This window comes from Aquabacterium sp. (assembly GCF_034003525.1).
Lineage (GTDB): Bacteria > Pseudomonadota > Gammaproteobacteria > Burkholderiales > Burkholderiaceae_C > Aquabacterium.
In genome coordinates, this window is the sequence record NZ_JAVEYN010000002.1 from 55,566 (window position 1) to 112,100 (window position 56,535).

Here is a 56,535-nt window from a genome sequence, read left to right on the forward strand (position 1 = left end):
AAACCGGTCCCGCGGCCTTGTGCCCCGATGGTCTGCCTCAGCTGCTGCGCTACGGCATCGACGAGGAGACCGCCCACCGCTATGGCTTGCCGTGCGGCGGCACCATCGAGCTGGTGCTGGAGCCCTTGGGAGAACGCAGTCGCATCCACGCCTTGCTGGACGCCCTGCACGCTCGCGAAGTGGTGCAGCGCAATCTGGACATGCGAACAGGCGATGTGACCCTGGACGCTGCCCCCCACAGCGATGCGGCTCCCAGCCTGAGCGAAGAGCGTCTCAGCCTGGTGCTGGGCCCCCGCTACCGCTTGCTGGTGATCGGTGCAGGGGACCTGTCGCAGTACCTGTGCGCCACCGCGCTGGGCCTGGGCTTTGACATCACCGTCTGCGACCCGCGCATCGAGCACCGACAAGGCTGGACTTTGAGCGAGGTGACCTTGGTGAGCGAGATGCCCGATGACGTGGTGCAGGCCATGCGGCCGGACGAGCGCACCGCGGTGATCGCCCTCACCCACGACCCCAAGCTTGACGACCTGGCCTTGATGGACGCCTTGAAGACACGGGCGTTTTACGTGGGCGCCATTGGCTCGCGGCTCAACAACCAGCGCCGCCGTGAGCGCCTGCGCGAACACTTCGACCTGACCGAGGCCGAGGTCGAACGCCTGCGCGGCCCGGCGGGCTTGTACATCGGCAGCAAGACGCCCGCGGAAATCGCGCTGTCCATCCTGGCCGAGATCGTGGCCGCCAAGAACGGCATCGCGTTGCCCGCGCAGATGCAGGTGGGGCACGCCAAGAATGCCCAGGACCGCAACCCGGCCCTGCTGGAGCCGTCCTGTACACGCCACTGACCCCATGGACACCGCACCCGATCTCAGCGGCCTGATTCTGGCGGCAGGCCAAGGCCGTCGCATGGGTGGCCTGGCCAAAGGGGCGTTGCGACTGGATGGCGAACCCATTGTGCGCCGCCAGATACATGCTCTGCGCGCACTGGGTGTGAGCGACATCGTCGTGGTGCTGGGGGCCCATGCCGAAACCCTGGCGCCGTTGATCGCCAATCTCCCCGTTCGCACGGTGCGCCACGCAACCGAGGCGTCAGAGATCACGGACTCCCAGCGCCTGGGTCTGGCCGCATTGCGACCCGACACCCAAGGTGTGATGGTCATCCTGTCAGACCTGGTGCTGCTCGATGCAAGCGACCTGCAGGAGGCTTTGCAGCAGTGGACGGCACGCCCACCCTCGGTGCAATGCTTGTTCCCCGTCGTTGCGGGCCAGCGCGGCCACCCCACCCTGCTCAGTCGGATCGCCATCCAGGCCACCCTCGCCCAAGCCGATGCACTGGGCGTGCGCGACTGGCAACGCACAGCACAGGATCAGGTCATGCGCTTTGTGAGTGCCAATGCGCATTTCACGACCGATGTGGACACGCTGGAGGCACTCGCACAGGCGGATCGAGGTCTGGGCGGCGGCCGTCTTCAACTGCCCGACTGATTCGGCTTGATGGGTTGAGCCGGTGCGCCTCGTGGCAGCGGCTGGGCCGGGACCACATAGACAAAAAAATGGGTCGGACTTGGCAGCCGACCCAAAAGGAGAACCCTGTAGAGACCAAAGAGCGAGGGGTGTCAGGCTGAATCACTGCATTCAGCCTGACCTGATCGACGTGCGATCAGAAGGTGTGGTTGATACCGAAGCCGTAACCGGTGACACGCTTGTCGGTGGTCATGGTGTTGGTGGGCGTATCCCAGCTCTTGTCACGCGTGCCGAAGTTCGCGTACAGGTGGGTGCGCTTGCTCAGGAAGTGCTTGTAGCCCAGTTGCAGCACCTTGACGCTTTCGTCGTTGGCCAGTTGACGCGTGTCGAACGAGGCCCAGATGCTGCCGGTGCTCACGGGCACGGTCACACCCAGCGAGTAGGCGTTCGAATCGGCGTAGTTGCGGTCCTTCTGGAACAGGAAGGTGGCACGGGCCACACCGAAGTCATACGCCACGCCCACTTGGCTCATCATCTCGTCGGGCACGTTGGTAGCGTTGGTGGCATCCAGCACCAATGAGCGAGGACGGGTGCCATGACCCAGCGCCACCATCAGCGGGCCATTGGCGTACTGCACGGTCACGACCTGGTGGTTCTTGTTGCCCTTGACTTCCGACGGCGCATAGCCCACGGTGGCGCTGAAGCCCGAGAAGTTGGGCGTGCTGTAGGTGATCTGGTTGTTCACGGTCACGCCGCCGTTGTTCAGCGTGCCCTTGTCACCAGCCAGGAACGGCTGGTCACCCAGACCATCACCCAGGGTGGCAAAGCCGCTCACGCCCTTGGTGTTGTTGGCGGTGTAGGCCAGGGCCTGCAGGAAGATGGGGTTCAGGCTCTTGCCGACGTTGATGGCACCGAAGCCACCGCTCAGGCCCACGAAGGAGCCGTCGTTGCCGACGCTGGAGCTGAAGCCCGTGTCAGCAGACACCACGGTCTGGATGAAGAAGTTGGCCTTCAAGCCGCCGCCCAGGTCCTCGACGCCAGCGATGCGGAAGAAGGTGTTGCTGCTGCGACCGGACTCGAGCTTGACGGGCTGGCCCGAGCCGGATTTCTCAATGCTCATGTCCACGGCGCCGCTGAACGTGACGCTCGATTGGGCATAGGCGGCCGAAGCCAACAGGGTTGCCAGCGCAATGACGGTCTTTTTCATGAATCACCTTTTCGTACGTGTGGTTGGAGGTCGCGATGGACCTGTGATGCTCAGAGATCGCCCCGGCGCTGGCGAGGCGCAGCGAGCGCTGCAAGCCTGATGGTGTCCAGCATGTGTCCGGGTCTCTTGTGACAGCAGGGATGTGTCTCAAGGTGATTTGATTGTTCACATGCACACGATTTGTGACCAATGAAATAAGACATTTGAAAAAATGCTCAAAGGTTATATCCAGACAAACCCAATACCCAGACACACCAAAATGGCGCCCATGAAAAAAAGCCCGGCGGCAAAATGCCGACCGGGCCATCTCGTGACCGGGTTTTCACTGAATTGGGGAACTCACATGATCAGTTTGGTGCGCGATATGAGATTCACCTTTCAATGCCCTGACGAAAATGTTTTCCGAAGGCAGAAGATGCGTTGCAATCCTTCTACATCATGCCCTTGCACCAAGGACAAACCCGATTGACGCCTCAGACGATGGCGGGGCGCCCGGCGGTCACCCATTGCTCATATTCCACCCGGCTGTCCGGCGTGGCCGGGAACAAACCAAAAATGGACCGTCCACGGGCAATATGGGCCGCGGCAAAGGCTTCATATTCGGCGGCCGCAAAAGCCTCATCGGCCACTTCTTCGACCAGTTCTCTCGGAATGGCCACCACCCCTTCGCCATCGCCGACGATCACATCGCCGGGATATATCGCGACGCCAGCGCAACCCACCGGCGCATCAAATTCCACGGGGTGTAATGCAATCGGCGTGGCTGGGCCAGAGGCTTGACGCTGAAAACTCGGCAAACCGGTGGCCGCAATACCCGGCACATCGCGGAAACCACCGTCGGTGACCACGCCGGCCACGCCGCGCATCTTCAAGCGCAAGGCCATCATGTCCCCCATGCACGAAGCACGGGCATCGCCGCCGGCGTCCATCACCAACACGGCGCCGGGCGGGCATTCCTCGATGGCGCGGCGGTGCAGGCCGTCGTCACGGGCGTACAGCGCCATGGTGTCCTTATCTTCGCGCGCCGGGATGAAGCGCAGCGTGAAGGCCGGGCCGACCATGGCCGGCTGGCCGGGCGCGACACCTTGCACCCCCAGCAAGAAGGTGTTGCGGTAGCCACGCTTGAGCAAGGCGTTGCTGATGGTGGCAGCGCCACAGCGCGACAGCTTGGCGCGCAGTTCTTCGGAAATGGGCTGGTGCGGGGCGGGCTGGCTCATGCGGCCTCCTTGACGACGGGGTTGCGCAAGATGCCGACGCCTTCGAGTTCGATCTCGACCACGTCGCCGTGCTTCATCCACACCTGCGGGTCACGGCGCAGGCCCACGCCACCGGGGGTGCCGGTGACGATGACATCGCCGGGCTCCAGCGTGGTGAAGGTGGAGCAAAACGCGATGAGCTGCGGGATGTTGAACATCATCAGGTCGGTCGTGGTGCGCTGCATCTCGACACCGTTGAGACGGCAAACCAGGCTGAGCACGCTGTCCGGCGCCAGCTCGTCGCTCGTCACCATCCAGGGGCCAAAGGCGCCGGTGGCCGGGAAGTTCTTGCCGGGGGTCCACTGGCCGGAGGCCAGCTGCCAGTCGCGCACCGAGCCGTCGTTGTAGCAGCTGATGCCAGCGATGTGGCTGAGGGCATCGGCCTCGGCGATGCGACGGCCTGCACGGCCGATGACCACGGCCAGTTCGGCCTCGTAGTCGAACTGGGTCGATTCACGCGGGCAGACCATGGGCTGGCCATGGCCCACCTGTGACTGTGCAAAGCGGGTGAAGAAAGGCGGCACGCTGGCTTCGGCCTTGTGCTGCCCTTCGAGGCGGTGCGCCACATAGTTCAGACCGGCACACAGGATCTTGCCGGGGTTGGGGATGACGGGCAGGAACATCACGTCATTGACGTGGTGATCGGGCGTCGCGCCCTCCACCAAAGCGGCAAAGCGGCTCAGCGGGCCGGCACGCAAGGCGGTGCGCAGGTCCGGGCAGGTGGCGCCCAGACGCATCCCCACGTCAACGATGTGGTCGCCATGGACGACCCCGAAACTGCTCCCCATCGGGGTGGCAAATGACATCCATTTCATGTTGTGCTCCTCGGTTCAAATGGGTTGGCGCAAAGCCATGTCGAGCGCACGCCGTGCCGTCACCATCACCAATTGGGCGCGGTAGGCGGGCGTGGCGTGCAGGTCGGCGTTCAGGCCTTCAGGCGATTGGGTGCAGGCGCTCAAGGCGGCCGGCGAGAAGTCTGCCGACAAGGCGGCCTCCATCTCGGCGTGGCGGAACACGCAGGGGCCGGCGCCATTGACGGCGACGCGGACCACACCCGGCGTGGTCTCGGCGATGAAGCAGCCGGTGGTGACATAACCCGAAGCGATGTTGGGCATCTTGCAATAGCCCGCACGCACAGGGCGCGGAAAGCGGATGCGCAGCAACAGCTCGCCATGGCTCAGCGCGGTGCTGTAGAGGCCTGTGAAAAACTCATCGGCCGGGATCACGCGCTCTGTGGTCTGCACCTCGGCCCCCAGGCCCACCAGCGCCGCGGGGTAGTCGGCCGCCGGGTCGTTGTTGGAGATGGAGCCACCCATGGTGCCCACATGGCGCACCTGAGGGTGGGCGATGCCGCCGGCCAGGTGCGTCAAAGCGGGGATGGCTGCCGCGATGCCGGGGTGCGAGGCGGTCTCGGCATGGCGGGTCATGGCGCCCACGCTGACGTGCGTGTCGCTGACCTCGATGCCACGCAGCTCGGGCAGCGCCTGCAGGTCGACCAGCAGGCTGGGCCGGGCCAGGCGTTGCTTGAGGGTGGGGATCAGGGTCTGGCCGCCCGACAGGGGCTTGGCCTCGGGGTCAGCTCGTAGCAAGGCCAAGGCCTCGGCCAGGGTGGCCGGCTTGACGTAGTCAAAGTCCACCATGCTTCAGACCTCGGCGGTGCGGCGCGGGCCGCCACAGGACTCGGGGCAGCGGCGGCCGACATCGGCGATCGCCTCCACGATGTTCTGGTAGCCGGTACAGCGGCACAGATTGCCTTCGAGCTCATGGCGGATGACGCGCTCGTCACCGGCCAGGCCGCGGCGCACGATGTCCACGCCCTGCATGATCATGCCGGGGGTGCAGTAGCCGCATTGCAGCGCGTGGTGCTGCTGGAAGGCCGCCTGCATGGGGTGCATCTGGGTGGGCGAGCCCAAGCCTTCGATGGTGGTGACTTGTCCGCCGTCGGCCTGCACGGCCAGCATGGTGCAGGACTTCACGGCACGGCCATCGAGGTGCACGGTGCAGCAGCCACACTGGGTGGTGTCGCAGCCCACATGGGCGCCGGTGAGGCCGCAGTGCTCACGCAGGAACTTCACCAGCAGGGTGCGAGGCTCGACCTCGTGCGTCTGCACGATGCCGTTGACGGTGATGGAAATCTGGGACATGGGAAACCTGCTTTCAGCGTGTCAGCGATCCGAAGGGTCAGTGCGTGCCCAGGTACGCGGCCAGCAAGGCGATGACACTGACGGTGAACGCCCAGGTCCAGGCCGGCATCTGCACGCTGACCACCGAGCCCAGGCCGGCGCCGCCGACGGCCACAGGCGCTGCCACGGCCACGGGTGTCGCTGTCGGGATCGGGGCAGCCACAGGGGCAGCGTCCGCGGTGGCCACGGAAGCCGCGACCGCAGCCTCGGGCGCCGGGGCCTGCATGGCCTGCACCAGGCGCTCGAAGAACTGCTTGGACATGTGCGCCGCCGCCGCATCCACCAGGCGCGAGCCGATCTGGGCCAGACGGCCCCCGATCTCGGCCTGGGTGCGGTAGACCAGCTTGGTCTCGTTCTCGGAGACGGCTTCCAGGTCCACCTCGGCGCTGCCCTTGGCAAAACCGGCCATGCCGCCATTGCCTTCAAAGCTCAGCGTGTAGCGCGTCGGCGCTTGCAGGTCGAGCTGTTGCAGGCGGCCCTTGAAACGGGCCTTGACCGGGCCCACCGCGGCCATCACGGTCACGGCGAACACGCCCTGCCCTTGGTCTTCAATGGCTTCGCAGCCCGGGATGGCGGCCTGCAGGATGGCCGGGCTCATCAGGGCGGCCCAGACGCGCTCACGCGACTGGGGAATGACTTGTGCTCCATTCAGCTCCATGGCCGTGGTCCTCTCTCTTCGCGTGCTTTACAGGGGTGGCAGATCGGCCGGGCGCTTGGTTTGCCAGCGGAAGGGGCGGATGTCGATGTGCGCCGACAGGCCGGCCTGCTCGAAGGGGTCGTCCTGCACCATGGCGCGGACCTCGTCTTCGTTCTCGGCTTCGATCACCATCAGACCGCCACAACCCTGGCCGTTGGCGTCCAGCACCGGGCCGCCCAGGCGCACGCGGGCGCTGAAGCGGTCCATGTAGGCACGGTGGGCGGGGCGCACGGCCTCGCGGATGGCGGGGGCCTGGCCGTCGGTGCGGTCCAGTCGGTAGACCATGTACAGGTTCATTGCGTGTTCTCCACTGCCTGGGCGGCACGTGCCGCCTGAATGGCTTGCCACACCACCAGCGGGGTGGCGGGCGTTTCGATGTCGGTGATGCCCAGGGGCTTGAGGGCATCGACGATGGCGGTCACGATCGCGGGCGGCAGGCCCACGGTGCCCGTCTCGGCGCCGCCCTTGACCCCCAGGGGGTTGGTGCGCGTGGGCACCGGGTGCATGGCCAGCTTGAAGCGCGGGAAGTCACCCGCGTGTGGCATGGCGTAGTCGGTGAAAGAGCCGGTCAGCAGCTGCCCATCGTGCGCGTGCACGATCTTTTCCTTGAGCACCTGGCCGGCCGCCTGGGCGATGCCGCCGTGGATCTGCCCTTCCAGCACCAGCGGGTTGATGACCGTGCCCACATCGTCCACCGCAGACACGGCATCCAAGGTCACCACGCCCGTGTCCGGGTCGATCTCGACCTCGGCCAGGTAGCAGCCGTTCGGATAGTTCTGCGGATTGGCGTTGAAGTAGCCGCGGCCCTCCAGGCCGTTCCACAGATCGGCCGGCAAGGGCTTGGGCGTGCCCCAGGCGTAGGTGGTGCGCGCCACGCGGTCGAGCGTGATCTGCTGATCGCTGCCCTCGACGTGGTAGACCCCACGCGCAAAGCGCAAGGCGGTCTCGGGCACGTCGAGCAGGATGGCCGCCACACGGCGTCCTTTCTCGATCACCTCGTCGCAGGCGGCCTTCAAGGCCGAGCCGCCCACCGTCATGCTGCGCGAGCCGAAGCTGCCGCGCCCGTTGGCGATCTTGTCGGTGTCGCCCTGCAGGAAGTGGATGCGATCGATCGGCACGCCCAGCCACTCGTGGATCATCTGGGGGTAGCTCGTTTCATGACCCTGACCGTACGAGAAGGTGCCCGCCAGAATGGTCAGGCCACCGGTCGCATCGAAACGGATCTCCATGCGGTCACTGATGGTGGCGCACACCTCGATGTACATCGACAGGCCACGGCCGCGCAGCAGGCCCTTGGCCTCGCTGGCCTGGCGACGCTGCTCAAAGCCGTTCCAGTCGGCCAATACCAGGGCCTCATCCAGGATGGCTTCAAACTCACCGCAGTCATAGGTTTCGGCGATGGCCGTGCGGTAGGGCATCTGCTCGGGGCGGATGAAGTTGCGGCGGCGGATCTCGACCGGGTCCATGCCCAGCTCTGCCGCGGCCAGCTCCATCATGCGCTCGACCACCAGGGTCGATTCCGGACGACCAGCGCCTCGGTAGGTGGTCAGCGTGCGACTGTTCGTGAAGATGCCCTGAACCGTGACGTGCATGGCCGGGAAGGCGTACACGCCCGACAGCATGCGCGAGCCCACCAAAGGCGGGTGCGCGGTCGAGGGGCCGAGCTGGCACCCCAGGTTGTGGTTCAGCACCACGCGCAGGCCCAGCACGGTGCCATCGGCCCGCAGGGCCATCTCGGCATCGGCAATCTGATCGCGACCGTTGAAGTCGGACAGGAAGGCTTCGCTGCGGTCGCACACCCATTTCACCGGGCGTCCGACACGTTGCGCCGCCCACACCACCAGGATCTCTTCCGGATAGAGGCCGCCCTTGGTGCCAAAGCCGCCACCCACATCACCGGCAACCACGTGAACACGGTGTGCGGGCACACGGATGATGTGCTCGGCCAGCAGCAGGCGGATGCGGTGCGGGTTGGCGGTGGAGCTGGTCAGGTGCCAGCGCTGAGTGCCCTGGTCGTAATGGCCCAGGCAGGTGCGCGGCTCCAGCGGGTTGCCAGCCACGCGCTGGCTGCGGATGCGCGCGCGCACGACGCGATCGGCTTGTGCAAAGGCGGCGTCCGTCTTCGCGGCATCGCCCAGTTCGTGCACAAAGCAGCGGTTGCCCTCCGCTTGAGGCCAGACCAGCGGCGCGCCGGGCGCGATCGCGGCTTCCACGGTCGGGGCCGCCGGCAGGCTCTCGTACTCGACGACGATCTGCTCGGCCGCATCCATGGCCGCCGCCAGGGACTCGGCCACGACAAAGGCCACGCCTGAACCGATGGCCAGGACACGGTCCTGGGCCAACGGTGGAAACGGCGTGGCGTGATAGGTCTTGCCCGTGATCGTGGGCGGGATGCTCAGGCAGGGAATGTCACCCCAGCCATCTTGCGCATAGTCTTCGGCCGTGAGCACGGCCAGGATGCCGGGCACGGCCAGCGCCCCGCTGACATCGATGCGGCGGATGCGCGCATGCGCCACATCCGAGCGCAGGACATAGCCATAGGCCTGGCCCTGCATGCGCACATCATCGGCATAGCGACCGCGACCGGTCACCATGCGCACATCTTCACGGCGCGGCAGGGGCGCGCCGATCCCGCAAGACGAGGAGGACGGGGACTCAGCGTTCATCCGTGCCTCACGCCGCCGCCTGCACCTGGACGTAGCGGCCTTTGTGATAGACCAGCGGTTGCGGCTCGATCGGCGCATTGATCAGCTGGCGCACCTCGCCCACATACAGGGTGTGGTCACCGCAGGCATAGCTGTGGCGGACATCGGCGGTCAGCTGCACGTCGGCCTCGGCCAGCACGGGCACACCACCCAGGAATTCAAATTTCGGCGCATAGCCTTCGACACCACGGCCCGCAAAGTGGTTGCTCGCCGACTGTTGGCGGCTGCCCAGGATGCTGACACCGAACACGCCGGAGTCCTTGATCTTGTCGTGCATGCGCGCGGTGTGCGCGATGGACACGATGACCAGAGGCGGCTCCAGTGAGCCCGACATGAAAGCCGTGGCCGTCATGGCGTGGGCGTCCTCGCCCACTTTGGTTGTGATCACCACCACGCCGGCGGCAAACCGCCCCATCGCATCCCGGAAATCTCTGGACGTGAACGGAGAGGCTGGCGCGACGGTCGCACTGGCTTCTGTATCTTTCAGTTCGATGGGGGGCATGACAAACTCCAAACGCAATGGCAATCAATCAGGTGGATCAGGCCTTGGTACCGCTGCCGGCCATGGCCACAGCCTGGATTTCCAGCTTGATGTCGCCTTGGGCCAGGCTCGAAACTTGAACCAGGGTCGAGCAAGGGAAGTCGCCCGTGAAGAACTCCTGGCGAGCGCGCCAGATTTCCTTGTTGTCGGCCATGTTGACCACGAAGATGGTCATGTTGACAACGTCTTCCAGACCCGAACCCGCCGCTTCCAGACAGCTCTTGATCTTCTGGAAGATGACCTTGGCTTGTTCGTAAGCACTGCCTTCGCCCTGAATGGTCTTCAGGTCATTGGCACGCGAGGTGAAGCCCGACAGCCAGATCTGGTCGCCAACGCGGATGCAGTTGGACCAGTGGCCGGGAGGGTACTCAGCGACATCCGGGGAGATGAAACGTTGCTTCTTCAAAGACATGGAAAACCTTTCGGCAAGGGTTGAGATCAAGGGGAAGGGAAAACTCAGTCAAAGAACGTCTTGGGGGGCTGCATGCCCCACTGGGTCGTCTCGTCCGCCGCCACGGCATAGCGCACGGGCTGGTAGTGGATGTTGGAGACGTCCCCATCGGTGTAGTGCTCGACACGGAAGCCGAAGGAATCCTTCCAGTAGTCGAAGATCTGGCTGCCCACCAGGTGGCGGCCGACGCCGCACTCCAACTCATGGCCACGCTCGAGCAGGTAGTCGTGCGCCCCCATCAGCGCGTCGATGTCCTGCATCTCGAAGCTGCAGTGGTGTACGCCCGTGTCGGCGGGGTTACGCGACTGCGTGATGAGCATGAAGTGGTGATCCACCGGCGTTTCACCCTGGTTGAAGCGCAGGAAGGTGCCGATCACCCTGCTCTCGTCGCCCGGCACGCACAGGTAGTCCGAGTCCAGCACGCCAAAGCGCTCACGGAACCAGACCAGCGTGTCATCATGGCTGGCGCAGCGCAGACCGAAGTGGCCGATGCGCAGTACCATTCCGGGCTCACGCTTGGGCCGCAAGGAGTAGTTGACGCGCGTTTTCACCGTGCCCGCATTGAAGGCATTGGGCTCACGCAGCTGCAAAGGCGCCGAAGGCGTCTGCCCCCACACCCCATCGAGCGGCACACCGTCCGGGGTGTGCATGCGCACGCGCCAGCCGCCGCCCGGCATGTCGGTGATGGGCTCCACCGCCGACGAACCCGGCAAGGCCGCCAGTGCCTCCAGATCGGCCTTCGAGGCCATCTGCATCGCCCCGCCGATGAAGCGGTTGTCCGCCCCCTTGCGGGTCACGTGGATGAAGGGGGCCGCGGAGGCGCCGCGCATGTACAGCGCGTCGCCACGCTTCTCGGCGGTGACCAGACCGAAGTCCTGCATGAAGCACTCCATGCGGTCCAGATCGGTGCACTGGTAGACGACGTAGGCGACGTCGATGGCGGTGGGCATCGTCAAAACTCCTTGTGTGGGTGCAGCCGTCGATCAGGCCTTCTTGTTGCGCAGGTAGCTCACGTCATCGTTGTTGACGAGGTCAGGCGTGGTCCAGCCGTTGAGGTCGTACTCACTCATGCAGCGGTCCACCAGCGCTTCCATGTTGGCCATGTCGCCGCTGCCCTGGGCTTCCCACAGGTTGGCCAGGCGGGTCACGTCGTTGGAGCCCAGGTAGTTGATTTCGTACAGCTCGCTGCGGCCACCGAACTCGGTGCCGATGCAGTCCCACAGCAGCTTCATGACCTTGACGCGCTGTTCGGCGTCCACACCGCCGGAGCCGCGCACGAAGCGGTCCAGGTAGCCACGCAGCTCGGGCGTCTTGAAGTCGTCGGCGTGCGAAGGCAGGTAGATCAGGCCGCTCGAGACGCTGGCTTCGATGATCTGCTTGATCATCGGGAAAGCGATCTGCGAGATCGTGCGGTAGGCCGCACCGTAACGGGCGTCCGGCTGCACCATGCCGTTCCAGGGCACATTGCTCTTGGCCATCGCGTCCGACAGGCCCCACATGGTGTTGCGCCAGGCGACCACTTCACCAAAGCGCGACTGCACGCCGTGGAAGCTCTTGCTGCCGGTGATGCTCAGCGCTTTGGACAGCACGCCCGTCATGAAGTCGAGCTTCACAGCCAGACGGGTGCAACCGTGCATGGCGGCGCGGGCGTTGAAGCCGGAGTCCGGGGCAAAGCGGTTGGCCAGGTCGACGTTGTTGTGCATGAACACGTCTTCCCAAGGCACGAACACGTTGTCCAGCACCAGGATGGCGTCGTTCTCGTCCATGCGCGAGGACAGCGGGTAGTCAAACGGGCTGCCCAGCACGGCGGCGCGCTGCTCGTTGGACATGCGCGAGATCATCTTCACGCCGGGCGCGCCGGTGGGCACGATGAACACGGGGGCGTAAGCGCCGTCCTTGATGGGGATCTGGCCGGCGTGGGCCACGAAGGTGAAGTGGGTCAGGGCCGAAGCCGTGGCCACCACCTTGGCGCCGCTGACATAGATACCGGCGTCGGTTTCACGCACCACGCGGATGAACACGTCATTGGTGTCGGCCGACGGCTTGTCGCGGTCCACCGGCGGGTTCATGATCGCGTGGTTGATGTAGGCGGTGCGCTCTTGGGCCTTGCGGTACCAGGCGGTGGCGTTGGCCTCGTAGCCCTTGTAGAAAGCGGCGTTGGCGCCCAGCGTGGCCAGGAAAGAGCCCTTGTAGTCGGGCGAGCGGCCCATCCAGCCATACGAGATGCGCTGCGATTCGGCCACGGCATCACGGGCGGCGACCTGCTCGGCCACGTTCATCGGGGCGCGGAAGTAGCGGTGGGTGTAGCCACCCCATTCGGTCTCGGTCGTCAGCACATCGCGGCGGGCCGGGTCATGCAGCGAATCGTAGAAGCGCGCGACCATGCGGGCCGAGTTGCGGAAGGCCGGGTGCTCGGCGATATTCTTGACGCGCTCGCCATAGATCCATACTTCGCGGCCGTCGTTCAGGCTCTCGAGGTATTCCTTGCCGGTGTAAGGAATCAGCGCAGCTTTGTTCATGGGTGCATTCATGATGGGTCTCGCTCGGTTAAGTCAGTGGGTAACAGACAGGGGGTTGAGAGAAAGGTCAGGGACCAATGGGGTTCAATGACGGGACAGGGCCATGGCGAAGATCAGGATCGCGCCGATGGACATGGTTTGGGCATAGGCACCGACCTGCATCAGGTTCAGGCCGTTTTGGACCAGCATGATCAGCAGGGTGCCGATCAGCACGGTGAAGGTGCGTCCCTGGCCGCCGGCGAGGCTCACACCGGCAATCACGCAGGCCGCAATCGATTCGAGGGGCAGACTGGCGCCGATGTTCGATTCGCCGGTGTCCAGGCGGGCGGTCAGCAAGATGCCGGCCAGCATGGCCATCAGGCTCGACAGGATGAAGGCGATGATGGTGACGCGGGTGGTGTTGACCCCGGACAGTTCAGCAGCGCGGGCATTGCCGCCCGTGGCGTACAGATGGCGACCAAAGCGCGACCACTCCAGCAGCACATAGGTCAGCACGACGAGCAGCAGGGCGACCAGCGAGGGGATGGGCATGCCGGCAAACTGACCGTAGCCGAAGATCTGACCCAGTTCAGGCGGCAGACCGTAGATGGGCACGCCACCGCTGACCAGCAAGGTGATGCCAAACAGCACCGACGACAGGCCCAGCGTCATCATGAAGGGCGGGATCTTGAACCAGGTGGCACCGATTCCGTTGATGACACCCACCGCCAGGGCGATGACGATCCCCGATGCGAGGCCCGCCGCAATGGCCAGACCCGGTGAATCCGGCATCGCGGCGTACACCGCGGCCATCACCGTGGCGCTCACGACCGAGGTCAGCGACACGACCGCGCCGACCGACAGGTCCAGCCCGCCGCAGATCAGCACAATGAGCTGGCCCAGCGCCACGATCAACAGGTACACGGACTGGCGAGACACATTGGTCAGGTTGTCTCCCGACAGGAAGCCGGGGGCCTGCCACGAGAACCAGATCAAAGCGGCCACGAACATCACGGGCAGCGCCAGTTGCTGGCGGTTGCGCTGCAGCCAGGGCAGCAGCTTGAAAGAGGGCGCGACGGGTTCCGGCGTCACAGACAGGGCAGCGGTGGGAGGGGATTGCATGGCAAGTCCTTGGAAGAATCAGAAAAACTTTTCGAGAATGCGGTGCTCGTCGTACTCTGGACGCTGGAACTCGGCCACGATGCGGCCCTCGTTCATCACCAGCATCCGGTGCGTCATGCCCATCAGCTCGGGCAAGTCGGACGACACCATCACGATGGCGGCGCCCGCCGCGCTCAGCTCACCCAGGCACTGGTAGATCGCCAGCCGGGCACCGATGTCCACGCCCACCGTGGGCTCGTCGAACAGGTAGACCTCGATGTCCTGGGCCAGGCCCTTGGCCAACAGCACCTTCTGCTGGTTGCCGCCGGAGAAGTTGCCCACGGGCTCGCGCAGGCGGTGCCTGGGAAATTCCACGCGGCCAGCCACGTCGTTCAGCAGCTCGCGTTCACGCTTGGGCTTGAGCCAGCGGCTGGCCACCGAGCCCCACACCAAGCCCGACAGCGACATGTTCTCGCGCGCCGGACGACCCAGGGCCAGGCCCTCGTTCTTGCGGTCCGACGGGCTGTACCAGATCTTGCTGGCGATCGCATCGGCCGGACGCTTGAGGTGCAAAGCCTGACCGTCCAGGCGAATCTCGCCCTTTTGCAAGCGATGCAGACCGAAGCAGGCCTGGGCCAACTCGCTCTTGCCGCAGCCCACCAGGCCAGCGATGCCGACGATCTCGCCCGCACGCACTTGCAAGCTGGCATCGCGCACCGCCACCTGGCCGACTTGGTGACGCAGGGTCACATGGTCCATCTCCAGGCGCACCGCACCGAAGTCTTCGCGCAGCACCGGATAGATCTTGGCCATCGTGCGGCCGGTCATCAGCTCAATGAGCTTGCTCTCTGGCGTGGTCGCCGGCACCGTGGCCACCAGACGGCCATCGCGCAGCACCGTCACCTCGTCGCCCAGCAGCGGGATTTCGTGCATGCGGTGGGTGATGTAGACGATGGCGGTGCCCTGGTCCTTGAGCTGGCGCACCAACTTGAACAGGGACTGCGCATCGTGCTCGGACAGCGACGCCGTTGGCTCGTCCAGGATCAGCACCTTCGGACGATGACGCAGCGCCTTGCAGATCTCGACCATCTGCTGCTTGCCACGCGGCAAGGTCTCGACACGGGCGTCCGGGTCCAGGTCAAAGCCCAGCACCTGGATCAAACGTTGAGCCTCTTCCCGTGCCTTGCTCGGCGACAAGATCACCCCCGCTGTCAACGGCTCCTCACCCAGGGTGATGTTGTCGGCCACGCTCAACATCGGGATCAGCGAGAATTCCTGGAACACGGCGCGCACGCCGTGTTGCCGGGACTCAGACACAGAGCGGAACACGCCCCGGAAACCTGCCACCTCGATCTCCCCTTCGCTGGGCTCACGGGCGCCCGCCAGCATCGAGATCAGGGTGGACTTGCCAGCCCCGTTCTCGCCGAACAGCACGTGCACCTGGCCGGCGCTCACACTGAAGCTGACGTCATGGAGTGCCAGATGCTGGCCGTAGCGCTTGCTCAGGCCATGGGCTTGCAGCACAGGCTGCTCGACCACATCGACGCGGGTGGGATGAAGCATGGTGACAGGTCTCTCAGAGGGTTCAGCGGTCCACGTTCAGCAGCTCACTTGCCACCGAAGCGGAAGACAGGCTTGAACGACGCCGGCGCCAGCACGGTGTCCGGCTGCAGCTTCGCGACATCGCTCTGGGTGAACACGCTGCCCAGGGTGCCAATGTCGGTGTGCTCGACCTTGTTCTCCAGCAAGCGCACGGCGGAGTCCAGCATGATCCGAGCCGTCAACACCACGGGCGCGCTACCGGCCGCTTCGATCGACTTGCTCTTGAGGCCCTGGTAGACGCCCGGGGTCATGTAGACCGACAGCAGCTTGACCTTGTCTTGCAGGTTGCGGGCGCGCAGCAGCGGCACAGCCGACTCGGCCATCACGGCGGTCCCCACCAGATAGTCCAGATCCTTGTGGGTCTGCAACAGGTCTTCCACCAAGCGAGCCTGGACTTCCTTGCCCACGTCGCCGTTCTTGGTTTCGACCACGACCACGGCGCTGTCCTTGATGCCTTCATGGAAGCCGGCGTTGAACGCCTCCACAAAGCCCGCGCCTGCAGGACCCGGCAACCAGGCCACCTTCACAGCCTTGCCACCCTTCGGGTACTTCCTGGCCAGGTACTGACCGGCACGCAGACCTTCGTCACGCGGGCTGGTCAGCACGCGCACGCCGGTGTCCTTGGAGGTCACGCCGTTGATGGCGTCCACCACGGGGATGTTCTTTTTCTTCAGATTGGCCAGCACGTTGTTCATGCCGTCAGCCGCAATGGCCACCATCACCACCGCATCGGCGCCACCGGCGGCGCAGTTTTCAATTTGCGAAATCTGGTTGCTCACCTGGGTGTAGCCGCCGGCGTCCATCACCTGAACGCGCACGCCCAGACGCTTGGCTTCTTCGACGATGCCGTAGTTGGCAGCCAGGAAGAAGGGGTCCTTCATGTGCGGAAAGGACACGCACACCATCCAGGGCTTGGAAGCCTTGGCGAGCGGCGAGTACGGCACCTGCGTGGTCTTGCCGTCCTTGGTGGAGTTCAAGGTCAGCGGGTACCAGTTGGCCGCTTGCGCGCTCACGGCACAGGCCAGCAAGCTGCCCAAAGCAGCACCCTTCAAAAGCATCTTGGCATTCAGCATCGTCATGTTCCCGAAAGTAGAGAAACCATTACAGAACCAATAGGGATGGGGCATTCAACGCAACGAACAGTTGTTCTCAGTGCGTGAACGCATGGTGTCAGCCGGTGCCATCAGCGTCTAATGAATCGTTGACGCCGAAAAAAAAGGAGGCAGTTATATCGACCGGGGGGTATCCCCAATGCGGCACGGAACTTGCGCACGTAACCTCGGCCCCTTCAACACGGAAGACCCATGGCTTTACTCGACTGGTACATCCGCGCCAACCTCAAGATCCGTCACTTTCAGGTGCTGGTGGCGCTCGAAGACTTTCGCTCCGTGCCGCGCGCGGCCATGTTCCTGGGGCTCAAAGAAGCGCAGCTCCTCAAGATGCTGAGCGGCCTGGAAGACTCTCTGGAAGCGCCCCTGTTCGTCACGAACGCCCATGGCATCGAGCCCACCGAACATGGCGCCTGCCTGATCCGCCATGGCCGTCAGGTGCTCAACCGCCTGCTCAATGCCCAGGAAGAACTGCGTGACCTGCAAGAAGGACGCGTGCCGCGCGTGAGCCTGGGCGTCAGCCCCTCGGTCACCGCTGGTCTGCTGCCACGCTTCATTGCCAAGCTTGAGGCCGAGGCCATGCCGCTGGCCGTGTCGGTGCGCGAAGGCACCATTTCCAGCCTCACGCACGATCTGCGTGTCGGCAGCCTGGACCTGGCCATCAGCATCCTGCCGCGCCGGCCCTTGAGCGAAGACCTCATGCACGAGGTGCTGTACGAGGAAGAGCTGGTGCTGGCCGTGCGCCGCGATCACCCACTCACCCAGCGACGCCTGCTCGACTGGAGCGTCTTGGAGCAGTACCCGGTGATCCTGTCACCGCAAGGCACCCAGGTTCGTCAGCACATCGATGCTTTCCTGACCCAGCATGCTCTCCAGATCTCACGCCTGCAGGTGGACTCCTCGTCCATCATGACCAATGTGGGCGTGTTGCAGGCCACGGACTCGATCGCCTTCCTGTCGCGCGATGTGGCCGAACAGTTCGCCAACGACGGTTTACTGGCATGCCTGCCCCTGAACCTGAACGAGACGCGCATGCGCATCGGTGCCATCTGGATGCGCGAACGCCACATGGCCATGGAGCTCAAGCTCGTGCACATGGTGTTGCGCGAATGCACACAGACGATGGCCAAGGCCGAGGCACAAGCGGCAGCACTGCAGCCCACCTGGCCCATGCAGTTCGACGCCCGTCCCTTGCACCATCACGAGTTCTGGTAACGGTGCTCCATGGCAGTGATCAGGTCCTGCGCATAGCCCGGCAAGCTGGCGCGGTCTCGCACCAGGATGAAGCGCTCGCGCACGCTCCAGGGGTCCGTCAAGCGCACCAGCGCGATGCGCAGGCTGTCCTGGTTGCGCAGCGCTGTGCTCTCGGGCACCACGCCCACACACACACCCGCGCCAATCATGCGGCACATGGCATCAAAGCTGCTCAGCTGAATCCGCAACTTGAGTGACTTGCCCAGCCGGTGCGCCTCGCCCTCGAGAAAGTTCTGCAAGGTGCTGCCCTGGTGCATGCCCACCAGGTCTTCGTTGATCACTTCGGCAAAGCTCACCGCCTTGCGACGCGCCAACGGGTGCCGGCGTGAAGCCGCCAACACCAGCCGGTCGGTGCTGAAGTGCAGGGCCTGCAGGCCCAAGGCGTCCACCTGGCCGGCGACGATGCCCAAGTCACAGCGACCGTCCAGCACCCCACGGGCAATTTCAGCATTCGGTTTTTCTTGAAGGTCCACATTGACCCGAGGATGCTCGGCCAGGTAATCGGCCAGCACATCAGGGAGGATGTCCGACACGGCCGTGGTGTTTGCATGCACACGCAAATGCCCGCGCAATCCGCCGCCGTACTCCTGCAAGTCCGAACGCATGGACTCCAGTTGACGCAGCATCACCCGGGCGTGATGCAAGAACGCATCTCCCGGTGGCGTCAGCTTGACGCCTCGTGCCTGTCGCACCAACAGGTCCATGCCCACCTGCTCTTCCAGGGCCTTGATGCGTGCACTCACAGCCGCCAGCGACGCATGCTGCAAGCCGGCCGCCCGGGTCAGGCTGCCCGACTCGGCCACCCGCACAAACAGCCTCAGATCCTGTAGATCGAAATGCACCGTGCTTCCCTTCAGACCATCTTCCGACGATGAGCCTTCAGATTATCCGAAGGCTCACTCCACAAATCCGTGATTGTGCACGCAGGACGGGGCTTGCATGATGGCCCCATCCTTTCCTGTCATCACGCCATGAACGACCGCACGCTGGACCCGGCCACCCTCACGCACCTGCAGACCTGGCTGGGCAAGACCGAGCTACTTACCGACGACGTGCAGGCTTCGGCCCTGCGCCGCTGGCACGCCACGCTCGACCATGCCGACGCCACTGTGGCCGCAGGCACACCGCTGCCGCCCCTGAGCCACTGGCTGTATTTCCTGCCCCAGCACCTGCAAAGCGAGGTCGGCTCCGATGGCCACGCCCGTACTGGCGGCTTCCTGCCCCCTGTGCCCCTGCCCCGCCGCATGTGGGCGGGCAGCCAGGTGCGCTGGGAGCGTGCCAACCCGGTGCAGGTGGGTGACGCCGTGCAAAAGCAGTCACGCATCGCCTCGGTCACCCACAAGTCAGGCCGCACCGGCGACCTGGTGTTCGTGCAGGTGGTGCACGAGGTGCACAACGCCCGTGGCCTGGCCATCACCGAAAGCCAGGACCTGGTCTACCGCGCCGCGGCCCAGCCTGGTGACCCCACGCCCGCGCCCAGCGCAGCGGAGCGCGATGCCCCCTGGCAACGCGACATCCGCGCCGACGAAGCCCTGCTCTTCCGCTACTCGGCCCTCACCTTCAACGGCCACCGCATCCACTACGACCGCCCCTACGCCACCGGCGTCGAAGGCTACCCCGGTCTGGTCGTGCACGGCCCGCTGATCGCCACCTTGCTGCTCGATCTGGTGCGGCGCCACGCCCCGCAGGCTCAGGTGTTGAGCTTCCAGTTCAAGGCCGTTCGCCCCCTCTTCGACATCCACGCCTTCACCGTCTGTGGCCGCCCCTCGGCCGACGGCCGTCAGGTCCAGCTCTGGGCCCATGACCACGAGGGCTGGCTGACCATGCAGGCCCACGCCGAACTGGCCTGAGCTCTCCGCCACATCCCCCTGACCTCTTTCGATCCGACCTCACCATGTCTCCTGCTGACCAAACCTTCCCCGACATCCGCGAAGCCGTCCGCGACCTGTGTGCCCAGTTCCCTGACGAATACCATCGCCAGATCGACGAGCAACGCACCTACCCCGAAGCTTTCGTCAACGCCCTGACCGAAGCCGGCTGGCTGGCGGCCATGATCCCGCAGGAATACGGCGGCTCCGGCCTGGGTCTGACCGAAGCGTCGGTCATCATGGAAGAGATCAACCGCAGCGGCGGCAATTCCGGCGCCTGCCACGGCCAGATGTACAACATGGGCACCCTGCTGCGCCATGGCTCCGAAGCCCAGAAGCAGTTCTACCTGCCCAAGATCGCCAGCGGCGAATGGCGCCTGCAGTCGATGGGCGTGACCGAGCCCACCACCGGCACCGACACCACCAAGATCAAGACCACCGCCGTCAAGCGTGGCGACCGCTACGTCATCAACGGCCAGAAGGTGTGGATCTCGCGCGTGCAGCACTCCGACTGGATGATCCTGCTGGCCCGCACCACCCCGCTCAGCGAGGTCAAGCGCAAGTCCGAAGGCATGTCCATCTTCATGGTAGACCTGCGTGAAGCCGAGAAGTCCGGCCTCACCGTGCGCCCCATCCCCAACATGGTCAACCACGAGACCAACGAGCTGTTCTTCGAAAACCTCGAGATCCCGGCCGAGAACCTGATCGGTGAAGAGGGCCAGGGCTTCAAGTACATCCTCGATGGCCTCAACGCCGAGCGCACCCTGATCGCCGCCGAGTGCATCGGCGATGGCTACTGGTTCATCGACCGCGTCAGCCGCTACGCCAAAGACCGCGAGGTCTTCGGCCGCGCCATCGGACAGAACCAGGGTGTGCAGTTCCCGATCGCCGAGTCCTACATCGAGATCGAGGCGGCCAACCTGATGCGCTACGAAGCCTGCCGTCGCTTCGACGCCCACGAGGCCTGCGGTCCGCAAGCCAACATGGCCAAGTACCTGGCCGCCAAGGCCAGCTGGGAAGCGGCCAACGTCTGCCTGCAGTACCACGGTGGTTTCGGCTTCGCCTGCGAGTACGACATCGAGCGCAAGTTCCGCGAGACCCGTCTGTATCAGGTGGCCCCCATCTCGACCAACCTGATCCTGTCCTACGTGGCCGAGCACATCCTGGGCCTGCCCCGCTCCTTCTGATCGCACGGAGTCCCGCCATGAGCACCCGACCGTTGGACGGCATCACCGTCATCTCCCTGGAGCACGCCATCGCGGCGCCGTTCTGCACACGCCAGCTCGCCGACCTGGGCGCGCGGGTCATCAAGGTCGAGCGCCCTGGCGTGGGCGACTTCGCCCGGGCCTATGACCAGCGCGTGCGCGGCGAGGCCTCGCACTTCGTGTGGGTCAACCGCTCCAAGGAAAGCCTCACGCTGGACCTGAAGAACCCGGAAGCCCTGGCGGTCCTGAAAGACCTGCTGCGCGATGCCGACGTGCTGGTGCAGAACCTCGCCCCCGGGGCCGCCGCCCGCATGGGTCTGGGCTATGAAGCGCTCAAGGAGAGCCATCCCCAGCTCATCTGCTGCGACATCACCGGTTACGGCGAAGACGGCCCCTACCGCGACAAGAAGGCTTACGACCTGCTGATCCAGAGCGAAGCCGGCTTCCTGTCGGTCACCGGCACCCCGGATGAGCCCTGCAAGGCCGGCAACTCGATTGCCGACATCGCCGCCGGCATGTACGCCTACACCAGCATCCTGGCCGCGCTCCTGCAGCGCCAGCGCACCGGAACGGGCAGCCACATCGACGTGTCCATGCTCGAAGCCCTGGGCGAGTGGATGGGCTACCCCATGTACTACGCCTTCGAAGGTGCCACGCCCCCGGCCCGCGCCGCCGCGGCCCACGCCACCATCTACCCCTACGGCCCGTTCGAAGCCGGCGATGGCAAGGTGGTGATGCTGGGCCTGCAAAACGAGCGCGAGTGGAAGGCCTTCTGTGCCACCGTGCTGAAGAACCCCACGCTGGCCAGCGACCCGCGCTTCGACGCCAACGCGCGCCGCAACCAGAACCGCCAGGCCCTGCGCACCATCATCCTCGACACCTTCGCCAGCATGACGGCCGAGCAGGTGCTGGCCCGCCTGGACGAAGCCCAGATCGCCAACGCCCAGATGAACGACATGGCCGGTCTGTGGGCGCACCCGCAGCTGAAGGCCCGCGAGCGCTGGACCGAAGTGGGCTCGCCCGCCGGCACCATCCCCGCGCTGCTGCCGCCCGGCCGTCACAGCGGCTTCGATTACCGCATGGACGCCGTGCCCCGCCTGGGCGAGCACACCGACGCCATCTTGCGCAGCCTGGGACGCGACGACGCCACCGTCGCTCGCCTGCGCGAAGCCTCCGCCATCTGATTGACCCCATCCGACCCCATCGAGGATCCCTCTGCGATGAGCACCCCCAGCGCCACCCTGGCCACCTTTGCCGCCCAACTCCGCTTTGACGACCTGCCCGCCAGCGTCGTCCACAAGATCGAGGACCTGCTGATCGACTGGTTCGGCTCGGCCGTGGCTGGCCATGGCTCCCGTCCCGTGGCCACCATCACCCAGTTCGCCCAGATGATGGGACCGGCCAGCGGTCCCGCTGAAGTGATCACCACCCGAGCCAGCACCAGCCCCTACCTGGCCGCCATGGCCAACGCGGCCGCCTCGCACGTGGCCGAGCAGGACGACGTGCACAACGGCTCGGTCTTCCATCCGGCCACGGTCGTCTTCCCCGCTGCGGTGGCCATGGCGCAGGCCCTGGGCGCCTCCGGTCGTGATCTGCTGACCGCCTGCGTCGCCGGCTACGAAGTGGGCATCCGTGTCGGTGAGTTCCTGGGCCGCTCGCACTACCGCGTCTTCCACACCACCGGCACCGCCGGCACCCTGGCCGCGGCCGCCGCGGTGGGCCACCTGCTCAAGCTCGACGCCAAGCAGATGCAGCACGCCCTCGGCTCGGCCGGCACCCAGTCGGCCGGTCTGTGGGAGTTCCTACGCACGGCCGCCGACAGCAAGCAGTTGCACACCGCCCATGCGGCCGCCGCTGGGCTGATGTCCGCCGCCTTGGCCCAACAAGGCTTCACCGGCGCCGCCGAGATCTTCGAAGGCCCACAGGGCATGGGCGTGGGCATGTCCACCGACGCCGATCCGGCCCGCCTGACCGATGGCCTCGACCAGGTCCTCACCGGTGGCCCCGTCACCCGCTGGACCACCGTCGAGACCTCGTTCAAGTACCACGCCTCCTGCCGTCACACCCACCCGGCAGCCGATGCCCTGCTGGCCGTGATGCAGGCGCATGGATTGAGCCACCACGATCTGGCCCAGGTCACCACCCGCGTGCACCAAGGCGCCATCGACGTGCTCGGCCCCGTGGTCAAACCGGTCACCGTGCACCAAAGCAAGTTCTCGATGGGCACCGTGCTGGCCCTGGTGGCGCAGTATGGCCACGCCGGCCTGGTCGAGTTCGAACACCACTTCCAGGACGAGGTCACCCAGGCCCTGCGCGACCGCGTCACCATGGTGCTCGACGAGGAAGTCGACCGTGCCTACCCCCGCCGCTGGATCGGCAAGGTCACGGTGCGCACTCACGACGGCCGTGTCTTCGACGGTCGCGTTGACGAACCCAAGGGCGACCCCGGCAACACCTTGAGCCGCGAGGAGCTGACCGCCAAGGCCCTGCGCCTGGCCGCCTTCAGCCAAGGGGCCAATCCGTCCGAGATGGCCGCCGCCGTCGACCGCCTGTGGCAGATCGCCACCTGGCCTTCCGTGGGCCCCCTGCTGCCGGAGCGCACCGCATGAGCCCGTCCACCACCTCACGCCTCGGCTGGGCGCGCAGCTTCCTGTTCGTCCCCGGTGACCGCCCTGAGCGCTTCGCCAAGGCCCTGGCCAGCGGTGCCGACCTCGTCATCATCGACCTGGAAGACGCCGTCGCCCCCGAGCGCAAAGCCGGTGCGCGAGAGGCCCTGCGGGCCGCCTGGTCCGGTCTGAGCGCCAATGACCGCGGTCGCCTGCTGCTGCGCAGCAACCCCCACGGCACCAGCGAGTGGGCCGCCGACCTCGCCCTGCTGCGCGATCTGCAATCCGCCTCCCACGCCCCTGGGCTGCTGGCCCTGATGCTGCCCAAGGCCGAATCCGGCACGGCGCTGCACGACATCGCCACACAGCTGCCCGGCCTGGCCCTGCTGCCCCTGATCGAGAGCGCCCAGGGCTTTGCACAGCTCGACGCCATCGCTGCGGCCTCGCAGGTCGCCCGCCTGGCCCTCGGTCACCTGGATCTGCAAGCCGACCTCGGCATGGCCTGCGGCCCCGATGAGGCCGAGCTCGCGCCTGCCCGCTGGGCCCTGCTCACCACCTCGCGCTGCCATCAGCTGCCGCCCCCGGTCGACGGCGTGACCGCCGCGGTCGACGACACCGAGGCCCTCACGCGCGATACCCTGCGCAGCCGCCGCTTTGGCTTCGGCGCCAAGATGTGCATCCACCCCAAACAGATCGAGACCGTGCACCGCGCCTTCCGCGCCAGCCCGGAGGAGACCGCCTGGGCCCAGCGCGTGCTCACCGCCGTTCAGCAGGCCAGCGGTGGCGCCATCCGTGTGGACGGTGCCATGGTCGATGCACCGGTGATTCGCTTGGCGGAACGGATCTTGCAACGTGCCCAGGCCACCCCATGACTCACTACACTCGACGTGTTGCTGAGATCGTCGCCTCAGAGCAGTACCAGGCCGCACGCCCATGACCTTCCCCCACGGCAACCTCGTCGCCAAACTCGAGTTCCGTCACCTGCAGATGCTGGTGGCGCTGGACGAACACCGCAGCGTCAGCAAAGTTGCGGAGCACCTCAATGTCAGCCAGCCGGCCGTCTCCAAGGCGCTCACCGCGCTCGAAGCCGAGCTGAACGTCGAGCTGTTCAAACGCACCATCCGCGGCATGGAGCCCACGGTGCGTGGCTCCAGCCTCATCAGCCACGCCCGCGACATCCTCAACGAGATGAACAAGGCGCACGACGAGCTGCTGCACATCCGTGAAGGCCGCGTGGCCAAGCTCTCGATGGGCGTGCTGCCGGCCGCCGCTGCCCTCCTCGTGCCGCAGTTCATCCAGCGCATCGAGGCCACCTCCGTCGGCGCGTCCATCCGCGTCGAAGAAGGCACCACCAGCACCCTGCTGCCCAAGCTGCGCTCGGGTGAGCTCGACTTCATCATCGGCAACCTCTCGCACTCCAACACCGCGTCCGACCTCACCACCCGCGCGCTCTACGAAGATCCCATCACCTCGGTCGTGCGCGTCGATCACCCCTTGCTGCATCGCCCCCACATCACCTGGGAAGACGTCGCCCAGTACCCGCTGCTGCTGCCCCCACCTCGCACCATCACCCGCGCGGCCATCGACGAGTTCTTCGCGCAGCACAACATCACCCTGCCCCGCCGCCACATCGACTCGGTCTCCAACATGACCAACATCGGCATCCTGCGCGCCACCGATGCCGTCGGGGTGCTCTCCAACGCCCTGGCCAACCGCTTCGTCGATCTCAAGCTGCTCGCCAAGCTGCCCTTCGTGTTGCCCAACATCTCCTTGCAGATGGGCCTCATCTGGCAACCCGGCCGTGAGCGTGAAGACCTGATGCGGCGCGTCTGCGCGGTCTTCGACGACATCGTCGCCACCCACCTCAGCCTCCGCGCCTGACCTGCGATGCACGCCCTCTTCCCCGCCACCGTCCCCTGGGCGGTCCTGCCCATCTTTGTCTACACCTTCGGTGTGGCCCTGGTGATGCCGGTGCTGTCGGTGGCGGCCCAAAGCCTGCTGCCCACCATGCGCGGTCTGGCCGCCTCCGTACAGAACTTCGTGCAGATGCTCATCTTCGCGCTGCTCAGCGGCTTCGTCGCCCCCGCCTTGTTTGACAGCGCCTTGCACCTGGCCGCCGGCCTGGTCGTCGGCGTGACGCTCTCGGTCGGCTTCGCTTGGGCCTTTGTCGCCAGCCAGGGCAGCGCGCCCCAGCCCTGTCCCGTCCCGGACTGACCCCGCAGACCGCCGCATCCGCCTGTCAACGCCCCTCACCTTGCTCGCTGCCCGTCCTCGCCGACGGGCGGGCGTGGCGCCCCTCAACCTGGCGCCCCTCACCAGATTCTCATTGCCCCCGCCTAGCCTGGACGTCCCACCATGAACCGAGCTCCCATCCAGTCCCTTCTGGTCGCCAACCGCGGTGAAATCGCCATCCGCGTCATGCGCGCCGCCACCGAGATGGGCATCCGCACCGTCGCCGTCTACGCCACCGAAGACCGCTTCGCCCTGCACCGCTTCAAGGCCGACGAAAGCTACCCCATCGGCGTCGGCCAAAAGCCCATCGCCGCTTACCTCGACATCGCCGAGATCATCCGCGTCGCCCAAGCGGCAGGCGTCGATGCCATCCACCCCGGCTACGGCTTCCTCTCCGAGAACCCCGAGTTCGCCGACGCCTGTACTGCCGCCGGCATCGCCTTCATCGGCCCCACCAGCGACGTCATGCGCGCCCTTGGCAACAAGGTCTCCGCCCGCAACCTGGCCGAGGCCGCTGGCGTCCCCGTCATGCCCGCCACCCCACCGTTGTCACGCGACCCGGACGAGGCCCTCGCAGCGGCCGAGCGCATCGGCTACCCTGTCATGCTGAAAGCCAGCTGGGGTGGCGGCGGCCGCGGCATGCGCGTCATCGAAAGCGCGCAAGACCTGCTCACCCAGATGCCCGTGGCGCGCAGCGAAGCGCTGTCCGCCTTCGGCAACGACGAGATCTACCTCGAAAAGCTCGTGCAACGTGCCCGCCACGTCGAAGTGCAGATCCTCGGCGACACCCACGGCCACCTGCTGCACCTGTTCGAGCGCGACTGCTCCGTGCAGCGCCGCAACCAGAAGGTCGTCGAACGCGCCCCCGCGCCCTACCTCGACGAGGCCCAGCGCCAGGCCCTGTGCGACGCCGCCCTGCGCATCGGCCGCGCCGTGCACTACACCCACGCCGGCACCGTCGAATTCCTGATGGACGCCGACACCGGCGCCTTCTACTTCATCGAAGTCAACCCGCGCATCCAGGTCGAGCACACCGTCACCGAACAGGTCACCGGCATCGACCTCGTCAAAGCCCAGATCGCCATCACCCAGGGCGCCACCATCGGCACCCCTGGCAGCATCGTCCCGCCGCAAGGCCAGATCCGCGTCAACGGCCACGCCCTGCAGTGCCGCGTTACCACTGAAGACCCCGAGCGCAACTTCGTCCCTGACTACGGGCGCCTGAGCACCTACCGCTCCAGCGGCGGCTTCGGCCTGCGCCTGGACAGCGGCACCGCCTACTCCGGCGCCGTCATCACGCCCTACTTCGACTCCCTCCTCGTCAAGGTCACCGCCTGGGGCGCCACCGCCGACGACGCCACCGCCCGCATGGACCGTGCCCTGCGCGAGTTCCGCATCCGTGGCGTGGCCACCAACCTGGCCTTCCTGGAAAACGTCATCGGCCACCCGCTGTTCCGCAACGGCCAGTGCACCACCCGCTTCATCGACCAGACGCCCGAGCTGCTGCGCTTCCATCCCCGCCGCGACCGCGCCACCAAGCTGCTGCGCTTTCTCGGCGAGATCAGCGTCAACGGCCGCCCGGAGATGAAGGGCCGCACGCTCCCCGCGCTGCCCCTGCCGCAGCCCACCCTGCCCCACTGCGACCTGCGTCAGCCGGTGCCCGCCGGCACCCGCGACCGCCTGCGCGAACTCGGCCCCGAGGGCTTCGCCCAATGGGTGCTGGCACAGCCCCAGGTGCTCCTCACCGACACCACCATGCGCGACGCCCACCAGTCCCTGCTGGCCACGCGCATGCGCACCCACGACATGGTCAAGGTGGCCCCGCACTACGCCCACCTGACCCCGCACCTCTTCTCGCTCGAATGCTGGGGCGGCGCCACCTTCGACGTCGCCATGCGCTTCCTCCACGAAGACCCCTGGCAACGCCTGGCCCAGCTGCGTGAAGCCGCCCCCAACATCCCGCTGCAGATGCTGCTGCGCGCCTCCAACGCCGTCGGCTACACCAACTACCCCGACAACGTGGTGCGCTACTTCGTGCAGCAAGCGGCCCAGGGCGGCGTGGACATCTTCCGCGTCTTCGACTCGCTCAACGCCGTCGACAACATGCGCGTCGCCATCGACGCGGTGCGCGAGACCGGCGCCCTGTGCGAAGCCGCCATCTGCTACACCGGCGATCTGCTTGACACCCGCCGCAGCAAGTACAACCTCGGCTACTACGTGCGCATGGCCAAGGAGCTCAAAGCAGCCGGCGCCCACCTCCTGGCCATCAAGGACATGGCCGGCGTCTGCCGCCCCCGGGCCGCCTACGCCCTGGTCAAGGCGCTCAAGGAAGAGACCGGCTTGCCCATCCACTTCCACACCCATGACACCAGCGGCCTCGCGGGCGCCAGCGTCATGGCCGCCATCGACGCCGGCTGCGACGTCGTCGACGGCGCGCTCGACGCCATGAGCGGCCTGACCTCCCAGCCCAACCTGGGCAGCCTCGTGGCCGCCCTCGAAGGCGCCCCGCGTGAGCCCCAGGTCAGCCTCGCCGCCCTGCGTGACCTGTCCCACTACTGGGAAGACGTGCGCCGCGCCTACAGCCCCTTCGAGAGCGACATCCGCAGCGGCACCTCCGACGTGTATCGCCACGAGATGCCCGGCGGCCAGTACACCAACCTGCGTGAACAGGCGCGCTCGATGGGCCTGTCCTCGCGCTGGCCAGACATCGCCGAAGCCTATGCCCAGGTCAACCTGCTGTTCGGAGACATCATCAAGGTCACGCCCACCTCCAAGGTCGTGGGCGACATGGCCCTCTTCGTGGTCGCCAACGGCCTCACGCCGGCCGACGTGCTCGATCCCGCCAAGGACCTCGCCTTCCCCGAGTCCGTCGTCTCGCTGTTCAAGGGCGAGCTGGGCTTCCCCGCCGATGGCTTCCCAGCCGCGCTGCAAGCCAAGGTCCTCAAGGGCGCGGCGCCACTGACCGGCCGTCCCGGCGAGCACCTGCCCCCCGTGGACCTGGAAGCCGAGCGCCAACATGCGGAACAGCTCGTGGGCCACAAGCTCAGCGACACCGACCTGGCGTCCTACCTGATGTACCCCCAGGTCTTCGTCACCTACGCGCGCCACCAGAAACAGTACGGTGACGTCAGCGCCATCCCCACCCCCACCTACTTCTACGGCCTGCAAGAGCACGAAGAGATCGCCGTGCCCATTGAGCCGGGCAAAATCCTCCACGTGCAACTCCAGGGCCTCACCCCGGCGGATCCCGATGGGCAATGCCGTCTTTTCTTTGAACTCAACGGCCAACCCCGCCTGGTGCGCGTCCCGCGGGCCGGTGCTGGCACCCCACACCGCCGTCATCGCCTCGCCGACGACGACAACCCCAGCCACATCGCCGCGCCCATGCCGGGCACGGTCACCCGCATTGCGGTCCAGGCTGGCCAGCGCGTCAACCAGGGGGATGTGCTCGCCGTCATCGAGGCCATGAAAATGGAAAGTCTGGTGGTGGCCGAGCGCGACGGCGTCGTGCAAAGCCTCTGCGTCCAACAAGGGGACAGCGTACCCGCCAAGGGTCTGCTCATGGAGTGGGCCGCCTGACCATGACCTCTGCCTCCCACACCGCACACCCCGACCACGCCGCCACGCTCCGGCTACTGGGTCTGGCCGGCTTCTCGGCCATGGCCGCCCTGCGCATCTGCGATGCCATGCTGCCCTCGCTGGTGCACAGCTTCCAGGTCTCCACGGGGGATGCCGCCTGGGTGGTCTCGTCGTTCGCCCTCGCCTATGGCGTCCTGCAACTGTTCTACGGCCCTCTGGGCGACGCGATGGGCAAGCTCAAGGTGATCACCTGGGCCTGCCTGGCCAGCGCCCTCATCTGCCTGCTCACGGCCCTGTCGCCCAACTTCACCACCCTGGTGATCGCCCGCGCACTCATGGGCGCCACTGCGGCCGCCGTCATCCCTTTGTCCCTGGCCTGGGTGGGCGATCAGGTGGCCTACGAGCAGCGACAGGAAACGCTGGCCCGCCTGCTGGGGTCCATCGTGCTCGGGATGATGGCTGGCCAGTGGTTCGGCGGTTTCGCCTCCGAGATGTGGGGATGGCAGAGCGCCTTCCTCTCCCTCGGGCTGGGCTTTCTCATCGCCGCCATCAGCCTGCTGCGGCGCCGTGCCCCTGCCACCTCTGCGGCATCGGCCGTGCCGCTCAGCGCCCGCGCCTCCATCGCCCGCACCACCGCGCTCTTTCAGATTCCGCGCGTGCGCTGGGTCCTGGGCTTCGCCTTGATCGAGGGGGCGCTGGCCTACGGCTGGCTGCCCTTCGCACCCGCCTGGCTGGTCAGCCAGTTCGGCTACTCCATCTCGACGGCGGCCGCCATCATGGTGCTCTATGGCGTGGGCGGCCTGCTCTACAGCCAGTTTGCGCGCCGCTGGATCACGCTTCTGGGTGAGCGCGGCCTCGCCCTGGGCGGCGGTCTGCTGCTGGCCGCCAGCGTCATCGGCATCGCCTGGTCTCCCATCGCGGCCTTGGCCATCGGCGGCTGCGGTCTCGCGGGCCTGGGTTTTTACATGCTCCACAGCACCTTGCAGACCCAGGCCACCCAGATGGCCCCTGAAGCGCGCGGCACCGGCATGACCCTCTTCGCCTGCAGCCTCTTCCTGGGCCAGGCCCTGGGCGTGCTGGTGGTCGGCCTCTTCGTCGATCAAGGCGGCCTGCTGACGTCGTTCAGTGCCATCGCTGCCTTGCTCTGCGTGACCGGCTTCGCGGTCTCGCGCGGCGTTCAGGGCCGCGTGCCCGCTGCCACCCCGCCTTCACACAACGTGAGCTGAACGGAGTCCACATGTCCCATGTCCTCATCGCCGGCGCCTCGCGCGGCATCGGTCTGGGCCTCACCCAGGCCTACCTCGCCCGCGGCGACCACGTCACCGCCATTGCCCGCCACCCCCAGGCAGCCACCGGTCTGAACGCCCTGCAGACCCAATACCCCACGCACTTGCACACCATCGCGTGTGACCTCAACGACCCGAACGCTGGCACCATCATCGTGCGGGCGCTCTCGCACAAGACCCTTGAGCGGGTCATCCTGAACGCCAGCGTCTCCGGCCCCGAAGACCAAGCCGCCTCGCATCTCGCCCCGGCAGACATCACCGACGTGTTCCTCACCAACGCCGTTGCGCCGCTGCGCCTCGCGCAAACGCTGCGCCCGCTCGTCCCCCGTGGCGGCGTGCTGGCTTTCACCAGCTCCATCCTGGGCAGCGTCGAACTGGGGCTGTCGCCAGAGTTGGGCTTGTATGGCGCCAGCAAGGCCGCGCTCAACAGCCTGATCCGCAAGTGGGCCACCGAACAGGGTGACGCGCTGGACATCCACCTGCTGGCCCTGCACCCCGGATGGGTCCGCACCGACATGGGCGGCCCCAACGCCACCCTCAGTGTCGAAGAGAGCGTGAGCGGCTTGGTGCGCGTCATCGAGCAAGCCGCCGGCACCACGGGCTGCGACTTCTTCGATCACCAGGGCCAACGCCTGCCCTGGTGAACGCGGTGAGCTGCCTGGGCAACGGCCGACAGGCTTCACATCCCGCCGGGCGCATGAAAAAAGGCCGCTGAATCCAGCGGCCTTTTTCTTGTCTGGCAAGGTTTGCCAGGCGACGGGTGCGGCGAACCGCACCCCAGGGCATTACATGCCCATGCCGCCCATGCCACCCATACCGCCCATGCCACCCATGTCGGGCATGCCACCGGCGGCTTCATCCTTCGGAGCCTCGGAGATCATGCACTCGGTGGTCAGCATCAACGAAGCCACGGAAGCGGCGTTCTGCAGAGCCGTGCGGGTGACCTTCGTGGGATCCAGGATGCCCATTTCGATCATGTCGCCGTAGGTGTCGTTGGCAGCGTTGAAGCCGTAGTTACCCGAACCGGCCAGCACAGCGTTGACGACCACGGAGGGTTCGCCACCGGCGTTGGACACGATTTCGCGCAGCGGGGCTTCGATGGCCTTCAGGACCAGCTTGATGCCGGCATCCTGGTCGTGGTTGTCACCCTTGAGGGCGCCCACGGCTTGCTTGGCACGCAGCAGGGCCACGCCACCACCGGCGACCACGCCTTCTTCGACGGCGGCACGGGTCGCGTGCAGGGCGTCTTCAACGCGGGCCTTCTTTTCCTTCATTTCGACTTCGGTGGCAGCGCCCACCTTGATCACGGCGACACCGCCAGCCAGCTTGGCCACGCGCTCTTGCATCTTTTCACGATCGTAGTCGCTGGTGGCTTCTTCGATCTGGATGCGGATTTGCTTGACGCGGGCTTCGATGTCGGCAGCTTCACCAGCACCGTCGATGATGGTGGTGTTTTCCTTGCCCACTTCGATGCGCTTGGCTTGGCCCAGGTCAGCCAGGGTGACCTTGTCGAGTGCCATGCCGACTTCTTCGGCGATGACCTTGCCGCCGGTCAGGATGGCGATGTCTTCCAGCATGGCCTTGCGACGGTCGCCGAAGCCAGGCGCCTTGACGGCCACGACCTTCAGGATGCCACGGATGGTGTTGACCACCAGGGTCGCCAGGGCTTCACCGTCGACGTCTTCGGCGATGATCAGCAGCGGACGGCTGGCCTTGGCCACTTGCTCCAGGGTGGGCAGCAGGTCGCGGATGTTCGAGATCTTCTTGTCGTACAGCAGGACGAAGGGGTTGTCCAGCAGCGCGGCTTGCTTCTCGGGGTTGTTGATGAAGTAGGGCGACAGGTAGCCGCGGTCGAACTGCATGCCTTCGACGACTTCCAGCTCGTTGTTCAGGCTCTTGCCGTCTTCAACGGTGATGACGCCTTCCTTGCCGACCTTGTCCATGGCGTTGGCGATGATTTCGCCGACGTCAGCGTCCGAGTTGGCGGAGATGGTGCCAACCTGAGCGATTTCCTTGGTGGTGGTGGTGGCCTTGGATTGCTTCTTCAGCTCGGCGATCAGGGCTGCAACCGCCTTGTCGATGCCGCGCTTCAGGTCCATCGGGTTCATGCCAGCGGCCACGTACTTCATGCCTTCGCGCACGATGGCTTGAGCCAGCACGGTGGCGGTGGTGGTGCCGTCGCCAGCGTTGTCAGAGGTCTTGGAAGCCACTTCCTTGACCATCTGGGCGCCCATGTTCTGGAGCTTGTCCTTCAGTTCGACTTCCTTGGCCACGGACACACCGTCCTTGGTCACGGTGGGGGCGCCGAAGGAGCGCTCGAGCACCACGTTGCGGCCCTTGGGACCCAGGGTGACCTTCACGGCGTTGGCCAGGATGTTCACGCCTTCGACCATGCGAGCACGTGCTTCGCCGCCAAAGATGACGTCTTTTGCTGCCATGTGTATTTCTCCGAATTCAGTAGATAGGGGTAGTGCCTGAGGTGGACGATTACTTCGTCACGACGGCAAACAGGTCTTCTTCGCGCATGACCAGCAGCTCTTCGCCGTCGACCTTGACGGTCTGGCCCGAGTACTTGCCGAACAGGACGCGATCGCCCACAGCCACGTTCAGGGCAACGAATTCGCCCTTGTCATTGCGCTTGCCAGGACCCACGGCCAGCACTTCGCCTTGATCAGGCTTCTCGGCGGCGTTGTCGGGGATGATGATGCCCAGGGCGGTCTTGGTTTCTTGTTCCAAGCGCTTGACGATCACGCGATCGTGCAGAGGACGCAGTTTCATGACTTCTCCTGTCTGTTGAGACATCGGTTTGACAATGGATGCGATGTGAGTGAATGCTCACATCAGCGGTACAAATGTGGGGTCGGGTCACCGAGGCAACCCGACCGTTAGCACTCACATCAGTGGAGTGCTAACAGATTATAGGGACGCTCCGAGACATTTCAAGAGGCCCCTTCAGGAGAAAACGGGACGAGGCCGGAGGCGCGCCTCACCCGCGCGGCGAGGGGGCAGGCCAATGGTTGGTCAGCAGCAACTCATCCAAGGAGCGCCCGTACCGCCAGTCCTCCAGCTCGAGCATCGGCGCATCGTAAAAATCGGGCACCGGCCCCAGACACAAGATGGCCACGGGCTGTGCCGTATCCGGCAACTGCAGCACCCTGGACAGGGCGGCGGGGTCGAACATGGACACCCAGCCCATGCCGAGGTTTTCGACGCGGGCCGCGAGCCACAGGTTCTGAATCGCGCACGCCACCGAGCACAGCGCCATCTCCTGGGGCATGGTGCGCCGCCCGAAAACCGTCCCATCGTCCGGAGCCAGCACCACCACGAGCAACTCGGCGCACTCTTTGATGCCCTCCACCTTGAGTTGCAAAAACTGCGACCCACGCTCGCCCAGGGCTTCGCAGGTCCGCTGGCGTTCCACCTCCACCAGTTGTGCGATGCGCAGGCGCACCCCAGCATCGGTGATGCGCACAAAGCGCCAAGGCTGCATGAGCCCGACCGATGGGGCATGGTGAGCGGCCTGCAACATACGCATCAGGACCTCCGGCTCGACTGACGCCCCCGGCGTGAAATGGCGCATGTCCCGTCGGGCCTGGATCAGCTGATAGAACCGCGCACGGTCCTGGTCGGAAAAGTGTGGCGACCCGAGCTTGTCGGCTCCGGAGGGGCCGGTGAGGCCGCCTGGGGCACGGACGTGAGGGGGAGGCAACATGGAGGGCGAGTGACCGTGAAAGGGGTCTGGGTCACCTGATTGTATCGACGTGAGGAATCGGACGTGCGGCAACCGACTCCGGCCATTGCGATCGCGACAGCCACCTGCCGAGGTCATGCAAGGGCGCCTGGGCTACACTGAGCCCACGGCACCTGCCCCGCTGCTTGGGGCCCTGCCTCTTCGTTTTGCCCCGCGTGAATGCCCCTTCGGCCCGCCCCGCCCGCCGCCCTGTGCGGCACCACGGTCGCCCGAGTGGCCCATGAGCCCGCCGCATTGCGCCGATTCACGCCGAGTGCCCGGGTTTGCCCCGCGTCACTCGCATCTCAGAGGGCACCCCAGCACATGCCGGGCTACCAGACCAAACAAGAGTGCGTCGCCATTCCTGGCGCCGACGACCTCCACATCGAATCCCTGCTGGACCGTCAGCAGTACGCTGACCCGCTGGGCGAGGCGGCCGCCCTGGGCATTTCCAGCGCCACCTGGCCCCTGTTCGGCATGCTGTGGCCCTCCTCGGTTCAGCTGGCCACGTGGATGGCCGAGCGGCCCCTGGTGCCGGGCGAGCGCATTCTGGAAGTGGGATGCGGCCTGGCACTGGCCAGCATGGTGGTGCACCGTCAGGGGGCCGACGTGACCGCCTCCGACTGCCACCCGCTGACCGAGACCTTCCTGAACCGCAACATCGACCTGAACAGCTTGTCGCCGCTGCCTTACCGCCACGGCAACTGGGGTGACGACGCCGACACAGTGGCGTCCCCGGGTCGCCCTGCCGTGTCGGGACGCTTCGACCTGATCATCGGCAGCGACGTGCTCTACGAACGTGACGAGTCTGGCAAGCTGTCGGGCTTCATCGCCCGGCACGCCCTGCCCTGCGCCGAGGTGCTGATCGTGGACCCCAACCGTGGCAACCGCTCGGCCTTCAACAAGCGCATGGCCGACATCGGCTTCACCTTGGACGAAATCAACCTCAACAGCGAAGACAGCGACGGCGTGCGCTACAAGGGTCGCATGCTGCGCTACCAGCGCGGGCACGCCTGAACCCAGACGTCAAGCGGCCGTCCCCTCGGAAGACTGTCGCACCGCCTGCTCCACCACCTCGCGAGTGAGCGGCGGCGCAAACGTTTCCATGAAACCGTAGGCGTAGCCCCGCAGGAAGGCGCCGCGCCGGAAGGCCAGCCGCGTCATGTTGATCGCGAACAGATGGCCCGCGTCGATGGCGCGCAGATTGCGGTCGCGGTCCGGGTCGAACGCGATCGACGCCACCACGCCCACACCCATGCCGAGCTCGACATAGGTCTTGATCACGTCGGCGTCCATGGCCGACAGGACGATGCTGGGCTTGAGCCCTTCTTTGGCAAAGGCCTCGTCGATGTGAGAGCGCCCTGTGAACCCTTCGTCATACGTGACCATCGGAAAGCGCGCCAGGCGCGCCAGGGTCAGCGGCTCGCCATCGAGCAGCGGGTGATCGGGTGGCACCACCACGCTGTGCGTCCAGCTGTAGCAGGGCAAGGTCACCAGCTGCTCGTACTGGTCCAGCGCCTCGGTGGCGATGCCGATATCGGCCTCGCCGTTGAGCAGCATCTGGGCGATCTGACGCGGTGAGCCCTGGTGCAGGCTCAAGGTGACCTGCGGGTAGAGCTGTCGAAAGTCCTTCACCGCACCCGGCAAGGCGTAGCGGGCCTGCGAGTGGGTGGCCGCCAGCGACAGCGGCCCCACATCGTGCGAAGCGCAGTCGCGTGCCGCCTGGCGCAGGTTCTCGGCCTCGCGCAACAGGCGCTCCACAGTGGGCAGCAACTGCTGGCCAGGGGGGGTCATGCCCGTCAGGCGCTTGCCCACGCGCAGAAACAGCTCCACACCCAGCTCGTCCTCGAGTTCGCGTATCTGGCGGCTCACGCCTGGCTGAGAGGTGTGCAGCGCCGCCGCCACCTCCGTCAGGTTGAAGCCACGGCGCACCGCCTCGCGGACCGAGCGCAGTTGCTGAAAGTTCATGCTGCCCCCGCCTGGGCCGGCGCTTCAAAGTGGCGCACACGCCGGGCCTTGAGGTGGGCCACCTGGCCGACGGTCAAGACCCCGGCATCGCGCAGCGCCGCATACTCATCACGCGAGAGCTCGACCTCGATCTCGCCCTTGCCATCGCCACGCTCGAACGCCAGGCGGGTGTTGGGACCCACGGTCAGCACATCGATCAAGGTGGCGGCCACGCTGCCCTCGGCGGGCTGTGCCAGCACCTGCACCTCGTGTGGACGCACATAGCTCACCGTTTGAGCCTGATCGCCACCCGCACCGACTGCACCCTGCGCATGGTCGCGACCATGGAACAGGTTGACGTCGCCCAGGAACTTGAGCACGAAGGGCGTTGCTGGATGGTCATAGACCTCGTCGGGCGCCCCCACCTGCTCGATGCGGCCCTGGTTCATCACCACGATGCGGTCGGCCACTTCCATGGCCTCTTCCTGGTCGTGGGTCACGAACACGCTGGTGATGTGCATTTCGTCGTGCAGACGGCGCAACCAGCGGCGCAGCTCCTTGCGCACCTTGGCGTCGAGCGCGCCAAACGGCTCGTCGAGCAGCAGCACCTGAGGCTCCACCGCCAAGGCGCGAGCCAACGCAATGCGCTGACGCTGCCCCCCTGACAGCTGATGCGGATAGCGGTCGGCAATCCAGTCCAGCTGCACCAGCTTGAGCAGCTCGGTCACCTTCTTCTTGATCTCGGCCTCGGGCGGGCGGGTGGCCTTGGGGCGCACGCGCAAACCGAAGGCCACGTTCTCGAAAATGGTCATGTGGCCAAACAGCGCGTAGTGCTGGAACACAAAGCCCACATTGCGCTCACGCACGGCGACGTGGGTGGTGTCTTCACCGTTGAACAACACGGTACCGCTGTCGGGCGTTTCCAGCCCGGCGATGATGCGCAGCAAGGAGGTCTTGCCCGACCCCGAAGGGCCCAGCAGGGCCACCAGTTCACCCGAAGGGATGCTGAGGTTCAGGTTGTCGCACACCACGGTCTGGCCGAAACGCTTGGCCAGGTTCTTGACTTCAATGCTCATGCTGCCGCTCCGACTTGCTGGGCCAGGGCCATCTGCTGATGGACCCGGCGTTCAACGATGTATTTGAGGACCAGGGTGACCAGCGCCAGGCTGGCCAGCAGGGACGCGACGGCAAACGACGCGGCAAACTGGTACTCGTTGTAGAGGATCTCGATGTGCAGGGGCATGGTGTTGGTTTCACCCCGGATATGACCCGACACCACTGACACGGCACCAAACTCGCCCATGGCCCGCGCATTGCACAGGATCACGCCGTACAGCAGGCCCCACTTCACGTTGGGCAAGGTCACCTTCCAGAAAGTCTGCCAGCCCGAGGCCCCCAGCACGCGTGCCGCCTCTTCCTGCTCCTGCCCTTGCGCCTGCATCAGCGGGATCAGCTCACGCGCCACAAAGGGGAAGGTCACGAAGATGGTGGCCAGCACGATGCCCGGCACCGCGAAGATGACCTTCAGATCGTGCGCCATCAGCCATTCGCCGAACCAGCCTTGCAGGCCGAACACCAGCACATAGATCAGACCGGCGATCACGGGCGAGACCGAGAACGGCAGGTCGATCAGGGTGAGCAACACGCTCTTGCCACGGAAGTCGAACTTCGCGATCGCCCAGGCGGCCGACACGCCGAACACCAGGTTCAGCGGCACCGAGATGGCTGCCGCGATCAGGGTCAGCCACATGGCCGAGACTGCATCGGCCTCGGTGATGGTGGCCACATAGACTTCCCAGCCCTTCTTGAAGGCTTCGAAGAAGACCGACACGAGCGGGACGAACAGGAACAGGGACAAAAACACCAGCGCCACGCCGATCAGCACGCGACGCACCCACACCGGCTCGGTGGTGGCGCGCGCCACATTGGGTGGGGCCACGCTCTGCACCGGCGCGGGATGGGCCAGAGAAACAGCACTCATGATCCAGGCACCTCTTTACTTGCCCTGACGCTTGCGCGTCCAGGCCTGCAAGCCATTGATGGCCAGCAGCATGATGAACGACATCACCAGCATCACCACGGCAATCGAGGTGGCCCCGGCGTAGTCGTATTGCTCCAGCTTGGTGATGATCAGCAGCGGCGTGATCTCGGACACCATGGGCATGTTGCCGGCGATGAAGATGATGGAGCCGTACTCACCCAGCGCCCGCGCAAAGGCTAGCGCAAAACCCGTCAGCAAAGCGGGCATCAGGATGGGCAGGATCACCTTGGTGAAGCTCTGCCAGCGGCTGGCACCCAGGGTCGCAGCGGCCTCTTCCAGTTCGGATGCCAGGTCTTCCAGCACGGGCTGCACGGTGCGCACCACAAAAGGCAGGCCGATGAAGGTCATGGCCACAAAGACACCGACGGGCGTGAACGACACCTTGATGCCCAGGGGCTCCAGGTACTGCCCGATCCAGCCATTGCTCGAGTACAAGCCGGTCAGCGTGATACCGGCCACCGCGGTGGGCAAGGCAAAGGGCAGGTCCACCAGGGCGTCGACGATGCGGCGACCAAAGAAGTCATAACGCACCAGCACCCATGCCACCAGCAGCCCGAACACACCATTGATGACAGCCGCCAACAAGGAAGCGCCAAAAGTCAGCTTGTACGAGGCCACCACGCGCGGCGAGGTGACCACCTCCATGAACTGATCCCAGGTGAGCTCGGTGCTGCGCAGGAAGGTGGCGCTCAAGGGAATGAGCACGATCAGGCACAGGTAGGTGAGCGTGAGTCCCAGTGCCAGATCGAAGCCGGGCAGCACGGTGTGCCGCCGCAGCAGGGTTTTGGACAAAATCATGACAACTCGCTTGGAGAACGACGAAGCGGCTTACTGGTTGCGGCGGCCACTGAGGGTGATCTGGTCGTAAATGCCACCGTCCTTGAAGTGATCGTTCTGGGCTTTGCGCCAGCTACCGAACACCTCGTCCACCGTGAAGGTCGACACCGGCAGGAAGGCCGACTTGTACTGCGCCAGCACCTGGGGCGAGCGCGGACGCAGGTGGAACTTGGCGGCGATCTGCTGGCCTTCGTCGGACCACAGATACTTCAGATAGGCCTCGGCCTGCTTGCGCGTGCCCTTCTTGTCGACCACCTTGTCGACCACGCTGACCGGGTTTTCGGCCAGGATGGTGATCTTGGGATAGACCACCTGGTAGTCGCCCTTGAACTCGTTCTGGATCAACGGCACCTCGCTCTCGAAGGTGACCAGGGCATCGCCCATGTTGCGCTGGGCAAAGGTCGTGGTGGCGGCGCGGCCACCGCCATCGAACACCGGCACGTTCGCAAAAATCTTGCTCACCAGGGCGCGGGCCTGCTCAGGCTTGCCACCGGTCTTGATGACCGAACCCCAGGCGGCCAGGTAGGTGTAGCGGCCGTTGCCCGCCGTCTTGGGGTTGGGGATGATGACCGACACGCCCGGCTTGGCCAGGTCGGCCCAGTCCTTGATGCCCTTGGGGTTGCCCTTGCGCACCAAGATCACGGTGACCGACGTCGTCGGGGCGCTGTTGTTGGGGAAGCGCTTGGCCCAGTCCACGGGCACCAGGGCACCGCGGTCGGCCAGGATGTCGATGTCGCTGGCCTGGTTCATGGTGATCACATCGGCCGCCAGGCCGGCGATGACGCTGCCCGCCTGCTTGCTGGAGCCGCCGTGCGACTGGTTGATGTTCACGGTCTCACCCGTGGTCTGCTTCCAGTGCTTGGCAAAGGCCACGTTGTAGGCCTTGTAGAACTCACGGCTGACGTCGTAGCTGACGTTGAGCAGGTTGGTGTCGGCCTGGGCGCCGGCGCTCAGGCCCGAGGCGATGACCGCCACAGCGGTCAGACGAAGCAAGGAGGTCTTCAAAGAAAACAGCATGACAAAGCCCTTTCTGGATGCAATGCAGGCATGTTAGGGATCCACCTTCATTCGACAAACAACTGATTTCTTACTTGCTTATGCAATAAACAAAAAAGGGCCACCCCGGTGCGAAGCAGCCCTGAAGATGCAGCGGCGCGAGATCCCCCCTCGGCGCCGGCACCACCCCACTCAATGATCTTGCGTGTTCGGCGTCCTCATTTCTTCACATAGATCTGGTCGAAGACGCCGCCGTCACCGAAGTGCTCCTTTTGCACCTTGGTCCAGCCGCCCAGTTCGTCGATCTTGAACAGATTGACCTTCGGGTACTGCGCGGCGTACTTGGCAGCCACCTTCGGATCGGTCGGGCGGTAGTAGTTCTGAGCCGCGATGTCCTGACCTTGTGGCGAGTACAGGTATTCCAGGTAGGCCTGGGCCACGGCACGGGTGCCCTTCTTGTCGACCACCTTGTCGACCACCGTCACCGGAGGCTCGGCCAGGATGCTCAGCGGGGGCGCAATGATGTCGAACTTGTCCGGACCCAGCTCCTTGATGGCCAGCAGGGCTTCGTTTTCCCAGGCCAGCAGCACGTCACCAATGCCACGCTCGACGAAGGTGGTGGTCGAACCACGGGCACCGGAATCCAGCACCGGCACGTTGGCAAACAGCTTGCCCAGGAACTCCTTGGCCTTGGCTTCGGACTTGGTCTTCTTCAGCTCATAGCCGTAGGCAGCCAGGTAGTTCCAGCGGGCACCGCCTGAGGTCTTGGGGTTGGGCGTGATCACCGCCACACCGGGCTTGACCAGGTCGTCCCAGGTCTTGATGCCCTTGGGGTTGCCCTTGCGCACCAGGAACACGATGGTCGAGGTGTACGGTGAGCTGTTGAGCTTCAGGCGCTTTTGCCAGTCGCTCTTGATCAGGCCCTTTTCAGCGACGGCGTCGATGTCGTAGGCCAGGGCCAAGGTGACCACGTCGGCGTCCAGGCCATCGATGACCGAGCGGGCTTGCTTGCCCGAGCCACCATGCGAGGCCTTGACGGTGACGGTGTCGCCGGTTTTGGCCTTCCAGTAGGTCGAGAAGGCCTTGTTGTACTCGGCGTACAGCTCACGGGTCGGGTCGTACGACACGTTGAGCAGGGTGATGTCCTTGGCGTGGGCGGCCACAGGCGCCAGGGAACCGAGGGCCACCGTGGCGGTGAGGGCCAGAGAACTGACCACGCTCAGCAGGTGACGACGCGTAGAGGGGTGTTTGACAGAGTTCGACATGGTGACAGCGGTGTGTTGTGAATCAGTGAATTCACTGTAAAAAAACACCGATCTGTCGTGAACGAAGCAAATCGCCCATCCATATGCAGGCAACAACTTTGTGCGCCCGCATATGCGCCCGGCGCAGCAGCGAGGGGCCGCCCCGCTGGGTGCACAGGTGCGCGCGGACGTGGATGCAAGTTCGCGCGCAGGTGCCTCCCGGTTCAGCCCAGCGAGCGCGCGGCCATGACCTTGGCCAACTGGCTTTGCGACTGGGCCGAGCCGCTGGCCGGCACCATCTCACCGTGCCGATCGTCGATTTGCGCAAAGCGGGCCGCCACCTGCTCGGCCGCATCGGCGCCTTCCAGCACCACGGTGCCTTCGGTCAGCGTGATGTGCGAGGTGGCAAAACCACCGGCACCAGCACACAAGATGGCGCGGGTGGGTGCCTCCTCGCTGGCGAGGAAGACCACGCCCGGCGACACGCTGTCAGGGGTCAGCAGGGCCAGCGCAGCGGGCGGCATCAGGTCTTCGGTCATGCGCGTGGCGGCGGTGGGCGCCAGGCAGTTGACGCGCACGTTGTACTTCTCGCCTTCCAGCGACAGGGTCTGCATCAGGCCCACGACGGCCATCTTGGCAGCGCCGTAGTTGGCCTGGCCGAAGTTGCCGAACAGGCCCGACGACGAAGTCGTGAAAATGATGCGGCCGTAGTTCTGCGCCTTCATGATGTCCCACACGGCCTTGGTCACGTAGACGCTGCCCATCAGGTGCACATCGACCACCAGGCGGAAGTCGTCGAGCGTCATCTTCGAGAAGCTCTTGTCACGCAGGATGCCGGCGTTGTTGACCAGGATGTCGATGCGGCCCCATTCGGCCATCACCTGATCGACCATGGCCTGCACGCCAGCCGGGTCGGTCACCGAGCAACCGTTGGCCATGGCCACGCCACCGGCAGCACGGATCTCAGCCACCACGGCCTCGGCGGCGGCACTGCTGCCGCCACTGCCATCGCGGGCCGAGCCCAGGTCATTGACGAGCACCTTGGCGCCACGCGCGGCCAGCTGCAGGGCGTGGCTGCGGCCCAGGCCACCACCGGCGCCGGTCACGATGGCCACGCGGCCGTCAAAACGCAGGCCGTCCTGCGAAGCGGAAGAAGACATTGTGCTCATGGGGGATCTCGTTGGGGAAACGGTTGGAAACGAACGCAAGGGCCACATCATCGCTTAGCCCCGGCCTCGCGCAAACCCGGATTCCGCAGACTGGAATCGACCAGGGAAATCGATAGCGTGTCGCCGGCGATGCCCTGCTGTCGTGCGCTCAAACCAACGGACGGCGCCCGTCTTCCTAGACTGCCCACACAGACAAAACGGAGACTGGACATGAGCCACATCAAGAACCAAGGCCCCGGGGAGATCGTGCCCCGCGAGAAGCTCGACTTCGGTCTGACCGCGCAGACCCCACGCTGGTGGTATGGCAACAAGCCCTTCCAGACCCGCGTGTTCGACGGCATGCAGGCCGCGTTTCCCGATGGTGAGCGCTACTTCATCACCAGCGTGCGCGCCTTCCGCCACCAGATCACCGACCCCAAACTGGCCGAAGACGTGAAGAACTTCATCCGTCAGGAAGGCCAGCATGGCATCGCCCACACGCATTACAACGACCTGCTGCGCCAGCAGGGCTGCGATGTGGACACCATCCTGACCGAGGCCAAGGCCCTGTTCGATGGCTACACCCGGCGCTACTCGGCCAAGTACAACCTGGCACTGACCGCCGCGTTCGAGCACTTCACGGCCATGATGGCGCAGATGCTGTTTGCCACGCGCGACGCCATGGGCCCGGCCGACCCGCAGGTGCGCGCCCTGTGGGCCTGGCACGCCATCGAAGAGATGGAGCACAAGGCGGTGGCCTTCGATGTGATGCAGAAGGTGGCCAAAGTGGGTTACGTGATGCGCTGCGTGGCCATGACCCATGCGCTCTACAAGGTGGTGACCGACAGCATGCGCCTGACCAACCGTTTGCTCATGGGCGATGGCTTCTCACGCGGCCAACGCCTGTGGCTGTGCGTGAAGGGCGCGTGGTGGCTGTACGGCTACAAGGGCCTGTTTGCGCGCAACACTGGCGCCATGCTGAGCTACTACAAGCCTGGCTTCCACCCCTGGCAGCATCAGGTCATCCACAGCTACCCGCTGTGGCGTCAGACCTATGAACAAACCGGCAACCCGATGGCGGCCGGTGAGGCGATGTTCCAAGCGGCGCACTGAGGTTCACCTGTCCCCTGGGGTTTGTGCTCCCACCAAGTCAGGGATAGGCACGCCCGCCCCCCTCCCTAAGATGAGCCATCGTCGGGCACCCACGCCGAACGATCCATCAAAACAATCATTTGGGAGGGAAAGACTCATGAAGACACAGATCCGACATTTCGCCTTGCTGGCGGGACTGGCCTTGGGTTCGGTCAATGCACAGGCACAGGTCGAACTCGACTGGGGTGGATTCGGGTCCCTGGCATGGAGTCAGAACGCAACCCACACACTCAATCTTGGGGGCATGGAGGTCACGCCCATTAACGCTGGCTTCCAGCCCACCTACGTCCCACCGGGTTACAGCGGCGTTCAGATCTCAGTAGGCGGAACGAGTTCGCAGTGGTTACCGAGTGACCAACTCCTCAGTTGGCAATCGTATGGCGGCTTTCGGGTCGATGCTCAAGCGCGTGCAGGGATCAGCGGCGGCGGAGATGTCAGCATCACCGATCTGGATGTGAATTTCGCGACGGGGCAGGTGTCGGCCAATGTGCAGTCCACCCGCTCTGGCCTGAACACCCGTGATGTGATCTGGACATTCGACACCAGGCTGGTTCAGGTGCAAAACGACGCTTCGCCACAACTGTGGGCCGGTAGCGCTTACTACCATGATGTCAGTGTCGCCATCCCCGTGCTGTCCTTGACGAGCACCGGCCATAGCCTGATCATCTCAGGCCTCGACTTGGAAAGTCTCGGTAACGTCTCATTGCAGGCGGCGGCCAACAACTTCGCCAGCCTGACAATCTCAGGCAGCCTGCTAGGCCCTGAGAATTTCACTGTGACCGTCGTCCCCGAACCCGGCACCTGGGCTCTGATGGGTTTGGGCCTCGTCGGCTTGGCGGGCCTCAGCGGCGCACGATCGCGCCAATCGTGCGCAGAATCAGCCTGATGTCCAGCCACACCGAAGCCTGGTCCACATAGCTGGCGGCCAGCGCCAGCTTGTGGGGTAGCACCTCGTCGATGTAGGCCCGCTCGGGGTCGACAGCACGCGCCAGCACGGCACTCTCATCGCGGTACTCAATCGAGGCGATGTCGGTGATGCCGGGTCGCACCGACAGCACCTTGTCGCGCAAGGCCGCCGGGTAATGCGCCACATAGCGTGGCACCTCGGGGCGCGGGCCGACCAGGCTCATGGCGCCCTGCCACACGTCGATCAACTGCGGCAATTCGTCGAGCTTGCTGGCGCGCAGGAACTGCCCCACCCGCGTGATGCGGCGATCGGCGCCCACGGTGATTTGCAAGCCGCCGCCTGCCGGGTCGTGGCGCATGGTGCGGAACTTGTGGATGCGAAACGGCACGCCAAAGCGCCCCACCCGCTCCTGCCGGAAAAACACTGGTCCGGGCGAGTCGAGCTTGACCGCCAGGGCAATGAGCAAGAGCAGCGGTCCCAGCACCAGCAGGCCCAGGGACGACATCAGCACATCAAACAGCCGCTTGCTCATCGCACCATCACGGTCCACGTCACGCCCGCTTCAGCGACCACAGGCCTTGCGCACCGCGGTGATGACGCGTTCCACGTCCTCATCCGTCATGCGTGTGTACAGCGGCAGGGTCACCATGCGCTCGTAGGCCTTCTGGCTGTGCGGGAACTGCTCGGGCTTGAGCGCGTAGCGCTCCTTCCAGTACGGGTGCAGGTGCAGCGGGATGTAATGCACGCTCACGCCAATGCCATCGGCAAACAGGCTGTCGATCAACTGGTCGCGGTTGATTTGGGCCTCGTCGCTCAGGCGCACCACGTACAGGTGCCACGAGTGCAGATCGCCGGCATGCACCGGGCGCGGGGGCAGGATCAGCGGCAGGTCGGCGAGAGCGGCGTCATAGCGCGCGGCGATCTGCTCACGGCGGGTCTGGAAGCCCGGCAGGCGCTTGAGCTGGTGCAGGCCCATGGCTGCGGCGATGTCGGTCAGGTTGTACTTGAAGCCCGGCGCGACGATTTCGTAATACCAGCTCGGCACCTTGGCGGTGAAGCGGTCGAAGGCATCGCGGTTGATGCCGTGCAGGCGCATGACCTTGGCGCGCGCCGCCAGCGCCGCATCGCGCGTCACCAGCATGCCGCCCTCACCCGTCGTCATGGTTTTGTTGGCGTAGAAGCTGAACACCACGGCATCGCTTTGCAGCGTGCCAATGCGTTGCCCCTTCCAAGTCGTCGGCAGCGCATGCGCGGCGTCTTCCACCACCTTCAGACCGTGCTTCTGTGCAATGGCGTGGATGGCATCCATGTCCACCGACAGACCAGCGTAGTGCACCGGCATCAGCGCCTTGGTGCGCGGCGTGATGGCCGCCTCGATGGCCGCCGGATCGATGTTGATCGTAGCGGGGTCAATGTCCACCAGCTTCACGTCGGCGCCCAGGTAGCGCACCACCTCGGCGGTAGCGGTGAAAGTGTGCGTGGTGGTGATGACCTCGTCACCGGGACCGATACCCAGCGCTTCCAGGGCCAGGTGCAGCCCAGCGGTGGCCGAATTGACGGCGATCGCCTGCAGGCTGGCGTCGCCCAGATAGTCGACAAAGGCCTGCTCGAACTGGCGGGCTTTGGGGCCGGTGGTGACCCAGCCGGAGCGCAAGGTGTCCACCACTTCCGCGATTTCTTCCTCACCGATTTCGGGCAAGGCAAAGGGCAGGAAGGGCTGCGAAGCAGGAGCTGAACTCATGGGGATCTCACTGAAAAGTGGTCAACGCGTCAGGCGACCGAAAGCCGGATCGGGGCGGCGGCGAACGAGGGCGTCCCACCAGCCTCGGATCGACCCCAGACCGTAACCAAAATGATAGGCGGCGATGACATCAGGCAGTTGCCAGCGCAGATCACGGCCCTGTTCGCGGGCGATGCGCCAGCTGATCCAGAACACCGCCATGCCGTACAACCAGCCCTGCAACAAGGCCAGTGTGGCGGCCGCGGTCACCGCCAAGATCAAAGCCTCGCGCAGCCCCGGCGACAGTGGCGCCCACAGCAAGGTCGGCACCCCGATGAGGGTCACCAGCAAAAGCAGGATCAGCGCGGCCACGAACAGACCGGGAATCAGGTGACGCAAGGCCGCCGCCTGACCATGCTTGAGCATCACAAACGGCTTCCAGTAACCATACTGGCGGTACTGGCGGAACACGTCCATCTTGCTGGCACGCGGAAAGTAGGTCGAATGGATGGACGACGATTGCCAGATGCGTCCGCCGCCCTTGTGGATGCGCAGGTTGTGCTCGTCGTCCTGGTTGCGCACCAGGTTTTCGTCGAAGCCGCCGAAATGCTCGAAGGTGGCGCGGGGCCACGAACCCAGGTACACCGTATCCACCTCGCCGTTGTAGGCCAGGTCGCGCGACAGGGCTCCACCCGCCACCAGACGTGACTGGAACGCCGCCGCGACGGCACGCTGCACGACCGCCGCCGGCCCACTCTCGCCCTGCGCACGCCACGGTCCGCCCACGTTGTCGGCACCGGTTTCCCGCCACACGGCCAGACAGCGCGCGATGTAGTCGGGGGCGTACACCGTGTGCACGTCCAGGCGCACGATGAACTCGCCGTGGCTGGCCTCGATGCAGCGGTTCAAGCCGCACGAGACGATGCGACCGGGGTTGTCGATCATGTGAAAACGCGTGTCCTGCGCACACCAGGCGCTCAGGCGCTCACGCGTGCCGTCGTCGCTCAGGCCATCGGCCACCCACACTTCCAGCGTCCAGCCCTCGGGCACCTGCTGCGCGGCCACGCTGCGGCAGAAGGCCTCGATGTGGTCGCGCTCGTTGCGGCACGGCACGATGACGGAGACGATGCGGGCATCAGACATGGGCGGCAGGGGCGTCAAAGGTGGCGGGATGTCGGCAGGCAGATCAGGTGCGCTCAGCCGGACGACGGCGCGCCAGGCGGGGCGTCAGCGGGTGCAGCACGCGCTGGTACAGACGCCACATCGCGTCCATCTGTCCCCGGCGAGAGGCCTCACGCTCGATGCGCGCATGGTTGTGCTGCCCCTTTTGTACAGCCTGCTCAGGCTGGTCATGGGCCTGCAGCAGGGCCTGGGTCAGGGCATCGACATCGCGCACCGGCACAATCCAGCCACCTTGCTCGTCGATCCACTGGCGATTGGCCGGCAGGTCGGAGGCGATGATGGGCAGGCCGCAGGCCATGGATTCGAGCACCGACACCGAAGTGGCATCGCTGGTGGGCACCGACACCGACACGCGGCTGCGCTGGATGGCGGCCACCATGGCCGCATCGCCCACCCGGCCGTGGAACTGCACATGGTCCTGCACGCCCAGGTGCTTGACCTTCTGCTCCAGCTCGGCCTGTTGCAAGCCCCCGCCCAACAGGTGCAAGGTCATCTGCGTGTCAGGCCGCTCGGCCACCACACGGGCGAATGCCTCGATGATGACGTCGATGTTGTAGTTGGGCTCCCAGGTGCGCAGGCTCACCACCTCGAAGCCGTCCGCGGGCTGAGCCGGCACGAACTTGTCCGTGTCGGCGCCCCACAGAATCTGGTGACAGGGACCGGCCGGGTGATAGCGCGCGATCTCGTCGATCATGTCCATCGAGTCGGCCGTGACCAGGTCGGCGTGGTGCATGGACCAGGCCACCACCATGCGCATCAGGCGACTCTGGCGGGGCGTGACCAGGATGTCGCTGCCCCAGGCCGTCAGCACCTTTGGGACACGCAGCCCGCAAGCCGTGGCCCACAGGCCGTACGAGGTCACATAGTGGCCATGCACCAGATCCGGCTGGAAGCGCGCCGCCACCTCGCGCGCCACGCGGCGCACCTGCGGCAAGGCCGTGAACCAGCTCAGCTTGTCAGAGCCCGGCGCCACGGCGATCACCTCTTCGGCCCCCGGCACCTCGGCCGGCTGGCGTGTGATGACCACCGCCCGCGCGCCGCGTTCGGCCACGGCCGCCACCCAGCGGCGCGTGTGCACGCTCGACGCATCGGCGAAGAAGAGGATGCGCATGCCCTCGCCTGACGGGCCGCTGGCCTGCGCCGAGTCCGCCTTGCCAACCTTACCCACCGTGCTCACCTTGGTGCTCATGCCGGCTCCTTCATCGCGGCGCTGGCGCCGGCACCACCGTTCAAGGCCCGGCGCAAATGGTCCTTGCCAGCCCATTGCGCATACAGCGCCTGCAACTCGGGATGGCGCTGCAACAGCGCCCGGTCCAGCTCGCGGGTGTCACCCACCACCTCGGCGCGCTTGCCCTGCTCCCGCGTGGCCACGATGGCGAAGTCCGGCACGCTGCCCGACACAAAACTGAAGCCCTGCACGATCACGCCCTTGCCCACCTGGGCCCCCGGCGCGATCACGCTGTGCGGTCCGATGAAGCTGTACGCCCCGATGCGAGTCGCCTTGCGCACATAACCCTGGGGATTGGGGTCGGTCGCATAGCGACGCCCCATCACCCGCACCGCCTGGTGGCTGGAATGGCTGAGGATGGAGGCGTAGTTGGTCACCTGCACACCCTCTTCAATCAGCAGTCCGTTGGAGCCGTCGATGCGGTTGAAGTGACCAATGAAGACGTGGTCCTGCAGCACCAGCTTGTCACGCCCCTCGACACAACTGTGCGTGCTGACCCGCGTGTGCGGGCACCAGCTGCCGTCGGCATTGCGCCAGCCATAGACGATGCGCGGACCGGTGAAGGCCGCAAGCACGCGCACGACAGGGTGTTTGAGTCGCTGGATCAGGACCGACATGGCTAGGATGAGAAAGACGACGAGCACGACCAGGCACGGCGGCCTTGCCAACCCGCTATTGTCCCCGATCCACGCCTTCTCCACGCCCCGCCCCCTGAAGAGCGGGCTGAACCCACGCAGACGCCCCACTGGTCACGGCAAGCGGGTCAAGGACGGCTGCCACAGGGCCCGCACCGGCAGCCCGGCGTGGCGCAGGAACACGCCATACGCCACCGCAATCGCCACGATGTAGCCCAGGCTGGACGACACCGCCGCGCCCACGGCACCCCAGCGCGGCACCAGCAGCCAGCCCAGCCCGAAGCTCACCAGCAAGGACAGCCCGGCAATGCCCCCCGACAGCTGTGGCCGGCCGAGGTGATTGGTATAGAAGGCCGACAAGCTGGACGCCGCCGCGTACGCCGCCACCCCCGGCAGCAAGGCCGCCAGCGGCCACAAGGACGCGGCGTACACCTCGCCCATCACCCACGGCAGCCCCCACCAGGCCAGGCCCAGCAACACCGGCGCTGCCGCCAGCGTGGCCAGCACATTGATGCGCACCGCCTGCACCGTCATGCTTGAGGCCACCTTCCCATCGGGGTGTCCGATGCGGGCGTACAGCGACACCGTCACCGACGAAGACAACAGCCACAGCAACTCGGCCACCGTCACCGCCACCGAATAGGTCCCCACCGTGCTCAGGCCCTGGAAGTGCTCCACCAGGAACAGCGAGGCCCGGTAATTGAGCAGGCTGATGACGTTGGTGATGCCGATGGTGACCACAAAGGGCCACTGATGCCACCACACCGGGTGCGTGTCCCCCAACGGCGGCTGATCGGAAAGGCGCAAGTGCTCGGCCAGATCCTCGTCACGCTGACTGGCATTGCGCAAGGCGTAGATGGCCGTGATCACAGCCACCAGGGACTTGCCGCTCACCCAGGCGGTGAGCACCAGCACGACCATGGAGGTGCTGCGCGTCGTCCCCTCTCCAATCCAGGCCACGCCCGCCAAGCCGCCCAGCACCAGCGCGGGCGCCGCCACCTGGGCCAGGTTGATGGGCCACATGCGCCCCTCGCCCAGCCACAGGCCCGTGGCCGTGGGCACCAGCAACAGAAACGGCGCCGCCAGCGCCAGCAACCACAATTGGGAATACGGCAGGCTCTTGGCTCCCCAAGACAGCGCCAACAACGCCAAGGAAGCCACCGCCCCCAGGCCCACCGCCGCCCGCAGCACCCCCCGCAACATCGGCAAGGTGCGCGCAGACCGGGCGTCCGCCTGCTGCGACATCTGCCGCGCCAGCCACAGCCCGAGCCCCGAAAACAGCGTCAGCAAACCGGCTTCCACCGCCACGAACAGCGCAAACGCGCCCTGCACGCGCGGCCCCTGGCGCGCCACCATCACCGTGATGGCCAAGCCCAGGCTCACGATCAGCAATTTCGCCACCAGATTGCCCAGCGCCGCCTTCGGCAAGGCCTGCCAGAGCCGGCGCCAACCGGTCGTCGCAGCGTGGGAATCGGAATCTTGCACAAACATGGCCCTCATTGTGCCCACGGTTTCATACAATCGAGGGTTTGGCCGACTCCACTTTTGCCGCCACCATGACCACGTCCCACACCCATCTCCCGCACGAAACGGCTCCGGAACCCACGATCGACACCAACAAACTGGTGGCCGAGCGCCGCGAGAAACTGGCCGCCATCCGTGCCCAGGGCGTGGCATTCCCCAACGATTTCAAGCCCGCTGACCGCGCCGCACAGCTGCACGCCGCCCACGACGGCACCGAAGCGCCCGAGCTGGAAGCCCAGGGCATCACCGCCAGCGTCGGCGGCCGCCTGATGCTCAAGCGCGTCATGGGCAAGGCCTGCTTCGGCACCCTGCAAGACGCCACCGGTCGCATCCAGGTCTACGTGACCCTGGACGCCGTTGGTCCCGACGCCCTGCAGGCCTTCAAGCACTGGGACCTGGGCGACATCCTGGGCGCCGAAGGCACCCTGTTCAAGACCAAAACCGGCGAGCTGTCGATCAAGGTCACCAAGATCCGCCTGCTGACCAAGGCCCTGCGTCCGCTGCCCGACAAGTTCCACGGCATGACCGACCAGGAGCAGAAGTACCGCCAGCGCTACGTGGACCTGATCGTCGACGAAGAGTCGCGCGCCCGCTTCATCGCCCGCTCCAAGGCCATCGCCTCGATCCGCGCCTTCATGGTCGACCACCAGTTCCTGGAAGTCGAAACGCCGATGATGCACCCCATCCCCGGCGGCGCCAACGCCAAGCCCTTCACCACCCACCACAACGCGCTCGACCAGGAGATGTTCCTGCGCATCGCGCCCGAGCTCTATCTGAAGCGCCTGGTGGTCGGCGGCTTTGAGCGCGTGTTCGAAATCAACCGCAACTTCCGCAACGAAGGGGTGTCCGTGCGACACAACCCCGAGTTCACGATGATGGAGTTCTACGCGGCTTGGTGGAACCACCACGACCTGATGGACTTCACCGAATCCATCCTGCGCCACGCCGCCCGTGCGGCGATCGGCACCGCCAAGGTCACCTACGGTGGCAAGGAAGTGGACCTGGAATCGCCCTTCGCCCGCCTGACGGTGCGCGACTCGCTGATTCAGGTCGCCGGCCTGGCACCCGAAGAGGCCGACAACGCCGCCTTCCTGCACGACAAGCTCAAGAGCCTGGGTGAAGAGCCGCCGGCCCGCTGGAACCTGGCCGAGCTGCAGTTCGGCATGTTCGAGGCCGTGGTGGAAGAAAAGCTCTGGCAGCCCACCTTCATCATCGACTATCCGGTCGAGGTCTCGCCGCTGGCCCGCGCCTCGGACAGCAACCCCAGCATCACCGAGCGCTTCGAGCTGTTCATCACCGGCCGTGAGTACGGCAACGGTTTCTCCGAGCTGAACGACCCGGAAGAGCAGGCCGCCCGCTTTGCCGCCCAGGCCAGCGCCAAGGACGCCGGCGACGAAGAAGCCATGTACTTCGACGCCGACTACATCCGCGCCCTGGAGTACGGCCTGCCCCCGACGGGTGGCTGCGGCATCGGCATCGACCGCCTGATGATGCTGTTGACCGACGCGCCCAACATCCGCGACGTGATCCTGTTCCCGGCCTTGCGCCGCGAAAGCTGATCGCCTGGGCCGCTCGCGCGGCCGGTAAAGCGACCCCACCCAGCCCGGCTGCCCTCGCGCAAACCGGGCTTTTTCATGCCCCACGCCCACCGGCACGCAGACAGGTCACAATCCCCTCCATGATGAGCAGCGCCAGCATCGAGATCGCCCACACCGCCGCCCGCATCGTGGTGGAAGAAGGCATGGAGTACGGCCCGGCCAAACGCCGTGCCGCCAAGCAGCTGGGCCTGACCGGCCGCGGCGACCTGCCGGACAACGACCAAGTGGAGTCGGCCGTGTTCGAATACCTGCAGGTGTTCTGCGCCGACACCCAGCCCACCGAGCTGCGCGCCCTGCGCGAACTGGCCGCGCTCTGGATGGAACGCCTGGCCGAGTTCCGCCCCCACCTCACCGGCGCCGTCTGGCGCGGCACCGCCACCCGACTCAACGACATCCACCTGCAGCTCTACTGCGACGACAGCAAATCGGCCGAGATCAAGCTGCTCAACCAGGGCGTGGACTACGACGTCGGCAGCGCGCCCGGCCCGCGCGGCCAGCCGGTCGACCGCCTGAGTCTGACCGTGCCCTGCCCGGCCCTGAACGAGCCCATCGGCCTGCACCTGACCATCCTGGATGCCGACGACCTGCGCGGCGCGCTCAAACCCGATGCCCAAGGTCGCAGCGAGCGCGGTGACCTGCCAGCCCTGCGCCGCCTGCTGGACACCGGCTCCTGACGCGCCCAGACGCCCACTGCAACCCACTGCCGCCGCCCATGACCGCACGCCGCCACCTGCCCGCCACGCCCGCCTTGTCCGCGACGCCCTTGTCTGCGTCTGCCCAGCGGGGACAGGCTCGCCGGGCACTGCTGATCACGGCGGGACTCGGCGCAGCGCTGGCCGGCGGCTGGCTGGCCTGGCGACGAGACCGCCAGCCCACCACGGAAGCCACCGCCCCTTCACAGGTGCCGCCCCCCGCGGAGATGGCCGCCAGCGCACCGCTGATCGACGGCGACCAGCTCACCGCCGCCTTCTGGCGGCAGCAATTCGACACCCCTCAGGGCACCTCGCTGGCCTGGTCTGCGCTGCAAGGCCAGCCCATCGTCTTGAATTTTTGGGCCACCTGGTGCCCCCCTTGCGTCAAGGAAATGCCGGAATTGGACCGCTTTCACCGCGAATTCAGCGCAAAAGGCTGGAAAGTCGTTGGACTGGCGGTGGACGGCCCGACACCGGTGCGCGAATTTCTGGCCAAAGTACAGGTAGGATTCGACATCGGGCTCGCTGGCTTTGGCGGCACCGAACTCGCCCAGACCCTGGGCAACACCGTGGGGGGGCTGCCCTTCACGGTCCTGATCGACGCACAAGGACGCGTTCGACACCGCATCATGGGCGTCACCGACCTGGCGCAACTGAGCGAGCAGGCCCGGCGCATCCAGCCCGGCTGACCGGAAACCCCACGCATGGCTCAGGATGAAGAAAAATCTGGGCGGCGAGCCATTTGTGGCTAAAATCCGCCTACTTTGATTTTCTTGGCCTAACTTCGGTCACCGTTGCAGTATCGGTGTAAGGGTTTGCCAGAAGCACATGCAGATTCTTGTCCTCCACGGCCCCAATCTCAACCTGTTGGGCACCCGCGAACCTGAGGTTTACGGGTCGACCACCCTGGCGCAGATTGACAGCGGCCTGGCCGAATACGCCGCACAGCGCGGCGCCACGCTCACCTCGTTTCAGAGCAACCACGAAGGTGCCCTGATCGACCGCGTCCACGCCGCCCGCACCGACGGCACGCGCTTCATCGTCATCAACCCCGGTGCCTTCACGCACACCAGCGTGGCCCTGCGCGACGCCTTGGCCGGCGTGGCCCTGCCCTTCATCGAAGTGCACCTGTCCAATGTTCACCGGCGCGAGCCTTTCCGTCACCACTCTTATTTCTCCGACCTCGCCGAAGGCGTGATCGTGGGGCTGGGTGCGGCGGGCTATCGCCATGCCCTCGACGCCGCCCTGGACCGCCTGGGCGCCCCGTCTCGCGGCTGACCGATCCCACACGGATCGCGCTCACTGCCGCCCGTTTTTACTGAGCGCACACCGCTCACTGCTTTGCTGGAGTCAAACACCATGGACCTGCGTAAACTCAAAACACTGATCGACCTCGTCTCCGAGTCCAACGTCTCGGAGCTGGAAATCACCGAGGCCGACGGCAAAGTCCGCATCGTCAAGGCGGGTGCCGCCCCCGTGGTCATGATGCAGGCTGCTCCGCAAGCCGCCCCGGTCGCCGCCGCCGCGGCTGCCCCGGCCGCTGCCGAAGCCGCTCCTGCTGTGGCAGCCGCTCCTGCACCTGCTGAAGAAACCGGCCACATCGTGACCTCGCCGATGGTCGGCACCTTCTACCGCGCCTCCAGCCCGGGCGCCAAGGCATTCGCCGAAGTGGGCGACACCGTCAAGGCCGGTCAGGCCGTCTGCATCATCGAAGCCATGAAGATCATGAACGAGATCGAAGCCGACAAGGATGGCGTGATCTCCAAGATCCTGGTGGAAAACGGCAAACCAGTCGAATACGGCCAACCGCTGTTCATCATTGAATAAGGCGGAGGCTTCGCCATGTTCAAGAAAATCCTGATCGCCAACCGCGGCGAGATCGCCCTGCGCATCCAGCGGGCCTGCCGCGAGATGGGCATCCAGTCCGTCGTCGTCTACTCCGAAGCCGACCGCGACGCCAAGTACGTCCGTCTGGCCGATGAGGCCGTCTGCATTGGGCCGGCCCCTTCGGCCCAGAGCTATCTGCACATGCCGGCCATCATCTCGGCCGCCGAAGTGACCGACGCCGAGGCCATCCACCCCGGCTACGGCTTCCTGTCCGAGAACGCCGACTTCGCCGAGCGCGTCGAACAGTCCGGTTTCACCTTCATCGGCCCGACCCCCGAGTCGATCCGCATCATGGGTGACAAGGTCTCGGCCAAGCAGGCCATGATCAAGTCCGGCGTGCCCTGCGTGCCCGGCTCCGAAGGCGCCCTGCCCGACGACCCCAAGGAAATCATCAAGATTGCCCGCACGGTCGGCTACCCGGTCATCATCAAGGCCGCTGGCGGCGGCGGTGGCCGCGGCATGCGCGTGGTGCACACCGAAGCGGCCCTGCTGCACGCGGTGCAAACCACGCAGAACGAAGCCGGTGCCGCCTTCGGCAACCCGCAGGTCTACATGGAAAAGTTCCTGGAGCACCCGCGCCACATCGAGATCCAGATCCTGGCCGACCAGCACAAGAACGCCGTGTGGCTGGGCGAACGCGACTGCTCCATGCAGCGCCGCCACCAGAAGATCATCGAAGAAGCGCCGGCACCGGGCATCCCCCGTCGCCTGATCGAAAAGGTGGGCGACCGCTGCGCCGCCGCCTGCAAGAAGATCGGCTACCGCGGTGCGGGCACCTTCGAGTTCCTGTACGAGAACGGCGAGTTCTACTTCATTGAAATGAACACCCGCGTGCAGGTGGAGCACCCGGTGACCGAGCAGGTCAGCGGCGTGGACATCGTGCAGATGCAGATCCGTGTGGCGGCCGGCGAAAAGCTGCCCTTCACGCAACGCCAGATCGAGCTGCGCGGCCACTCCATCGAGTGCCGCATCAACGCCGAAGATCCGGTCAAGTTCATCCCCTCGCCCGGCCGCATCACGACCTGGCACGCCCCCGGCGGCCCCGGCGTGCGCGTGGACTCGCACATCTACACGAACTACTTCGTGCCGCCCAACTACGACTCGATGATCGGCAAGATCATCGTGCACGGCGACACACGTGCCCAGGCCCTGGCCCGCATGCGCACCGCCCTGTCGGAAACCGTGGTCGAAGGCATCAACACCAACATCCCTCTGCACCGCGAGCT

At 65.7% G+C, this 56,535-nt stretch carries 54 protein-coding genes (2 of these 54 running past the window's edge); 22 read left to right on the forward strand and 32 right to left on the reverse strand.

Translation table 11 applies throughout. The annotated features are described in order from the left end of the window. Positions 1–842: the 3' portion of an XdhC family protein gene (locus tag RBT42_RS01720; RefSeq protein ID WP_320362008.1), read on the forward strand. Its footprint begins 205 nt before the window's first position; 842 of the gene's 1,047 nt are visible here — the last part of the coding sequence; its start codon lies beyond the left edge, outside the window; its stop codon occupies positions 840–842. 4 nt (positions 843–846) lie between these two features. Next, on the forward strand, positions 847–1,482 hold the full coding sequence (locus RBT42_RS01725; protein ID WP_320362011.1) for a nucleotidyltransferase family protein: 636 nt from the start codon (positions 847–849) through the stop codon (positions 1,480–1,482). A gap of 175 nt (positions 1,483–1,657) precedes the next feature. Here RBT42_RS01725 and RBT42_RS01730 read toward each other — a convergent pair whose 3' ends face one another. The 15 genes from RBT42_RS01730 to torT all read right to left on the reverse strand — a co-directional run bounded on the left by RBT42_RS01730 (position 1,658) and on the right by torT (position 16,781). Further along, a complete protein-coding gene (locus RBT42_RS01730) occupies positions 1,658–2,668 on the reverse strand; it encodes a porin (protein WP_320362013.1) in 1,011 nt (336 codons plus the stop codon). 473 nt (positions 2,669–3,141) lie between these two features. Next, positions 3,142–3,885, reverse strand: coding sequence for a ribonuclease activity regulator RraA (locus tag RBT42_RS01735; protein ID WP_320362015.1), 744 nt, complete (start codon positions 3,883–3,885; stop codon positions 3,142–3,144). Then, on the reverse strand, positions 3,882–4,739 hold the full coding sequence (locus RBT42_RS01740; protein ID WP_320362017.1) for a fumarylacetoacetate hydrolase family protein: 858 nt from the start codon (positions 4,737–4,739) through the stop codon (positions 3,882–3,884). Before RBT42_RS01740 ends, RBT42_RS01735 begins: the two co-directional genes overlap by 4 nt. 15 nt (positions 4,740–4,754) lie before the next feature. Continuing rightward, positions 4,755–5,564, reverse strand: a complete 810-nt coding sequence (locus RBT42_RS01745; protein WP_320362019.1) for a xanthine dehydrogenase family protein subunit M — start codon at positions 5,562–5,564, stop codon at positions 4,755–4,757. A gap of 3 nt (positions 5,565–5,567) precedes the next feature. Then, entirely contained in the window at positions 5,568–6,068 is a 501-nt protein-coding gene (locus RBT42_RS01750; RefSeq protein ID WP_320362022.1) for a (2Fe-2S)-binding protein, read from the reverse strand. A 37-nt stretch (positions 6,069–6,105) separates the two neighbouring features. Continuing rightward, positions 6,106–6,765 carry a carbon monoxide dehydrogenase subunit G gene (locus RBT42_RS01755; protein ID WP_320362024.1) on the reverse strand — a complete coding sequence of 220 codons (660 nt, stop codon included), beginning with the start codon at positions 6,763–6,765 and terminating at the stop codon, positions 6,106–6,108. A 27-nt stretch (positions 6,766–6,792) separates the two neighbouring features. Next, the gene (locus tag RBT42_RS01760) at positions 6,793–7,101 is read right to left on the reverse strand and encodes a YciI family protein (protein ID WP_320362026.1); all 309 of its coding nucleotides are present in this window, start codon (positions 7,099–7,101) and stop codon (positions 6,793–6,795) included. Next, positions 7,098–9,470, reverse strand: coding sequence for a xanthine dehydrogenase family protein molybdopterin-binding subunit (locus RBT42_RS01765; RefSeq protein ID WP_320362029.1), 2,373 nt, complete (start codon positions 9,468–9,470; stop codon positions 7,098–7,100). Before RBT42_RS01765 ends, RBT42_RS01760 begins: the two co-directional genes overlap by 4 nt. 7 nt (positions 9,471–9,477) lie before the next feature. After that, a complete protein-coding gene (locus RBT42_RS01770; protein WP_320362030.1) occupies positions 9,478–10,011 on the reverse strand; it encodes a flavin reductase family protein in 534 nt (177 codons plus the stop codon). Between the two features lie 37 nt (positions 10,012–10,048). Beyond that, the gene (locus RBT42_RS01775) at positions 10,049–10,462 is read right to left on the reverse strand and encodes a RidA family protein (RefSeq protein ID WP_320362032.1); all 414 of its coding nucleotides are present in this window, start codon (positions 10,460–10,462) and stop codon (positions 10,049–10,051) included. Positions 10,463–10,506: 44 nt separating this feature from the next. Then, positions 10,507–11,451 carry a VOC family protein gene (locus RBT42_RS01780; protein WP_320362034.1) on the reverse strand — a complete coding sequence of 315 codons (945 nt, stop codon included), beginning with the start codon at positions 11,449–11,451 and terminating at the stop codon, positions 10,507–10,509. A 33-nt stretch (positions 11,452–11,484) separates the two neighbouring features. Then, the gene (locus tag RBT42_RS01785) at positions 11,485–13,020 is read right to left on the reverse strand and encodes a 4-hydroxyphenylacetate 3-hydroxylase N-terminal domain-containing protein (protein WP_320362037.1); all 1,536 of its coding nucleotides are present in this window, start codon (positions 13,018–13,020) and stop codon (positions 11,485–11,487) included. A gap of 84 nt (positions 13,021–13,104) precedes the next feature. Further along, positions 13,105–14,121: an ABC transporter permease gene (locus tag RBT42_RS01790; RefSeq protein ID WP_320362038.1), complete on the reverse strand. Its 1,017-nt coding sequence runs from the start codon at positions 14,119–14,121 to the stop codon at positions 13,105–13,107. Positions 14,122–14,139: 18 nt separating this feature from the next. Beyond that, positions 14,140–15,663, reverse strand: a complete 1,524-nt coding sequence (locus RBT42_RS01795; protein ID WP_320362040.1) for a sugar ABC transporter ATP-binding protein — start codon at positions 15,661–15,663, stop codon at positions 14,140–14,142. Between the two features lie 44 nt (positions 15,664–15,707). After that, entirely contained in the window at positions 15,708–16,781 is a 1,074-nt protein-coding gene (gene torT, locus RBT42_RS01800; RefSeq protein WP_320362042.1) for a TMAO reductase system periplasmic protein TorT, read from the reverse strand. A 225-nt stretch (positions 16,782–17,006) separates the two neighbouring features. Here torT and RBT42_RS01805 point away from each other — a divergent pair, with 225 nt between their 5' ends. After that, positions 17,007–18,026 carry a LysR substrate-binding domain-containing protein gene (locus tag RBT42_RS01805; protein ID WP_320362044.1) on the forward strand — a complete coding sequence of 340 codons (1,020 nt, stop codon included), beginning with the start codon at positions 17,007–17,009 and terminating at the stop codon, positions 18,024–18,026. Here the strand turns inward: RBT42_RS01805 and RBT42_RS01810 are convergent. Then, positions 18,011–18,907: a LysR substrate-binding domain-containing protein gene (locus RBT42_RS01810; RefSeq protein WP_320362046.1), complete on the reverse strand. Its 897-nt coding sequence runs from the start codon at positions 18,905–18,907 to the stop codon at positions 18,011–18,013. The genes RBT42_RS01805 and RBT42_RS01810 overlap by 16 nt on opposite strands. Before the next feature lie 129 nt (positions 18,908–19,036). On the opposite strand from RBT42_RS01810, the gene RBT42_RS01815 reads away from it, so the two are divergent. The 10 genes from RBT42_RS01815 to RBT42_RS01860 all read left to right on the forward strand — a co-directional run bounded on the left by RBT42_RS01815 (position 19,037) and on the right by RBT42_RS01860 (position 31,485). Continuing rightward, on the forward strand, positions 19,037–19,915 hold the full coding sequence (locus RBT42_RS01815; protein ID WP_320362048.1) for a MaoC family dehydratase N-terminal domain-containing protein: 879 nt from the start codon (positions 19,037–19,039) through the stop codon (positions 19,913–19,915). A 44-nt stretch (positions 19,916–19,959) separates the two neighbouring features. Next, positions 19,960–21,120, forward strand: coding sequence for an acyl-CoA dehydrogenase family protein (locus RBT42_RS01820; RefSeq protein ID WP_320362049.1), 1,161 nt, complete (start codon positions 19,960–19,962; stop codon positions 21,118–21,120). A gap of 17 nt (positions 21,121–21,137) precedes the next feature. Continuing rightward, positions 21,138–22,322, forward strand: coding sequence for a CaiB/BaiF CoA-transferase family protein (locus RBT42_RS01825; RefSeq protein ID WP_320362050.1), 1,185 nt, complete (start codon positions 21,138–21,140; stop codon positions 22,320–22,322). A gap of 36 nt (positions 22,323–22,358) precedes the next feature. Beyond that, a complete protein-coding gene (locus RBT42_RS01830; protein WP_320362052.1) occupies positions 22,359–23,747 on the forward strand; it encodes an MmgE/PrpD family protein in 1,389 nt (462 codons plus the stop codon). Further along, complete coding sequence (locus RBT42_RS01835; protein WP_320362054.1) at positions 23,744–24,616, forward strand: CoA ester lyase; 873 nt, start codon at positions 23,744–23,746, stop codon at positions 24,614–24,616. The genes RBT42_RS01830 and RBT42_RS01835 overlap by 4 nt, the downstream gene beginning before the upstream one ends. Before the next feature lie 61 nt (positions 24,617–24,677). After that, a complete protein-coding gene (locus RBT42_RS01840; protein WP_320362056.1) occupies positions 24,678–25,625 on the forward strand; it encodes a LysR substrate-binding domain-containing protein in 948 nt (315 codons plus the stop codon). Between the two features lie 6 nt (positions 25,626–25,631). Further along, positions 25,632–25,958: a hypothetical protein gene (locus RBT42_RS01845; RefSeq protein WP_320362057.1), complete on the forward strand. Its 327-nt coding sequence runs from the start codon at positions 25,632–25,634 to the stop codon at positions 25,956–25,958. 141 nt (positions 25,959–26,099) lie between these two features. After that, positions 26,100–29,555, forward strand: a complete 3,456-nt coding sequence (locus RBT42_RS01850) for a pyruvate carboxylase (protein ID WP_320362059.1) — start codon at positions 26,100–26,102, stop codon at positions 29,553–29,555. 2 nt (positions 29,556–29,557) lie between these two features. Next, complete coding sequence (locus tag RBT42_RS01855; protein WP_320362060.1) at positions 29,558–30,781, forward strand: MFS transporter; 1,224 nt, start codon at positions 29,558–29,560, stop codon at positions 30,779–30,781. Between the two features lie 11 nt (positions 30,782–30,792). After that, positions 30,793–31,485 carry an SDR family oxidoreductase gene (locus tag RBT42_RS01860; protein WP_320362061.1) on the forward strand — a complete coding sequence of 231 codons (693 nt, stop codon included), beginning with the start codon at positions 30,793–30,795 and terminating at the stop codon, positions 31,483–31,485. Positions 31,486–31,626: 141 nt separating this feature from the next. Here RBT42_RS01860 and groL read toward each other — a convergent pair whose 3' ends face one another. The 3 genes from groL to bluB form a co-directional block, all read right to left on the reverse strand. Continuing rightward, positions 31,627–33,279: a chaperonin GroEL gene (groL, locus tag RBT42_RS01865; RefSeq protein ID WP_320362062.1), complete on the reverse strand. Its 1,653-nt coding sequence runs from the start codon at positions 33,277–33,279 to the stop codon at positions 31,627–31,629. Positions 33,280–33,328: 49 nt separating this feature from the next. Then, positions 33,329–33,619 (reverse strand): co-chaperone GroES, encoded by a 291-nt coding sequence (locus tag RBT42_RS01870; protein ID WP_320362064.1) that lies wholly within the window; start codon positions 33,617–33,619, stop codon positions 33,329–33,331. A 208-nt stretch (positions 33,620–33,827) separates the two neighbouring features. Beyond that, the gene (gene bluB / locus RBT42_RS01875) at positions 33,828–34,553 is read right to left on the reverse strand and encodes a 5,6-dimethylbenzimidazole synthase (protein ID WP_320362065.1); all 726 of its coding nucleotides are present in this window, start codon (positions 34,551–34,553) and stop codon (positions 33,828–33,830) included. A 342-nt stretch (positions 34,554–34,895) separates the two neighbouring features. Here bluB and RBT42_RS01880 point away from each other — a divergent pair, with 342 nt between their 5' ends. Then, on the forward strand, positions 34,896–35,588 hold the full coding sequence (locus RBT42_RS01880) for an SAM-dependent methyltransferase (protein WP_320362066.1): 693 nt from the start codon (positions 34,896–34,898) through the stop codon (positions 35,586–35,588). Positions 35,589–35,597: 9 nt separating this feature from the next. Here RBT42_RS01880 and RBT42_RS01885 read toward each other — a convergent pair whose 3' ends face one another. The 7 genes from RBT42_RS01885 to RBT42_RS01915 all read right to left on the reverse strand — a co-directional run bounded on the left by RBT42_RS01885 (position 35,598) and on the right by RBT42_RS01915 (position 42,805). Next, on the reverse strand, positions 35,598–36,539 hold the full coding sequence (locus tag RBT42_RS01885) for a CysB family HTH-type transcriptional regulator (RefSeq protein WP_320362067.1): 942 nt from the start codon (positions 36,537–36,539) through the stop codon (positions 35,598–35,600). Then, on the reverse strand, positions 36,536–37,594 hold the full coding sequence (locus RBT42_RS01890) for a sulfate ABC transporter ATP-binding protein (RefSeq protein WP_320362069.1): 1,059 nt from the start codon (positions 37,592–37,594) through the stop codon (positions 36,536–36,538). Before RBT42_RS01890 ends, RBT42_RS01885 begins: the two co-directional genes overlap by 4 nt. Then, entirely contained in the window at positions 37,591–38,499 is a 909-nt protein-coding gene (gene cysW, locus RBT42_RS01895; protein ID WP_320362071.1) for a sulfate ABC transporter permease subunit CysW, read from the reverse strand. Before cysW ends, RBT42_RS01890 begins: the two co-directional genes overlap by 4 nt. A 15-nt stretch (positions 38,500–38,514) precedes the next feature. Further along, positions 38,515–39,357, reverse strand: coding sequence for a sulfate ABC transporter permease subunit CysT (gene cysT, locus RBT42_RS01900; protein ID WP_320362073.1), 843 nt, complete (start codon positions 39,355–39,357; stop codon positions 38,515–38,517). 30 nt (positions 39,358–39,387) lie between these two features. Continuing rightward, the gene (locus tag RBT42_RS01905) at positions 39,388–40,413 is read right to left on the reverse strand and encodes a sulfate ABC transporter substrate-binding protein (RefSeq protein WP_320362075.1); all 1,026 of its coding nucleotides are present in this window, start codon (positions 40,411–40,413) and stop codon (positions 39,388–39,390) included. Between the two features lie 197 nt (positions 40,414–40,610). After that, the gene (locus tag RBT42_RS01910; protein WP_320362077.1) at positions 40,611–41,657 is read right to left on the reverse strand and encodes a sulfate ABC transporter substrate-binding protein; all 1,047 of its coding nucleotides are present in this window, start codon (positions 41,655–41,657) and stop codon (positions 40,611–40,613) included. Positions 41,658–41,860: 203 nt separating this feature from the next. Further along, positions 41,861–42,805, reverse strand: a complete 945-nt coding sequence (locus RBT42_RS01915) for an SDR family NAD(P)-dependent oxidoreductase (protein WP_413785829.1) — start codon at positions 42,803–42,805, stop codon at positions 41,861–41,863. A gap of 210 nt (positions 42,806–43,015) precedes the next feature. On the opposite strand from RBT42_RS01915, the gene RBT42_RS01920 reads away from it, so the two are divergent. Both RBT42_RS01920 and RBT42_RS01925 read left to right on the forward strand, forming a co-directional pair. Continuing rightward, complete coding sequence (locus RBT42_RS01920) at positions 43,016–43,897, forward strand: metal-dependent hydrolase (protein WP_320362078.1); 882 nt, start codon at positions 43,016–43,018, stop codon at positions 43,895–43,897. A gap of 136 nt (positions 43,898–44,033) precedes the next feature. Continuing rightward, positions 44,034–44,822, forward strand: a complete 789-nt coding sequence (locus RBT42_RS01925) for a PEP-CTERM sorting domain-containing protein (RefSeq protein ID WP_320362080.1) — start codon at positions 44,034–44,036, stop codon at positions 44,820–44,822. On the opposite strand, the gene RBT42_RS01930 is transcribed toward RBT42_RS01925, so the two are convergent. The 6 genes from RBT42_RS01930 to RBT42_RS01955 form a co-directional block, all read right to left on the reverse strand. After that, positions 44,779–45,375: a sugar transferase gene (locus tag RBT42_RS01930; RefSeq protein ID WP_320362081.1), complete on the reverse strand. Its 597-nt coding sequence runs from the start codon at positions 45,373–45,375 to the stop codon at positions 44,779–44,781. The genes RBT42_RS01925 and RBT42_RS01930 overlap by 44 nt on opposite strands. A 30-nt stretch (positions 45,376–45,405) precedes the next feature. After that, the gene (locus RBT42_RS01935; protein WP_320362082.1) at positions 45,406–46,584 is read right to left on the reverse strand and encodes a DegT/DnrJ/EryC1/StrS family aminotransferase; all 1,179 of its coding nucleotides are present in this window, start codon (positions 46,582–46,584) and stop codon (positions 45,406–45,408) included. 21 nt (positions 46,585–46,605) lie between these two features. Continuing rightward, positions 46,606–47,706: a glycosyltransferase family 2 protein gene (locus tag RBT42_RS01940; protein ID WP_320362084.1), complete on the reverse strand. Its 1,101-nt coding sequence runs from the start codon at positions 47,704–47,706 to the stop codon at positions 46,606–46,608. A gap of 43 nt (positions 47,707–47,749) precedes the next feature. Next, the gene (locus tag RBT42_RS01945; RefSeq protein WP_320362086.1) at positions 47,750–48,934 is read right to left on the reverse strand and encodes a glycosyltransferase; all 1,185 of its coding nucleotides are present in this window, start codon (positions 48,932–48,934) and stop codon (positions 47,750–47,752) included. Beyond that, the gene (locus RBT42_RS01950; RefSeq protein ID WP_320362088.1) at positions 48,931–49,590 is read right to left on the reverse strand and encodes an acyltransferase; all 660 of its coding nucleotides are present in this window, start codon (positions 49,588–49,590) and stop codon (positions 48,931–48,933) included. Before RBT42_RS01950 ends, RBT42_RS01945 begins: the two co-directional genes overlap by 4 nt. A gap of 132 nt (positions 49,591–49,722) precedes the next feature. After that, positions 49,723–51,099, reverse strand: coding sequence for a lipopolysaccharide biosynthesis protein (locus RBT42_RS01955; RefSeq protein WP_320362090.1), 1,377 nt, complete (start codon positions 51,097–51,099; stop codon positions 49,723–49,725). A gap of 65 nt (positions 51,100–51,164) precedes the next feature. Here RBT42_RS01955 and lysS point away from each other — a divergent pair, with 65 nt between their 5' ends. The 6 genes from lysS to accC all read left to right on the forward strand — a co-directional run. Continuing rightward, the gene (lysS, locus tag RBT42_RS01960) at positions 51,165–52,691 is read left to right on the forward strand and encodes a lysine--tRNA ligase (RefSeq protein ID WP_320362091.1); all 1,527 of its coding nucleotides are present in this window, start codon (positions 51,165–51,167) and stop codon (positions 52,689–52,691) included. A 122-nt stretch (positions 52,692–52,813) separates the two neighbouring features. Beyond that, positions 52,814–53,404, forward strand: a complete 591-nt coding sequence (locus RBT42_RS01965) for a hypothetical protein (RefSeq protein ID WP_320362093.1) — start codon at positions 52,814–52,816, stop codon at positions 53,402–53,404. Positions 53,405–53,442: 38 nt separating this feature from the next. Continuing rightward, on the forward strand, positions 53,443–54,111 hold the full coding sequence (locus RBT42_RS01970; protein WP_320362095.1) for a TlpA disulfide reductase family protein: 669 nt from the start codon (positions 53,443–53,445) through the stop codon (positions 54,109–54,111). A gap of 139 nt (positions 54,112–54,250) precedes the next feature. Next, complete coding sequence (gene aroQ / locus RBT42_RS01975) at positions 54,251–54,700, forward strand: type II 3-dehydroquinate dehydratase (protein WP_320362097.1); 450 nt, start codon at positions 54,251–54,253, stop codon at positions 54,698–54,700. A gap of 81 nt (positions 54,701–54,781) precedes the next feature. Then, complete coding sequence (gene accB, locus RBT42_RS01980; RefSeq protein ID WP_320362100.1) at positions 54,782–55,249, forward strand: acetyl-CoA carboxylase biotin carboxyl carrier protein; 468 nt, start codon at positions 54,782–54,784, stop codon at positions 55,247–55,249. A 15-nt stretch (positions 55,250–55,264) separates the two neighbouring features. After that, positions 55,265–56,535 carry the 5' portion of an acetyl-CoA carboxylase biotin carboxylase subunit gene (accC, locus tag RBT42_RS01985; protein WP_320362102.1) on the forward strand. The gene runs 79 nt beyond the window's last position, so the window shows 1,271 of its 1,350 coding nt (coding positions 1–1,271); its start codon is at positions 55,265–55,267; its stop codon lies off the right edge, out of view.

Bases quoted from the DNA above. Each gene is read 5' to 3' on its own strand.
- RBT42_RS01855 (WP_320362060.1), top strand. From the start codon at position 29,558: ATGACCTCTGCCTCCCACACCGCACACCCCGACCACGCCGCCACGCTC.
- RBT42_RS01905 (WP_320362075.1), bottom strand. From the start codon at position 40,413: ATGCTGTTTTCTTTGAAGACCTCCTTGCTTCGTCTGACCGCTGTGGCG.
- RBT42_RS01765 (WP_320362029.1), bottom strand. From the start codon at position 9,470: ATGAACGCTGAGTCCCCGTCCTCCTCGTCTTGCGGGATCGGCGCGCCC.
- RBT42_RS01730 (WP_320362013.1), bottom strand. From the start codon at position 2,668: ATGAAAAAGACCGTCATTGCGCTGGCAACCCTGTTGGCTTCGGCCGCC.
- RBT42_RS01950 (WP_320362088.1), bottom strand. From the start codon at position 49,590: ATGTCGGTCCTGATCCAGCGACTCAAACACCCTGTCGTGCGCGTGCTT.
- RBT42_RS01780 (WP_320362034.1), bottom strand. From the start codon at position 11,451: ATGCCCACCGCCATCGACGTCGCCTACGTCGTCTACCAGTGCACCGAT.
- RBT42_RS01930 (WP_320362081.1), bottom strand. From the start codon at position 45,375: ATGAGCAAGCGGCTGTTTGATGTGCTGATGTCGTCCCTGGGCCTGCTG.
- RBT42_RS01885 (WP_320362067.1), bottom strand. From the start codon at position 36,539: ATGAACTTTCAGCAACTGCGCTCGGTCCGCGAGGCGGTGCGCCGTGGC.
- RBT42_RS01760 (WP_320362026.1), bottom strand. From the start codon at position 7,101: ATGAACCTGTACATGGTCTACCGACTGGACCGCACCGACGGCCAGGCC.
- RBT42_RS01940 (WP_320362084.1), bottom strand. From the start codon at position 47,706: ATGTCTGATGCCCGCATCGTCTCCGTCATCGTGCCGTGCCGCAACGAG.
- RBT42_RS01835 (WP_320362054.1), top strand. From the start codon at position 23,744: ATGAGCCCGTCCACCACCTCACGCCTCGGCTGGGCGCGCAGCTTCCTG.
- cysT (WP_320362073.1), bottom strand. From the start codon at position 39,357: ATGATTTTGTCCAAAACCCTGCTGCGGCGGCACACCGTGCTGCCCGGC.
- RBT42_RS01790 (WP_320362038.1), bottom strand. From the start codon at position 14,121: ATGCAATCCCCTCCCACCGCTGCCCTGTCTGTGACGCCGGAACCCGTC.
- RBT42_RS01945 (WP_320362086.1), bottom strand. From the start codon at position 48,934: ATGAGCACCAAGGTGAGCACGGTGGGTAAGGTTGGCAAGGCGGACTCG.
- RBT42_RS01805 (WP_320362044.1), top strand. From the start codon at position 17,007: ATGGCTTTACTCGACTGGTACATCCGCGCCAACCTCAAGATCCGTCAC.
- RBT42_RS01925 (WP_320362080.1), top strand. From the start codon at position 44,034: ATGAAGACACAGATCCGACATTTCGCCTTGCTGGCGGGACTGGCCTTG.
- RBT42_RS01845 (WP_320362057.1), top strand. From the start codon at position 25,632: ATGCACGCCCTCTTCCCCGCCACCGTCCCCTGGGCGGTCCTGCCCATC.
- groL (WP_320362062.1), bottom strand. From the start codon at position 33,279: ATGGCAGCAAAAGACGTCATCTTTGGCGGCGAAGCACGTGCTCGCATG.
- RBT42_RS01840 (WP_320362056.1), top strand. From the start codon at position 24,678: ATGACCTTCCCCCACGGCAACCTCGTCGCCAAACTCGAGTTCCGTCAC.
- RBT42_RS01935 (WP_320362082.1), bottom strand. From the start codon at position 46,584: ATGAGTTCAGCTCCTGCTTCGCAGCCCTTCCTGCCCTTTGCCTTGCCC.
- RBT42_RS01820 (WP_320362049.1), top strand. From the start codon at position 19,960: ATGTCTCCTGCTGACCAAACCTTCCCCGACATCCGCGAAGCCGTCCGC.
- RBT42_RS01795 (WP_320362040.1), bottom strand. From the start codon at position 15,663: ATGCTTCATCCCACCCGCGTCGATGTGGTCGAGCAGCCTGTGCTGCAA.
- RBT42_RS01870 (WP_320362064.1), bottom strand. From the start codon at position 33,619: ATGAAACTGCGTCCTCTGCACGATCGCGTGATCGTCAAGCGCTTGGAA.
- RBT42_RS01775 (WP_320362032.1), bottom strand. From the start codon at position 10,462: ATGTCTTTGAAGAAGCAACGTTTCATCTCCCCGGATGTCGCTGAGTAC.
- RBT42_RS01860 (WP_320362061.1), top strand. From the start codon at position 30,793: ATGTCCCATGTCCTCATCGCCGGCGCCTCGCGCGGCATCGGTCTGGGC.
- RBT42_RS01755 (WP_320362024.1), bottom strand. From the start codon at position 6,765: ATGGAGCTGAATGGAGCACAAGTCATTCCCCAGTCGCGTGAGCGCGTC.
- RBT42_RS01850 (WP_320362059.1), top strand. From the start codon at position 26,100: ATGAACCGAGCTCCCATCCAGTCCCTTCTGGTCGCCAACCGCGGTGAA.
- lysS (WP_320362091.1), top strand. From the start codon at position 51,165: ATGACCACGTCCCACACCCATCTCCCGCACGAAACGGCTCCGGAACCC.
- RBT42_RS01750 (WP_320362022.1), bottom strand. From the start codon at position 6,068: ATGTCCCAGATTTCCATCACCGTCAACGGCATCGTGCAGACGCACGAG.
- RBT42_RS01890 (WP_320362069.1), bottom strand. From the start codon at position 37,594: ATGAGCATTGAAGTCAAGAACCTGGCCAAGCGTTTCGGCCAGACCGTG.
- cysW (WP_320362071.1), bottom strand. From the start codon at position 38,499: ATGAGTGCTGTTTCTCTGGCCCATCCCGCGCCGGTGCAGAGCGTGGCC.
- RBT42_RS01880 (WP_320362066.1), top strand. From the start codon at position 34,896: ATGCCGGGCTACCAGACCAAACAAGAGTGCGTCGCCATTCCTGGCGCC.
- RBT42_RS01770 (WP_320362030.1), bottom strand. From the start codon at position 10,011: ATGCCCCCCATCGAACTGAAAGATACAGAAGCCAGTGCGACCGTCGCG.
- RBT42_RS01830 (WP_320362052.1), top strand. From the start codon at position 22,359: ATGAGCACCCCCAGCGCCACCCTGGCCACCTTTGCCGCCCAACTCCGC.
- accB (WP_320362100.1), top strand. From the start codon at position 54,782: ATGGACCTGCGTAAACTCAAAACACTGATCGACCTCGTCTCCGAGTCC.
- RBT42_RS01920 (WP_320362078.1), top strand. From the start codon at position 43,016: ATGAGCCACATCAAGAACCAAGGCCCCGGGGAGATCGTGCCCCGCGAG.
- torT (WP_320362042.1), bottom strand. From the start codon at position 16,781: ATGACGATGCTGAATGCCAAGATGCTTTTGAAGGGTGCTGCTTTGGGC.
- RBT42_RS01740 (WP_320362017.1), bottom strand. From the start codon at position 4,739: ATGAAATGGATGTCATTTGCCACCCCGATGGGGAGCAGTTTCGGGGTC.
- RBT42_RS01955 (WP_320362090.1), bottom strand. From the start codon at position 51,099: ATGTTTGTGCAAGATTCCGATTCCCACGCTGCGACGACCGGTTGGCGC.
- RBT42_RS01735 (WP_320362015.1), bottom strand. From the start codon at position 3,885: ATGAGCCAGCCCGCCCCGCACCAGCCCATTTCCGAAGAACTGCGCGCC.
- RBT42_RS01910 (WP_320362077.1), bottom strand. From the start codon at position 41,657: ATGTCGAACTCTGTCAAACACCCCTCTACGCGTCGTCACCTGCTGAGC.
- RBT42_RS01785 (WP_320362037.1), bottom strand. From the start codon at position 13,020: ATGAACAAAGCTGCGCTGATTCCTTACACCGGCAAGGAATACCTCGAG.
- bluB (WP_320362065.1), bottom strand. From the start codon at position 34,553: ATGTTGCCTCCCCCTCACGTCCGTGCCCCAGGCGGCCTCACCGGCCCC.
- RBT42_RS01825 (WP_320362050.1), top strand. From the start codon at position 21,138: ATGAGCACCCGACCGTTGGACGGCATCACCGTCATCTCCCTGGAGCAC.
- RBT42_RS01745 (WP_320362019.1), bottom strand. From the start codon at position 5,564: ATGGTGGACTTTGACTACGTCAAGCCGGCCACCCTGGCCGAGGCCTTG.
- RBT42_RS01725 (WP_320362011.1), top strand. From the start codon at position 847: ATGGACACCGCACCCGATCTCAGCGGCCTGATTCTGGCGGCAGGCCAA.
- RBT42_RS01815 (WP_320362048.1), top strand. From the start codon at position 19,037: ATGAACGACCGCACGCTGGACCCGGCCACCCTCACGCACCTGCAGACC.
- RBT42_RS01970 (WP_320362095.1), top strand. From the start codon at position 53,443: ATGACCGCACGCCGCCACCTGCCCGCCACGCCCGCCTTGTCCGCGACG.
- aroQ (WP_320362097.1), top strand. From the start codon at position 54,251: ATGCAGATTCTTGTCCTCCACGGCCCCAATCTCAACCTGTTGGGCACC.
- RBT42_RS01965 (WP_320362093.1), top strand. From the start codon at position 52,814: ATGAGCAGCGCCAGCATCGAGATCGCCCACACCGCCGCCCGCATCGTG.
- RBT42_RS01915 (WP_413785829.1), bottom strand. From the start codon at position 42,805: ATGAGCACAATGTCTTCTTCCGCTTCGCAGGACGGCCTGCGTTTTGAC.